46 protein-coding genes (2 of these 46 running past the window's edge) are annotated in these 57,671 nt (G+C 64.9%); 21 read left to right on the top strand and 25 right to left on the bottom strand.

The window, feature by feature from the left end:
- Nucleotides 1-698 carry the 5' portion of a ribonuclease D gene (rnd, locus tag RRU_RS10745; RefSeq protein ID WP_011389826.1) on the bottom strand. The gene continues 463 nt to the left of window position 1, outside the view, so the window shows 698 of its 1,161 coding nt (coding positions 1-698); the start codon lies at nt 696-698; its stop codon lies off the left edge, out of view.
- 123 nt (nt 699-821) lie between these two features.
- Between rnd and aspS the strand changes: the two genes are divergently transcribed.
- Complete coding sequence (gene aspS, locus RRU_RS10740) at nt 822-2,642, top strand: aspartate--tRNA ligase (protein WP_011389825.1); 1,821 nt, start codon at nt 822-824, stop codon at nt 2,640-2,642.
- Nucleotides 2,643-2,719: 77 nt separating this feature from the next.
- Here the strand turns inward: aspS and RRU_RS10735 are convergent, their stop codons facing one another.
- Nucleotides 2,720-4,225 (bottom strand): CoA-acylating methylmalonate-semialdehyde dehydrogenase, encoded by a 1,506-nt coding sequence (locus RRU_RS10735; protein ID WP_011389824.1) that lies wholly within the window; start codon nt 4,223-4,225, stop codon nt 2,720-2,722.
- Between the two features lie 105 nt (nt 4,226-4,330).
- A complete protein-coding gene (locus RRU_RS10730; protein ID WP_011389823.1) occupies nt 4,331-5,509 on the bottom strand; it encodes an NAD(P)/FAD-dependent oxidoreductase in 1,179 nt (392 codons plus the stop codon).
- Nucleotides 5,510-5,735: 226 nt separating this feature from the next.
- Here RRU_RS10730 and RRU_RS10725 point away from each other — a divergent pair, with 226 nt between their 5' ends.
- On the top strand, nt 5,736-6,521 hold the full coding sequence (locus RRU_RS10725) for a cell envelope integrity EipB family protein (RefSeq protein ID WP_237703755.1): 786 nt from the start codon (nt 5,736-5,738) through the stop codon (nt 6,519-6,521).
- A 263-nt stretch (nt 6,522-6,784) separates the two neighbouring features.
- On the opposite strand, the gene RRU_RS10720 is transcribed toward RRU_RS10725, so the two are convergent.
- Nucleotides 6,785-7,162, bottom strand: a complete 378-nt coding sequence (locus RRU_RS10720) for a hypothetical protein (RefSeq protein WP_148265478.1) — start codon at nt 7,160-7,162, stop codon at nt 6,785-6,787.
- A gap of 184 nt (nt 7,163-7,346) precedes the next feature.
- Nucleotides 7,347-7,814 (bottom strand): methylglyoxal synthase, encoded by a 468-nt coding sequence (locus tag RRU_RS10715; RefSeq protein WP_011389821.1) that lies wholly within the window; start codon nt 7,812-7,814, stop codon nt 7,347-7,349.
- A gap of 387 nt (nt 7,815-8,201) precedes the next feature.
- Between RRU_RS10715 and RRU_RS10710 the strand changes: the two genes are divergently transcribed.
- Nucleotides 8,202-9,404, top strand: a complete 1,203-nt coding sequence (locus RRU_RS10710) for an acyltransferase family protein (protein WP_011389820.1) — start codon at nt 8,202-8,204, stop codon at nt 9,402-9,404.
- Between the two features lie 57 nt (nt 9,405-9,461).
- Here the strand turns inward: RRU_RS10710 and RRU_RS10705 are convergent, their stop codons facing one another.
- From RRU_RS10705 to RRU_RS10690, 4 genes are all read right to left on the bottom strand, one after another.
- Nucleotides 9,462-10,376 carry a dihydrodipicolinate synthase family protein gene (locus RRU_RS10705; RefSeq protein ID WP_011389819.1) on the bottom strand — a complete coding sequence of 305 codons (915 nt, stop codon included), beginning with the start codon at nt 10,374-10,376 and terminating at the stop codon, nt 9,462-9,464.
- Between the two features lie 39 nt (nt 10,377-10,415).
- Nucleotides 10,416-11,417, bottom strand: a complete 1,002-nt coding sequence (locus RRU_RS10700; protein ID WP_011389818.1) for a 4-hydroxyproline epimerase — start codon at nt 11,415-11,417, stop codon at nt 10,416-10,418.
- An 11-nt stretch (nt 11,418-11,428) separates the two neighbouring features.
- Entirely contained in the window at nt 11,429-12,697 is a 1,269-nt protein-coding gene (locus tag RRU_RS10695; protein ID WP_011389817.1) for an NAD(P)/FAD-dependent oxidoreductase, read from the bottom strand.
- A gap of 99 nt (nt 12,698-12,796) precedes the next feature.
- Nucleotides 12,797-13,465, bottom strand: coding sequence for a GntR family transcriptional regulator (locus RRU_RS10690; protein WP_011389816.1), 669 nt, complete (start codon nt 13,463-13,465; stop codon nt 12,797-12,799).
- 261 nt (nt 13,466-13,726) lie between these two features.
- On the opposite strand from RRU_RS10690, the gene RRU_RS10685 reads away from it, so the two are divergent.
- From RRU_RS10685 to RRU_RS10675, 3 genes are all read left to right on the top strand, one after another.
- Nucleotides 13,727-14,104 carry a hypothetical protein gene (locus RRU_RS10685; protein ID WP_011389815.1) on the top strand — a complete coding sequence of 126 codons (378 nt, stop codon included), beginning with the start codon at nt 13,727-13,729 and terminating at the stop codon, nt 14,102-14,104.
- Between the two features lie 250 nt (nt 14,105-14,354).
- Entirely contained in the window at nt 14,355-14,969 is a 615-nt protein-coding gene (locus tag RRU_RS10680; RefSeq protein WP_011389814.1) for a PRC-barrel domain-containing protein, read from the top strand.
- Between the two features lie 291 nt (nt 14,970-15,260).
- A complete protein-coding gene (locus RRU_RS10675; protein ID WP_011389813.1) occupies nt 15,261-18,197 on the top strand; it encodes an FAD-binding and (Fe-S)-binding domain-containing protein in 2,937 nt (978 codons plus the stop codon).
- On the opposite strand, the gene RRU_RS10670 is transcribed toward RRU_RS10675, so the two are convergent.
- From RRU_RS10670 to RRU_RS10650, 5 genes are all read right to left on the bottom strand, one after another.
- Nucleotides 18,094-18,849, bottom strand: coding sequence for an HD domain-containing protein (locus RRU_RS10670; protein WP_011389812.1), 756 nt, complete (start codon nt 18,847-18,849; stop codon nt 18,094-18,096). The two genes, RRU_RS10675 and RRU_RS10670, sit on opposite strands and share 104 nt — an antisense overlap.
- The gene (locus RRU_RS10665) at nt 18,839-20,338 is read right to left on the bottom strand and encodes an ATP-binding protein (RefSeq protein WP_011389811.1); all 1,500 of its coding nucleotides are present in this window, start codon (nt 20,336-20,338) and stop codon (nt 18,839-18,841) included. Before RRU_RS10665 ends, RRU_RS10670 begins: the two co-directional genes overlap by 11 nt.
- Nucleotides 20,339-20,444: 106 nt before the next feature.
- Complete coding sequence (gene mobB / locus RRU_RS10660; RefSeq protein WP_011389810.1) at nt 20,445-20,963, bottom strand: molybdopterin-guanine dinucleotide biosynthesis protein B; 519 nt, start codon at nt 20,961-20,963, stop codon at nt 20,445-20,447.
- A 25-nt stretch (nt 20,964-20,988) separates the two neighbouring features.
- Nucleotides 20,989-21,642, bottom strand: a complete 654-nt coding sequence (can, locus tag RRU_RS10655) for a carbonate dehydratase (protein WP_237703754.1) — start codon at nt 21,640-21,642, stop codon at nt 20,989-20,991.
- A 92-nt stretch (nt 21,643-21,734) separates the two neighbouring features.
- Nucleotides 21,735-22,529: a S49 family peptidase gene (locus RRU_RS10650; RefSeq protein ID WP_011389808.1), complete on the bottom strand. Its 795-nt coding sequence runs from the start codon at nt 22,527-22,529 to the stop codon at nt 21,735-21,737.
- A 206-nt stretch (nt 22,530-22,735) separates the two neighbouring features.
- On the opposite strand from RRU_RS10650, the gene RRU_RS10645 reads away from it, so the two are divergent.
- A complete protein-coding gene (locus tag RRU_RS10645) occupies nt 22,736-23,092 on the top strand; it encodes an Hpt domain-containing protein (protein ID WP_237703752.1) in 357 nt (118 codons plus the stop codon).
- 89 nt (nt 23,093-23,181) lie between these two features.
- Here the strand turns inward: RRU_RS10645 and RRU_RS10640 are convergent, their stop codons facing one another.
- The 4 genes from RRU_RS10640 to RRU_RS10625 all read right to left on the bottom strand — a co-directional run bounded on the left by RRU_RS10640 (nt 23,182) and on the right by RRU_RS10625 (nt 29,808).
- Nucleotides 23,182-23,793, bottom strand: a complete 612-nt coding sequence (locus RRU_RS10640; protein ID WP_011389806.1) for a UbiX family flavin prenyltransferase — start codon at nt 23,791-23,793, stop codon at nt 23,182-23,184.
- A gap of 158 nt (nt 23,794-23,951) precedes the next feature.
- Nucleotides 23,952-25,415 (bottom strand): AdeC/AdeK/OprM family multidrug efflux complex outer membrane factor, encoded by a 1,464-nt coding sequence (gene adeC / locus RRU_RS10635; RefSeq protein WP_014626295.1) that lies wholly within the window; start codon nt 25,413-25,415, stop codon nt 23,952-23,954.
- 25 nt (nt 25,416-25,440) lie between these two features.
- A complete protein-coding gene (locus RRU_RS10630; RefSeq protein ID WP_011389804.1) occupies nt 25,441-28,593 on the bottom strand; it encodes an efflux RND transporter permease subunit in 3,153 nt (1,050 codons plus the stop codon).
- 15 nt (nt 28,594-28,608) lie between these two features.
- Nucleotides 28,609-29,808 (bottom strand): efflux RND transporter periplasmic adaptor subunit, encoded by a 1,200-nt coding sequence (locus RRU_RS10625; protein ID WP_014626294.1) that lies wholly within the window; start codon nt 29,806-29,808, stop codon nt 28,609-28,611.
- A 191-nt stretch (nt 29,809-29,999) separates the two neighbouring features.
- On the opposite strand from RRU_RS10625, the gene RRU_RS10620 reads away from it, so the two are divergent.
- From RRU_RS10620 to RRU_RS10590, 7 genes are all read left to right on the top strand, one after another.
- On the top strand, nt 30,000-30,596 hold the full coding sequence (locus RRU_RS10620; protein ID WP_011389802.1) for a TetR/AcrR family transcriptional regulator: 597 nt from the start codon (nt 30,000-30,002) through the stop codon (nt 30,594-30,596).
- 204 nt (nt 30,597-30,800) lie between these two features.
- Nucleotides 30,801-31,892, top strand: a complete 1,092-nt coding sequence (locus RRU_RS10615) for an ABC transporter ATP-binding protein (RefSeq protein ID WP_011389801.1) — start codon at nt 30,801-30,803, stop codon at nt 31,890-31,892.
- Nucleotides 31,893-31,953: 61 nt separating this feature from the next.
- Nucleotides 31,954-33,006 (top strand): ABC transporter substrate-binding protein, encoded by a 1,053-nt coding sequence (locus RRU_RS10610; protein ID WP_011389800.1) that lies wholly within the window; start codon nt 31,954-31,956, stop codon nt 33,004-33,006.
- Between the two features lie 77 nt (nt 33,007-33,083).
- Nucleotides 33,084-34,310, top strand: a complete 1,227-nt coding sequence (locus RRU_RS10605) for an ABC transporter permease (protein ID WP_014626293.1) — start codon at nt 33,084-33,086, stop codon at nt 34,308-34,310.
- 49 nt (nt 34,311-34,359) lie between these two features.
- Nucleotides 34,360-35,187 carry an ABC transporter permease gene (locus RRU_RS10600; RefSeq protein WP_011389798.1) on the top strand — a complete coding sequence of 276 codons (828 nt, stop codon included), beginning with the start codon at nt 34,360-34,362 and terminating at the stop codon, nt 35,185-35,187.
- A gap of 95 nt (nt 35,188-35,282) precedes the next feature.
- Complete coding sequence (locus RRU_RS10595; protein WP_011389797.1) at nt 35,283-35,717, top strand: hypothetical protein; 435 nt, start codon at nt 35,283-35,285, stop codon at nt 35,715-35,717.
- A complete protein-coding gene (locus RRU_RS10590) occupies nt 35,714-37,015 on the top strand; it encodes a hypothetical protein (protein WP_162470612.1) in 1,302 nt (433 codons plus the stop codon). The genes RRU_RS10595 and RRU_RS10590 overlap by 4 nt, the downstream gene beginning before the upstream one ends.
- Before the next feature lie 15 nt (nt 37,016-37,030).
- Here RRU_RS10590 and RRU_RS10585 read toward each other — a convergent pair whose 3' ends face one another.
- On the bottom strand, nt 37,031-37,597 hold the full coding sequence (locus RRU_RS10585) for a cupin domain-containing protein (protein WP_011389795.1): 567 nt from the start codon (nt 37,595-37,597) through the stop codon (nt 37,031-37,033).
- 240 nt (nt 37,598-37,837) lie between these two features.
- On the opposite strand from RRU_RS10585, the gene RRU_RS10580 reads away from it, so the two are divergent.
- The 3 genes from RRU_RS10580 to RRU_RS10570 all read left to right on the top strand — a co-directional run bounded on the left by RRU_RS10580 (nt 37,838) and on the right by RRU_RS10570 (nt 41,507).
- Nucleotides 37,838-39,205, top strand: a complete 1,368-nt coding sequence (locus tag RRU_RS10580) for an aspartate aminotransferase family protein (protein ID WP_011389794.1) — start codon at nt 37,838-37,840, stop codon at nt 39,203-39,205.
- 310 nt (nt 39,206-39,515) lie between these two features.
- Nucleotides 39,516-40,647 (top strand): peptide chain release factor 2 gene (gene prfB / locus RRU_RS10575; protein ID WP_148265477.1). Its coding sequence is split into 2 segments (ribosomal slippage): nt 39,516-39,584 and nt 39,586-40,647, totalling 1,131 coding nucleotides; the frame shifts between segments, so codons are not numbered across the junction.
- 20 nt (nt 40,648-40,667) lie between these two features.
- The gene (locus RRU_RS10570; protein WP_011389792.1) at nt 40,668-41,507 is read left to right on the top strand and encodes an alpha/beta hydrolase; all 840 of its coding nucleotides are present in this window, start codon (nt 40,668-40,670) and stop codon (nt 41,505-41,507) included.
- Here the strand turns inward: RRU_RS10570 and RRU_RS10565 are convergent.
- A complete protein-coding gene (locus RRU_RS10565) occupies nt 41,504-44,971 on the bottom strand; it encodes a bifunctional [glutamine synthetase] adenylyltransferase/[glutamine synthetase]-adenylyl-L-tyrosine phosphorylase (protein ID WP_011389791.1) in 3,468 nt (1,155 codons plus the stop codon). The genes RRU_RS10570 and RRU_RS10565 overlap by 4 nt on opposite strands.
- 87 nt (nt 44,972-45,058) lie before the next feature.
- Here RRU_RS10565 and RRU_RS10560 point away from each other — a divergent pair, with 87 nt between their 5' ends.
- Together RRU_RS10560 and RRU_RS10555 are read left to right on the top strand one after the other, a co-directional pair.
- Complete coding sequence (locus RRU_RS10560) at nt 45,059-48,325, top strand: DUF3971 domain-containing protein (protein ID WP_011389790.1); 3,267 nt, start codon at nt 45,059-45,061, stop codon at nt 48,323-48,325.
- Nucleotides 48,326-48,337: 12 nt separating this feature from the next.
- Complete coding sequence (locus RRU_RS10555) at nt 48,338-48,724, top strand: NifB/NifX family molybdenum-iron cluster-binding protein (RefSeq protein ID WP_011389789.1); 387 nt, start codon at nt 48,338-48,340, stop codon at nt 48,722-48,724.
- 22 nt (nt 48,725-48,746) lie between these two features.
- Here the strand turns inward: RRU_RS10555 and RRU_RS10550 are convergent, their stop codons facing one another.
- The 4 genes from RRU_RS10550 to tyrS form a co-directional block, all read right to left on the bottom strand.
- Nucleotides 48,747-49,763, bottom strand: a complete 1,017-nt coding sequence (locus RRU_RS10550; RefSeq protein ID WP_011389788.1) for a PstS family phosphate ABC transporter substrate-binding protein — start codon at nt 49,761-49,763, stop codon at nt 48,747-48,749.
- A gap of 4 nt (nt 49,764-49,767) precedes the next feature.
- Entirely contained in the window at nt 49,768-51,237 is a 1,470-nt protein-coding gene (locus RRU_RS10545) for an inorganic phosphate transporter (protein WP_014626290.1), read from the bottom strand.
- Between the two features lie 124 nt (nt 51,238-51,361).
- Nucleotides 51,362-53,962, bottom strand: a complete 2,601-nt coding sequence (locus RRU_RS10540) for an ATP-binding protein (protein ID WP_011389786.1) — start codon at nt 53,960-53,962, stop codon at nt 51,362-51,364.
- A gap of 89 nt (nt 53,963-54,051) precedes the next feature.
- Nucleotides 54,052-55,308, bottom strand: a complete 1,257-nt coding sequence (gene tyrS, locus RRU_RS10535; RefSeq protein ID WP_011389785.1) for a tyrosine--tRNA ligase — start codon at nt 55,306-55,308, stop codon at nt 54,052-54,054.
- 99 nt (nt 55,309-55,407) lie between these two features.
- Here tyrS and RRU_RS10530 point away from each other — a divergent pair, with 99 nt between their 5' ends.
- Nucleotides 55,408-56,535 carry an anhydro-N-acetylmuramic acid kinase gene (locus tag RRU_RS10530; RefSeq protein ID WP_011389784.1) on the top strand — a complete coding sequence of 376 codons (1,128 nt, stop codon included), beginning with the start codon at nt 55,408-55,410 and terminating at the stop codon, nt 56,533-56,535.
- Here the strand turns inward: RRU_RS10530 and RRU_RS10525 are convergent.
- A complete protein-coding gene (locus RRU_RS10525) occupies nt 56,487-57,149 on the bottom strand; it encodes an alpha/beta hydrolase (RefSeq protein WP_011389783.1) in 663 nt (220 codons plus the stop codon). The two genes, RRU_RS10530 and RRU_RS10525, sit on opposite strands and share 49 nt — an antisense overlap.
- Nucleotides 57,150-57,461: 312 nt before the next feature.
- Between RRU_RS10525 and cysE the strand changes: the two genes are divergently transcribed.
- Nucleotides 57,462-57,671, top strand: the beginning of a protein-coding gene (gene cysE / locus RRU_RS10520; RefSeq protein ID WP_269147104.1) for a serine O-acetyltransferase. The gene runs 570 nt beyond the window's last position; the window shows 210 of its 780 coding nt (coding positions 1-210); the start codon lies at nt 57,462-57,464; the stop codon falls past the right edge of the window.

Below are 57,671 nucleotides of genomic sequence, written 5' to 3'. Positions count from 1 at the left end.
CGCGGCAGATCGCGTTCCTGGGCGGTCCGCTCGCGCCAAGCCGCCAGTTCCTGGAGCAGGGCGAGGAAGCGGGCCGAGCGCGAGCGCGCCTTGATCCGCATCCAGGCGTCTTCCGGTTCGACCCGGTAATGGGCCGGATCGGTCAGGATGGCCATCTCCTGGTCCAGCCAGGCCGTGCGGCCATTGGCGGCCAGGGTCTCGGCCAGACGCTCGTAGACGACGCGCAGATGGGTGACGTCGCCGGCGGCATAGACCAACTGGCGGTCGTTCAAGGGGCGGCGCGCCCAGTCGGTGAAGCGCATGGATTTATCGATCCGCGCTTTCGCCAGCTTGGCGACCAGGGTTTCATAGCCGACCGAATCGCCAAAGCCGCAGACCATGGCGGCGACCTGGGTATCGAAGATCGGCTTGGGCAGATGGCCCGATTCATGGAGAAAGATCTCCAGATCCTGGCGGGCGGCATGAAAAACCTTCAGCACGCTTTCATTGGCCATCAAGGCGAACAGCGGCGCCATGTCGATGTCGGGCGCCAGGGGGTCCACGCAATGGGCCTCCGTGGTGCCGGCAAGCTGGATCAGGCACAGCTTGGGCCAATAGGTCTTTTCGCGCATGAATTCTGTGTCCACGGTCACGAAGGACTCGGTGGACAGCCTGGCACAAAAATCGGCGAGGTCTTTGGTGGTGGAAATCAAGGGCATAGGAAGGTTGTATCCCGCTCCGGCGCGGTCGGCAAGGGGGTGCCTCGCCGACTTGACAAAAGGCGCTCAAGGGTGTCCCTTCCGGTACCCTTTCCGGCCCCCGTTTGACCAGGATTCTCGACCATGCATCGTTACCGCACCCACACCTGCGAGCAGCTGCGCCCCGAAAACGTGGGCGAAACCGTGCGCCTGTCTGGCTGGGTCCATCGCAAACGCGACCACGGCAATTTGCTGTTTGTCGACCTGCGCGACCATTACGGCCTGACCCAGGTGGTTTGCGATGTTTCGAGCGCGGTTTTCAAGACCCTGGAGGCGGTTCGGGCGGAGAGCGTCGTTTCGGTGACCGGCACCGTCGTGGCGCGCACCGCCGAAACCGCCAATGCCAAGCTGCCCACCGGCGCCATCGAGGTCAAGGCCCAAACCGTCGAGGTCCTGTCGCAATCGGAAGTTCTGCCCATGCAGGTCGCCGGCGATCAGGAGTACCCCGAGGACATGCGGCTGACCTACCGCTTCCTTGATCTGCGCCGCGAGGACGTCCATGCCAATATGGTTCTGCGCAGCAAGGTGATCTCGTCGCTGCGCCGGCGGATGACCGATCAGGGCTTCTTGGAATATCAGACGCCGATCCTGACGGCGTCGAGCCCTGAAGGTGCGCGCGACTTCCTGGTGCCCTCGCGCATCCATCCGGGCAAGTTCTACGCCTTGCCCCAGGCCCCCCAGCAGTTCAAGCAGATGCTGATGGTCAGCGGCTTTGACCGCTATTTCCAGGTCGCGCCTTGCTTCCGCGACGAGGACAGCCGCGCCGATCGCAGCCCCGGCGAGTTCTATCAGCTTGATTTCGAGATGAGCTTCGTTACCCAGGAAGACGTTTTCGCCGCGATCGAGCCGGTGCTGGTCGGCGTGTTCGAGGAATTCGGCGGCGATCGCGCCGTGACCCCGGCGCCGTTCCCGCGCATCCCCTATGACGAGGCGATGCTGAAGTTCGGCAGCGACAAGCCTGACCTGCGCAATCCCTTGCGCAACGCCGATGTCACCGAGCATTTCGCCGATGGCGGCTTCGGGCTGTTTTCCAAGCAGATCGCCCTGGGCAGCGTCGTGCGCGCCATTCCCGCCCCCGGCGCCGCCGGCCGGCCGCGCGGCTGGTATGACAAGCTCAACGAATGGGCCCGCGAAAGCGGCGCCGGTGGTCTCGGCTATGTCGTCTTCGAGGAGGCCGGTCCCAAGGGTCCGATCGCCAAGAACCTGGAGCCCGAGCGCGTCGAGGCGATCCGTCAGGCCCTCGACCTCAAGGCCGGCGACAGCGTGTTCTTCGCCTGCGACAAGCCGCTGAAGGCCGCCAAGTTCTCGGGCCTTGTGCGCGAGCGTATCTGCGACGACCTGGGTCTGCGCGAGACCGGCGTTTTCCGCTTCTGCTGGACCGTCGATTTCCCGATGTACGAGATGAACGAGGAAACCGGCCAGATCGAGTTCAGCCACAACCCGTTCTCGATGCCCCAGGGCGAGATGGAAGCCCTGGAGACCATGGATCCGCTGGCGATCAAGGCCTATCAGTACGACATCGTGTGCAACGGCATCGAACTGTCGTCGGGCGCCATCCGGAACCATCTGCCCGAAATCATGTACAAGGCCTTTGAGATCGCCGGTTATCCCAAGGAAGAGGTGGAAGCCCGTTTCGGCGGCATGCTGCGCGCCTTCAAGTTCGGCGCCCCGCCCCATGGCGGCTCGGCCCCGGGCATCGACCGCATCGTCATGCTGCTGGCCGACGAGCCCAATATCCGCGAAGTCATCTTGTTCCCGATGAACGGTCAGGCCCAGGATCTGCTGATGCAGGCCCCCAATACGGTCAGCGACAAGCAGCTCAAAGAACTGCACATCAAGCTTGATCTGCCCAAAAAGGCGCTGAAGGTCGACAAGGGCGAGGCGGCCGGCGACAAGGCCGAATAAGCCGTTTCCGTCTTCCCCGCCGCCCCGCTCTCACCCCCGCCCCTTGGAAAAAGGGGCGGGGTTTTTCTTGGTCAGGCTTAGCGCATGGTCGGGATGACGAACTCGGCGCCGTCGCGGATGCCCGAGGGCCAGCGCGAGGTCACGGTCTTGGTTTTGGTGTAAAAGCGCACGGCGTCGGGGCCATGCTGGTTGAGATCGCCAAAGCCCGAGCGCTTCCAGCCACCGAAGGTGAAATAGGCCAAAGGCACGGGGATCGGCACGTTGATGCCGACCATGCCGACCTCGACGCGGGCGGCGAAATCGCGCGCCGCGTCGCCGTCGCGGGTGAAGATGGCAACGCCATTGCCATAGGCGTGTTCGTTGGGCAGGCGCAGGGCCTGCTCATAATCGGCGGCGCGCACGACGCTGAGCACCGGGCCGAAGATCTCCTCGCGGTAGATCGCCATGGCGGGGGTGACGCGGTCGAACAGGCAGCCGCCCATGTAAAAGCCGTTCTCATAGCCCTGAAGGGAGAAGTCCCGGCCATCGACCACCAGATCGGCGCCCTCGGCCACACCCTGGGCGACGGCGGCCGTGACCCTGTCCACGGCCTCGCGGGTGACCAGCGGGCCGAAATCGGCCTCGGGATCGGTCGAAGGGCCGATCTTCAGGGCGCGGACCCGGGGGATGAGTTTGTCCATCAGGGCCTCGGCGGTGGCCTCGCCCACCGGCACCGCCACCGAGATCGCCATGCAACGCTCGCCGGCCGAGCCATAACCGGCGCCGATCAGGGCGTCGACCGTCTGATCGAGGTCGGCGTCGGGCATGATGATCATGTGGTTCTTGGCGCCGCCGAAGCATTGCACCCGCTTGCCCGCCGCCGTGCCCCGCCCATAGATGTATTGGGCGATCGCCGTCGAGCCGACGAAGCCGATGGCCTTGACCGTGGGGTTGTCAAGAAGGGCGTCGACGGCTTCCTTGTCGCCATTGACCACATTGAAAATTCCCGGCGGCAGGCCGGCTTCCAGGAACAGTTCGGCCAAACGCAACGGCACCCCGGGATCGCGCTCGGAGGGCTTGAGGATGAAGGCGTTGCCGCAGGCGATGGCCGGGGCGGCCTTCCACAGCGGGATCATCGCCGGAAAATTAAACGGCGTGATGCCGGCGACCACGCCCAAGGGCTGGCGCATCGAATAGAGATCGATCCCCGGACCGGCGGAGTCGGTGTATTCGCCCTTGAGCAGATGGGGAATGCCGATGGCGAATTCGACGACTTCCAGGCCGCGCTGGATGTCGCCCTTGGCATCGGCGATGGTCTTGCCGTGCTCACGGGCCAGCAACAGGGCCAGGGCCTCGTTATCGCGGCGCGCCAGTTCCAGGAAGCGCATCAGCACCCGGGCGCGCTTTTGCGGGTTCTGGGCGGCCCAGGCCGGCTGGGCCTGGGCGGCGAGGGCCACGGCGGCATCGACCTCGGCCCGGCTGGCCAGATCCACCCGGGCCTGGATCTCGCCGGTCATCGGCAGGAACACCGGGGCGCTGCGGCCGCCGGCGGGGGCGGTATGGGCGCCATTGACGAAATGGGTATAGGAGACAAGGCTGGACATTATCGCTTCCCTGTTTGGTTCGTTGGTCCCTCCACAAGTGGTGTGAGTGGTCAGTCTTCGCCAAGGCCCCCCGGCCCGCCGCGGGGCTTGGCGAAGCCCCTTTGATCAGATGATGTTCTTTTCGATGATCGGCGCGCGATCGAAGGCGAAGCGCGATAGATCAAGGCTGCGATAGGCGCCGTGGGTGATCAGCTCGGCGATGCCGCGCCCCACCGCCGGCGCCTGCTGCAGGCCATGGCCGGAAAAACCGTTGGCCAGGATCAGATTGGGGCAGTCGGGATGGGGGCCGAGCACGGCGTTGCCATCAAGCAGGCTCATGGCGTAATGGCCGGCCCAGGCGCCGGCGAAGCGCACCCGTTCAAAAGCCTCGACCCGGCCGCCGAGCAAGGGCCACAGGGTTTCCTCAAACAGCGCGTGATCGACCTCGAGGTCCAGGCAATCGGGGTCGTCCTCGCCGTCCTTGGGCGAGATGCCGCAGATGAAGCGATCGCCCTCGGGTCGGAAGTAAAGCCCGGAGGGATCAACGACCAACGGGCAGGCCGGCAGGGCTTCCGGGCAGGTGAAGACGAAAATGAAGCGTTTGCGCGGACGCACGGCCAAGGCCAGCCCGGCCATATCGGCGACCATCGCGGCGCGGGGGCCGGCGGCATTGACCGCCAGCCCGCAGGCGATGCGTCCGCCCGAGGCCAGGGTGACGGCGCCGACGCGTCCGCCCGAACGCTCGATGCCGGTCACCTCGTCGGTGACATGGACGACGCCCAGGGATCTGGCCTTGCGGCGAAAGGCCTGAAGCAGCGAGAAGGCGTCGAGCCAGCCCTCGCCCGACAGGCCAAAAGCGCCTAACGCGAGATCATCGGTGCGCAGCCAGGGAAAGCGCGCGGCGAGCTCGCTGGGGCTTTGCAGGACGATATCGGCGCCCTCGGCCGCCTGCATCGCCTGATTTTCCGCCAGGATGGCGGCGCCTTTTTCGCTGGCCGCCAGCAACAGATAGCCGTTCTCGCGCAACGACACATCGGGCGCCGGTTCGCCCTCGACCGCCAGGGTCTGGTGGATGGTGCGCAGGAAATCGATGCCAAACAGCGAGATTCGCACGTTTTCGGGCGTGGAGAACTGCTGGCGGATCGATGCCGCCGAGCGGGCGGTCGATCCGTCCTTGAAGCTGGGGTCGCGTTCCACGACCACGATCTTGCCCTGGAACAGGGGATCGGCGGCCAGGAAATAGGAAATGGCGGCGCCGATGACACCGCCACCAATAATCACCACGTCCGCCGTGCTGGGCGCCATGGGCCGTCCTTCCACTCAAAGGGCCAAGACCGAAGGGAAGACCCTTGGGAAATACCCCCTTGTGTCCACCCGCGAGCCATCGCCATATCATGGCGTAAGGCCTTTCACAACAAAGTTGGATCCAAAAATAGAAATTGGATCCAGATCAGGAGTTTGCTTTATGGGCAAGGGTTTCGCGGCGGTTATGATCGGGGCGGCAGGCGCCCTCGCGGCTGGGGGAGTCCCCTTGGCTTCGACCGCCCAGGCTGCCGGACCGACGCTGGCCCCGCACGAGGCGGTTTACGCCCTGTCGCTGGCCCGCGCCACGCCGGGTGGCGTGGTCAATGCCCGGGGCGAGATGAATTACAAGCTGGAGAACACCTGCGCCGGCTGGACGATGGAAACCCGCACCACCCTTGATTTGACCTATGCCGAGGGCGGCGAGATGGCGACGCAATGGGAATTCGTCGCCTATGAATCCAAGGACGGCGGCGATTATTCCTTTTTCGTGCGCAACAAGCGCAACGGCGAGGTCGACGAGGTGCTCGAGGGCTCGGCCGCCCTGGCCGGCCAGCCGCCCAAGGGCGAGGCCAGCTTCCACAAGCCCGAAAACGATGTGGTGCCGCTGCCGGCGGGAACGCTGTTTCCCAGCGCCCATACCCTTGACATCCTGCGCGCCGCCGAGCGCGGCGAGCGCTATCTAAGCCGGACGGTGTTCGACGGCGCCTCGGAAGAGGGTCCGTCGCTGGTCACCGCCTTCATCGGCCCACCCTTGCCCGCTGGCGCCGAGGCGACCAAGGGGTTGAGCGGACCGGTGTCGAACGAGGCCGGAAAGGCCTTGCTCAACACGCCGTCCTGGCGGATGACCATCGCCTTCTTCCCGCCCGACGACCGGGAAGACCTGCCCAATTACGAGGTGCGGGTGCGCTACCACGACAACGGCGTGGCCCAGGAAATGGTCCAGGACTTCGGCTTCTTCAGCTTGCGCACCCTGCTCAAGGACATCAAGCCGCTGCCCGAACCCGACTGCTAAAGGTCGGCTCCGGGGGAAGGATGAGATGGTGATTTTTTGCGCATTGCCAGGGAAATCATCTGCGCCACCAAAGCCTATTTCTCGTTAATCAGAGCGCTTGGATAACATTCCCCTAGCCGGTTATAGATCCGCCGACTCTCTTTCGTCCATACACTCGTTCCCCTCTGCTTATTCCGAAGAGAACACGGCATCTTACGATGCCGTGTTGAATTATAGAAATTTCTGATAAATAATTAATTATAAATTACTTATATATGTAAAATTTATTCTGTACATTTTATTTTTCCTGTTATTTTTCCATTTAAATCATTTTTATAAAAATTTGCCTCAATAATACAATTATCAAGTAGTGTTTGTTGTTTTTCTATATTTTTATTAAATTTCAATATTTCTTTGTTAAAATTTGCCGTTTCAATGAGCTCCTTGATTTTTTCTATTAAAGATCCCTCATCATTAACATTGCAAGAAATATCTTCTATAGTGTTGCTCATGCTATTTAATCTACTTAATAAAGCGATAAGAATTTTTTCTTCATTTGAAAATCTTTTTTGTCCCATTGATAAGTATGTAATTGTAGATCCTAATAAAATTCCTCCAATAATGCCTAATATTACGCCACGGTAGAGATTTGTATTTATCATTGTTTTGCCTCCAATAAATTATATCGGATTTCACATTTTTTAGAAAAATAGTATCTCCAGATTTACCCTAAGTTGTGGGGCGCTCTGTATGTTTTTTTATGGGGAAGCTGTTCTCAATTGACGGGGCTGGTCAATTATCTGTTTTCTCTAAAAGTACTCATAGAAAGTTTAGGGCCTTTCCCCCCTAGACCTTGCGGTTGGCGTAGACGGCGAAGCGTTCTTCGGCCGGGGGGAAGCTGCCGGCGCGCAGAACGCCAAACAGCGGGCTGGTGATCATCAGATCGGCGGTGGCGCGGTTGCAGGCCGCCGGGATCTCGTGGACCTGGGCCAGACGGATCAGCGCCTTGACGTCGACGTCATGGGGCTGGGGCTCCATCGGGTCGACGAAGAAAATCAAACAGTCCAGATGTCCCTCGGCGATCAACGCGCCCAATTGCTGGTCGCCGCCAAAGGGACCGCTTTTCAGGCCGGTGATATCGAAGGTCGGGTTCTGTTCCTTGAGCACCCGGGCGGTGGTGCCGGTGGCGACCAGGGCGTGGTGGCCAAGCACGGTGGCATTGGCCGCCACCCACTGGCCCATGGCCCGCTTCTGTCCATCATGGGCGACCAGACCAATGGTCATGCGCGGCGGCGTCTCGGGGCTGTGGGACATGGAAAAGACCTTCGCTGGCGGGGGATCGGCAAGAAGGCCCGCAGCCTAGATCAAACCACCGCCGATGAGAATGATTTAGCAAGGCCGACGGTTGGGGATCGCGGGCGAAGCCCCGGTCGATGGGGGGGGCTATGGCCGCTGGGACCGGTAAGCCCCCGGGGAAGGTCTTCCCAAGACGCTCCTTGAAATTTGTGGTTAATTTACTTAAAATTATTTCTTTACTGGGGCGGGACCGCTGGTTCGGGCGATCCCTTTCACCGCTTGCTTCCTCAATTTGAGCCTCCCCGATCGCCTTGCGGCCGATGCGGGACCGCGGGAGGGCTCGTTCCCCCTGACTCCCTTGCGCTTTCCATCCTGACGATTTCCGCTGCGAGCAGGACTTTCGCCATGAATTCTTCCACGGATCCCGCAGTTCAGTCAGGCCAGGCCGTTGCCGCGCCGCGCGCCGATCCGTCGGAAGACAAACTCGATTACATCGATGCCGTTCGTGGCTGGGCGATCCTTCTGGTGATCACCTGCCATGTCGGCGGACAGTTCGCCCAGATGCCCTATCCGGTGAAACTTCTTACGAATTCGGGTGGTCACGGGGTTCAGCTGTTCTTCCTGGCCAGCGCGATCACCTTGATGATGTCGTGGTCGCGACAGACCAGACCGTTTCCAACGGCGACGCGCACCTTTTTCATTCGCCGGTTTCTCCGGATCGCTCCGATGTACTACCTTGGGGCGCTGATCTATTTTTATCTGAGACCGCCAAGCGGTGGGTTCGACCCCGGCCAGCTTGCTCGATCCCTTCTGTTCATCAACGCTTGGCATCCCGCCTGGATTCCGACGACGGGGGGATGGATGGTGGTGCCCGGCGGCTGGAGTATCGGCGTCGAGTTCACCTTTTATGCCGTGTTTCCTGTGCTGGCGATCGTGATGACCACCCTGCCGCGCGCCCTGGCGCTGAGCGCGGCGGCGGTCGTCCTCGCCTGCGTGGCCAACGCCCTGGCCTTGAAGGGGCTGGCCGATTATCCGCCGTTGGCGGTGGACGGTTTCCTTTATTTCTGGTTCCCCAATCAACTGATCGTCTTCGCCTTGGGGATCGTCCTGTTCCATGTGCTGGCGCGGCTGAAGGTCCGCCGTCCCGGCAAGCGCCTCACCTATGGCCTTCTGGCGGGTCTGGGGGGGCTGGCCCTGGTTCTGTCGCAGCGTGTCGCCAGCCCGTCTTACCTGATCAGTCCGCTGACCCTGCCGACCATGCTGTTGATGGTCTTTGTCTTCGTGGGATTCATCCTCGTCTTGGCCAAAGGAGCCGGGACGGTCTTTTCCCATCGGTGGCTCTGTGGTCTCGGTCGCCTGAGCTTCAGCGCCTATGTGCTGCACTTCATGGTCATTCAGGCCGTAAGCGCCTCGGGCATGGTCGATATCGGCGCGACCGGCTATCGGGCGATCGGCTGGCTGGTGGTCCATTGGAGCGTGACGATGATCGGAACGCTTATCGTCGCCGCCATCGCCCATAAGCTGATCGAACAGCCCGGGATGGCTCTGGCGAAAGGGCTGACCAGAGCGCGCGGAAAGCCGCTTCCCGTCGCGGCAGCGGCGGAATAAGGGGCAGGTCCCTGGCGGAGGAGCGAACGGGCGGCTCCGCCAGGGCTTTGGCGGGCTCTACAGGCTGTCCAGATCGGGCAAGGCCGGGCGGCAGGCCAGGGCGGTCTGGATGATCGCTTCGACGCGGGCACGTTCGGCCCCGACAAGGGGCAGGCGCGGCGGGCGGACGGTTTCGGTCGAGCCGCAGGCCAGGGCTTCGGCCAATTTGATGTTCTGCACCAGCTTGGTTGAGACATCGAGTTCAAGCAGCGGTACGAACCAGCGATAGAGGGAGCGCGCCTCGTCCAGCCGCCCGGCGCGAACCAGCCGGTAGATGGCGACGGTCTCGCGGGGGAAGGCGCAGACCAAGCCGGCCACCCAGCCATCCGCCCCCATCAGCAGGCCTTCCAGCGCCAGATTATCGACGCCGCCGAAAATCTTCAGGCGCGCGCCGAAGCGATTGCGCAAGGTGGTCGTGCGCCGCACGTCGTCGGAGCTTTCCTTGATGGCGACGAACTTCGGATCCTCGATCAGGGTGGCGATCTCCTCCTCGCCGAGATCGACCCGATAGGCGACGGGATTGTTGTAGATCATCAAGGGCTTGCTGACACTTGCCGCCACGGCTTGGTAATGGGCCACGGCTTCGCGGCCGTCCGACACATATTGCATGCCCGGCAAGATCATGAAGCCATCGGCGCCGATCTCCTCGGCCTTTTTGGCGAAGGCGCAGGCGCGGGCGGTGGTGGCCTCGGCCACGGTGGCGAGCACCGGGATGCGGCCGCCCGCGACGTCCAGGGCCAGGGCCACCACGGCGACTTTCTCGTCGATATCAAGGGTGCTGGCCTCGCCCAGCGAGCCGCAGCAGATGAGGCCATCGACCCCGGCATCGACCTGGGCCTGGACGCAGCGGCGCATCTCGTCGCCATCAAGGGAAAGATCGGCTTTGAACTTGGTGGTGACGGCGGGGAAAACGCCTTTCCAGTCGACGGTCATGGCGGGTCCTTATAGGGAAAGGAAAGAAGGGGAGGCGGGTCAGGGCAGCAGGAAGCCCTGCGAATAGGGCTCTTCGTCATAAAGGAAGAGGGTATTGAGGCCGGTGACCCAGGCGCTGCCTTCGACGCTGGGGATGATCGCCGGGCTATCGCCAACGGTGGTCGCCTCTTCGACCCGGCCATGGAACAGGCTGCCGATGATGCTTTCGTGGACGAAGGCGTCGCCGGGCGCCAGAGCCCCGCGCGCCGCCAATTGGGCCATGCGGGCCGAGGTGCCGGTGCCGCAGGGGCTGCGATCGACGCCGCGCTCGCCATAGAAAACGGCGTTGCGCCCCTGGGCCAGGGCATCGCGGGGCTTGCCCGTCCACATCACATGGCTGAGGCCGCGCAGGCGCGGATCGGCCTTGTGGATGATCTCATAGCGCTCGTTGACCAGGGCGCGGATCTTCGGGCTGAAGCTTTGGATATCCATCACCGACAAGGCGTCGAGATCGGCATAGCCGGGCTGGGGCTCGATGATGGCGTAGAAATTGCCGCCATAGGCGATATCGAAAGTCAGCGGCCCCAGGCCGGGAACCTCCACCTGATAGCCGGTGCCATGCAGATAGGCCGGCACATTGCGCAGGCGCACCGAGGTGATCTTGTCGCCTTGCTGGGTATAGCGCGCCTCGACCACCCCGGCGGGGGTGTCCAGACGCAGCAGGCCGGGCTCGCGTGGGCGGACAAGGCCGTGTTCCAGGGCGACGGTGACCGTGCCGATGGTGCCGTGACCACACATCGGCAGGCAGCCGCTGGTCTCGATGAAGAGAATGGCGATGTCGCAATCGGCGCGGGTCGGCGGATACAAGATGCTGCCCGACATGGCGTCGTGGCCGCGTGGCTCGAACATCAAACCGGTGCGGATCCAGTCGTACTCACGCAGGAAATGGGCCCGGCGCTCCATCATCGTCGCCCCCGTGAGCAGGGGCGCGCCGCCCGAGACCAGACGCACCGGATTGCCGCAGGTATGGGCATCGATGCACGAAAAAGTATGACGGGCCATGGATGGGGTCCTTAGGCGAAGCGGGAGAGGGAAAAGGCGCCGGCGTCGATCGGCGCCGTCTCGCCACAGGCCAGGGCGGCGATCATCGCCGCCGTGCCCGGGGCATTGGTCAGGCCAAGATGACCATGGCCGAAGGCCAGCAACACGCCCGCGCCGTCGCCGGGCAGGGCGTCGATCACCGGCAGGCTGTCGGGCGTTGACGGCCGTTGGCCCATCCACCGGCTGCCGCCGGCGTCGCGCAGCCCGGGCAGGAAGCGCTTGGCGACGGTCAACAGCGCGTCGCAGCGCCGGTAATTGGCCGGGGCGGTCAATCCGGCGAATTCGGCCGCACCGCCGATGCGCAGGCCGATATCCAAGGGCGAGAGCATGAATTTGCCCTCGGCCGAACTGATCGGGCAGCCGATGCGCACCCCCGGATCGGGCAAGGTGGTGTTATAGCCGCGCTCGCTTTCCAGCAGCACCCGATGGCCCAGGGCCCGGCAAAGCGCCCCCGACCATGCTCCGGCGGCGATCACCACCCGGGCGCCCTCCAGGCTGGCGCCGCCCTCAAGGCGCAGGCGCGCGCGGCCCGCGCCGCGCTCGATGCCCAGAACCCGGCCGCGCACCAGCACGGCCCCCCGAGCCACGGCGCGTTCGGCCAGCTTGGCGGTGATATGGGCCGGGTCGGAGACATGGGCGTAGCGCGGATGGAATACCCCGTGGCGGAAAATCGGCGCCAGATCGGGTTCGCGCTCGGCCAGGGCGCCCGGGGTCAGGATCTCGCTGACGATGCCATGCTCGGCCTGGACCCGGCGGGCGGCGGCATCGGCTTGGAAGGCCGCGTCGGTTTCATAAAGGGTCAGGGTGCCTTGCGCGTGGATATCGCCTGCCAGGCCGTGGGCGCGCGCCAGCTCGGGCCAAAGCCGCCAGCTGAGATCGGCCAGCGGCGCCAAGGCGGCGGTGGCGGCGATCACCCCTTGCGGCGTGCCGGCGCGCAGGAAGCGCAGCAACCAGGGGATCAGGGCCGGCAGATGGCCAGGGCGCAGGGCCAGGGGGCCCAAGGGGTCGAGCAGCCAACGCGGCACCTTCCAGGCCAGCCCGGGCGCCGCCATCGGCAAGATCTCGCTGGCCGCCAAACAACCGGCATTGCCGAAGCTGGCTTCTTGGCCCGGTTCCTTGGCATCGATCAGGGTGACGGACAGCCCGCGCTCTTGCAGGGCGAGGGCGCAGCACACGCCGATGATCCCGGCGCCAACGACCAGGGTGGGAAGAGGGGGGGCGGCATCGGCGGGCGAGGGCATGGGTTTTGGCCTCCAGGGACGAAAGCCATTTTGTATATTGGATCCAAAAATGTCCAGGGCTTTGGTGGGGTCCTGGCGGCGGAAGTCGCCGTTCCCCGATCAGGCCTTGCCGTAATTGTCGCGCAGAAAGCCGGTCAGATCGCCGGCCGCCCCCAAAATATGGTCGCGGACCATCGCGGCGCAGTCTTCGACGGCGCCGGCCCGGGCCTTGGCCAGGATGGCGCGATGTTCGAGTCGCGATTTGCGCGCGCCGTCGGTCAGATTGATCTGCAGCCGGGTATAGCGATCGACCCGACGGCGCAGGCCATCGACGATCGCCATGGTTTGCGGGCGCTCGGCCGGTTCAAGCAGCATCTGGTGGAAGACCCAGTTCAGTTCCCCCCAGCGCGCCATGTCGCCGGCGTCCAGGGCGGCGTCATAGGCGTCAAGCACGCTTTCCGCCCGGTCGAAGTCGGCGGTCGACAGATGGATGAGCGAGCGGCGCAGCAGGTGGGGTTCAAGGATCGAGCGGATCTCGAAGATCTCGGTGATCTCCGACAGCGACAGCGAGGCGACCACCGAGCTGCGATGGGCATGGCCGATGATCAACCCCTCGGCTTCCAACTGGCGCAAGGCTTCGCGCACCGGAATGCGGCTGACCTCGTATTGGCGGGCCAGGGCGTCCTGGCGCAGTTGCGTCCCCTCGGCGATCTGGCCATTGAGAATGGCGTCGCGCAACAGGGCGGTGAGGCCGCTCGACATGGTTTGACGGTTGAGGGTCGTCGTCATCGGGATTTCCCCCATAGGGACACGGGCGTGCCGGCCGTGGATGGGACCACGGGCTGAAACTGTTGGGATAAAGGATCCAACAGGCAAGGTAAAGCGACCATCGGCTTCGGGGGGGCAGGGGGGCGGCGACAGCGGATGGGGGGATGATGCATCGGCAAGGAAAGAAGAGGGAGATTTGCAACCCGATGAAAGTCTCGTCGTTTGTGAAGCAAGATGCCGACGCAAGGCGTTGGTTAAATGGCTTTGAAACGGAGAAAACCCATGAAGGTTCGTTTGTTTGCCGCGACCGTGGCCCTGGTCGCGCCCCTTGGTCTGACTTTGCCTGCCCTGGCCCAAAGTTCCACGATGCCCGGAACCACCCCGGGAAGTTCTTCCGGAACGACCGGGGGCGCGGCGAATGATACGGGGGCCAATAGCCCTGGAAATTCGCAATGGGGCAATACGGGCGCCGTCACCGATGGCGATACCCCGGGCAAGTCCACCGGCACGCCCCATCCCAACCAGGATGGCGATATGGGCACCGGCTTTGATGATAGCGCCGCCGGCAAGGCGCTCGATTCCAAGGGCGCGACCGGCAAGCCGGGCAAGACCGCCGATCCGGCCCCCAAGGTTCCCAAGACCAACCAAACCAATCCGTGATCCCCGCTAGCGCTTCCCGGTCCCGACCGCTGGTCGGGACCGGGGGCTTTCCCGCCGTCCCCGCTCCACGGTTTCTGGAATAGATAAAAATCAAGGAACGGGATGGATAAGGGAATAAAAGTCTATGATCGATTGAAACCGATCACGCCAAGAAGCGTTGTCTTTTTCAGAAGGGAAGATCGCGTGTCTCGATACCGCAATTTCCCTGTTTATGACAAGATTCGCTTCAAAGAAGATGGAGGACAGTTTCATGACTATTCGTTTTCGGTCGTTGTTGGCTGCCAGCGCCTTTTCCGCCCTGATCGTTCCTGGCGTTGTGTTCGCCCAGGCCAATCAGCCCGGCGATACCGCTCCGGCTACGCCGCAGCACCAGAAGCCGATGACCCAGGATCCCAACACGGGGATCGGCGCCGGCCCCGCCGGCAAGCCGGCGACCACCTCGGAACGCGGCTCCTCGGCCGCCAATTCCGGTACCACCATGACCAATGAGTCCGACATGTCTTCGCCGGAGCTCAATCAGCAGCTGTCTTCGGTCAATCTGAAGGGCCCGCTCCATGCGGTCAAGGATGACGAGAAGGTGACCTATTCCGGCCCGCTGCGCGACATCGCCCTGTCGGCCGAGGAGTTCAAGGATCTGTCGGTGATGAACGGCGCCGAGAAAGTCGCCGATATCGACGGTCTTCTGGCCGATGACCAGGGCAAGGTCGTCGCCCTGATCGCCGATACCGAAGGGTTCCTCAATCTGAACATCGGCACCAAGAACGTGGTTCTGCCGCTCGATCAGGTAACCTATGACTCCCAGAACAAGGTCTTCACCACGTCGAAGACCAAGGATGGCATCAAGGCTTTGCCCGAGTGGAAATAAACTAAAAAGACGACCTCGGTCGTTTTGTGGATTGGGGCGGCTTCCGCGAAGGGGGCCGCCCCAATTTCGTTGGTCGACATGAAAAAAGTCCCTCCTCCGTCAATACCACCGCTTGGTGAATAGTTTTGCCAGGGTGTTGTTTTGCTTTTGATCTTCGTGCCTGCCTTGTCTTGGGAAAAGCCGGACCTCCCGCTCAAGAGGGGGCTTTGGCCGCTTTCCGTCCTTGACTTCCTGCCCGCCTGGAGAAAACTGCCCCCGCCGGAGTCGGGCGAAAGGCAAGGGACGTTGAGCATGGATGGTGGTGGCGGTGGCGCGGTGCCGGAATGGGCGAAGATCGGCGAGGGCCTGGGAACGGCCCTGGCCGAGGCCGGATTTCGCGGGGACGTGCTGTTTGATTGGGGCTCGCGGGTCGCCGCCTCGACCGATAACAGCATCTATCAGATCGTCCCCGAGGCGGTGGTCTGCCCGCGCGATCGGGCCGATCTCAGGGTGTTTCTGGCCGTGCTGGCGCGCCCGGCCTTTCGCGACCTGTCGGTGACCGGGCGCGGGGGCGCCACCGGCACCAATGGTCAGGGTTTGAACGGCGGCATCGTCGTCGATTTCCGTCGCTATATGACGCGGATCCTGGCCGCCGATCTCGAGGCCGGATGGATCGAGGTCGAACCCGGCGTGGTTCTTGATCAGGTCAATGCCGCCCTGGCCGATCGCGGCAGCGCCTTGTTCTTCGCCCCCGATACCTCGACGGCCAGCCGCTGCACCATTGGCGGCATGGTCTCGACCGACGCCTGCGGGCAGGGGTCGCGGGTCTATGGCAAGACCGGCGATAATGTGCTGACCCTTGATGTCATGCTGATCGATGGCGCCGAGGCCCGCTTGCGCCGGCTGGAGGGGCCGGCGCTGGAGGCTTTGGCGACCTCGACCGAGCCGGCGGCCGACGCGTTGCGCGCCGCCCTGGAGGCCTGCGACGACGGCGCCCCGGCCCTGAAGGCGGCGGTGCCGCATTTAAGCCGCCGCTTCGTTGGCTATGATCTGATCAACGCCCGGCCGTCGCCTTCGGTCTTCGATCCGGTGCGGCTGATCGTCGGCTCGGAAGGCACCCTGGCCCTGGTCTGTTCCGCCCGCTTGGCCCTGACCCGGCGGCCGATCCATAAGCGTCTGGCGGTCATCGCCTATCGGGATTTCGACGGCGCCCTGGCCTCGGCCCAGGCCCTGCTCGCCCATAACCCCGATGCCATCGAAAGCCTGGATGATACCGTCCATACCCTGGCCTATCAGGGCGGATTGCTTGATGGTCTGCCCGAGCGGCTGCGCACCCCGGGACCGACGGGCAAGATCCCGGTTTCGAATTATGTGGAATTCACCGACGACGATCCCATCGTGCTGTCGGGGCGGCTGGCGGCGCTGGAAGACGCCTTGCGCTCCGAACCCTCGGTGGTCGGCTGGCACATCGCCAAGGACCCGGCCGAGATCGCGCGCATCTGGGGCATCCGCAAATCGGCGGTCGGCCTGCTGGGCGGGTCGGCCGGGCGGCGGCGGCCGGTGGCCTTCGTCGAGGATTGCGTGGTGCCGCCGGCCAATCTGCGCGGCTTCGTCGCCGATTTCCGGGCCTTGCTCGAGGGCGAGGGGCTGACCTTCGGCATGTTCGGCCATGTCGATGTCGGTTGCATCCATGTGCGTCCGGCGCTCGATCTGGCCGATGCCGGCGATCAGGCGCGGATGAAGTCCATCTCCGACGCCGTCGTTGCCATCGTTCGCAAACACGGCGGCATTTTCTGGGGCGAGCATGGCAAGGGTGTGCGCGGCCAATATCTGCCCGAGATGGTCGGCCCCGAGGCCTATGCCGCCTTCGCCCGGGTCAAGCGCGCCTTCGATCCGAGGAACCGGCTCAATCCCGGCAAGCTGGTGACCCCCGAGGGCGACGCGGCGGGCCTTTACAAGGTCGACGCCACGCCGCTGCGCTTGCCCAATCCGGCCGATGACGCCGATCCTTTCGCCGATGCCTTCCGCTGCAACGGCAATGCCCAGTGTCAGGCCTATAGCACCAGCGTGCCGATGTGCCCGAGCTTCAAGGCGACGGGCGAGAAGCGCCATTCGCCCAAGGGGCGGGCCGATCTGCTGCGCGCTTGGCATGGGCTGGTCAGCGCCGGCGATCCGGTGGCCGAGGACGTGGCCGAAGAGGTCTACGAGGCGCTTGACGGCTGCCTGGGCTGCAAGGCCTGCCTGAGCAGCTGCCCGATCCATGTCGATGTGCCCGAGCTGAAGTCGCTGTTCCTCGATCGCTATCACCAGACCCGCAAACGTCCCTTGGGGGATCGCCTGCTCGCCGAACTGGAGACCCTGGGACCGCTCGCCGCCCGGCTTCCCGGGCTTGGCAATGTTTTGTCGCGGCTGGGCGGGCCGCTGACGGCGCGCGCCGCCGGGCTGGTCGATCTGCCGACTCTGTCGGATCCGCCGCTGGCGCCGCGCCTGAGGCGCATGCGGGTGCCGGTGGTCGCCGGCCCCTCGGCTCGGCCGGCGCCGCGCGGCGTTTTCGTCATTCAAGACGGCTTCACCAGCCATTTCGACGCCGGCGCCGTCGAGGCGGTGGTCGGCGGCCTGCAGGCCCTGGGCTACGCTCCGCAGGTCGTCGCCCTGTTCCCCACGGGAAAAGCCTTGCACGTCAAAGGCTTCCGTAACCGCTTTCTGGAAACGGCCAAGGCGGCCCGGGCCCGGCTGGATGCCCTGACGCCGGGGGTGCCGCGCGTTGGCGTCGATCCGGCGGCAGTGCTGATGCTGCGCCAAGAATATGTCCAGGCCGGTCTGGCGCCGCGCGAACCGGTGTGGCTGATCCAGGAGTTCCTGGCCGAGGAAGCCAAGCGCGGAGTGGCGTGGCCGCAGGCGAAGGCGGGCGGTCCGCCGGTTCGCGTCATGCTTCATTGCACCGAGCGCACCGCCGTGCCGACCGCCGGCGCCCAATGGAAACAGGTCTTCGCCGCCATCGGTCTGGTCGCCGAGGTCCCCGAGGCTGGATGTTGCGGCATGTCGGGGGCCTTTGGTCATGAGGCCCGCCACCGCACCATCAGCGCCACCCTGTGGGCCTTGAGCTGGCGCAAGCCGGTGACCGGCGCCTCGGGACCGGTGGCCGCTACCGGGTTCTCGTGCCGCTCCCAGGCCAAACGGGAAGAGGGGACGGCGCTTCCCCATCCGATGGCCTTGCTGGCCGGGGCCCTGGCGCCGCCGCGCCGCTGACCTCCTGGGCCAGGGCTTCGGCGAAGGCCCGCAGCAGTTCGGCCCGTTCCCCGGCCATCGCCCGGCCGGGGGCGGTGGTCATCGTCGCCGGCAGGGTCAGCAGCTTGGTGAAGAAATGATCCAGGGCATAGGCCCTCTCGTCGAGCGGCCGGGCGAAGGCCAGGGGATCGTCGTCGTGGAACAGGGCGCTGCCCAGGCGGCCGGCGACATAGAAGGTTCGCGCCACCCCGATGGCGCCCAGCGATTCCATGCGATCGGCATCTTGCAGGATGCGGGCCTCCAGGCTGCGCGGCGCGATGCCAGCGCTGAAGGAATGGGCCTCGATGGCATGGGCGACGCCGTCTTGCCGCCCGGCCGGGAAATCCAGGCCGCCGAGAATCTCCCGCGCCTTGGCCGCCGAAAGCCGCGAGGCCAGCGACCGCCGGGGATCGTTCTTTTCGATGGCGACGATATCGTGAAGATAGGCCGCGGCCGTTAGAACCAGCCGGTCGACGGGGCCCTCGCCCTGGTCTTCCACGCCGTCGGCCAGGGCCAGGGCGGTGCGCAGGACGCGCTTGGCGTGGGCGAGGTCGTGGGAGCGGTCCCCATTGGCACCAAGGCCGACGACGGCCTCTTCCAGCCTTTGTGCCCACAGGGTCGGGTCATCGGTCATCGGCCAGGGCTCCAGACGGGATGTGGAGGGAAAAGACGGTGCCCTTGCCAAGCCGCGAGCGCACCGAAACATCCAGGCCAAGCAGCCGGGACAGGCGGTCAACGATGGCCAGCCCCAGCCCCAACCCTTCGCTGCGATCAAGCTGCCCGCCGTCGATCTGGATGAACGCCTCGAAGATCCGGCCCAGGTTCTGGGCGGCGATGCCAATGCCGCTGTCGGCGACGGCGATGTCCAGTCCATCGGCGCGGCGACGCACGCCCAAGACGATGCCGCCCTTGTGGGTATGGCGCAGGGCATTGGCCAGCAGATTGCGCAAGATGCGCTCGAGCAGCAAAGGATCGGTCTCCAGCCGCGCGCTGGTCCATACCCGGCGCACCCGCAGTCCCTTGGCTTGGGCCTGGGGCTGAACCTCGCCAACGAGTTGGTCGAGCAAAGGACCAAGGGCGAAAACGCGGGGCAGCGGCTCAACCGCCCCGCAATCGAGTTTGGAGATTTCCAGAATCGAGCGGATCAGCCGGCTCATCGCCTGATGGGCGTTCTTCAGCTCGGCCACCGCCTGACGGGCCCTGTCGGTTTCGGCCTGACGCCCCAGGGCGCCAGCGTACATCATCGCCCCTTCCAAGGGTTGCATCAGATCGTGGCCGGCGGCGGCGAGAAAGCGTGATTTCGAGTGACTGGCCTTGACCGCCTCGGCCCGGGCGCGGTCGATATCGGCGGTGCGTTGCTCGACGATGTCTTCAAGACCGTCGCGGGAGCGGCGCAGGGCGGCGGTCATATGGTCAAGGGCGGCGAATTGCCGGTGGATCTGGGTGACCATCGGGCGGAAGATCAGCACGATCTCTAGCAAAAGCGTGAGCAAGGTTAGGGCGAGGATGGCGCTTTCCGCCCGATCGAGGTGCTCCAAGGCCGCCTCGCCCTCGCTTTGGTGGCGCGCCACCAGCCGGTCGAGATCGTCAAGCAACGGACCAGAGGATTCCCTGACGACGCGCCGATAGGCGTCCAGGGCGAGGGTGTCGTCACCGGCCCGGGTCGCCGTCAGGATCTGGCGCAGGGCCGCCAGATAGTCGGTCATCCGTTGATCGAGACTGGGGGCGCCATCGAAGTACAGCGCCCGGATCTCGGGACTTTTCGCGACCGGCAGGCCCATTTCGGCGCTGCCCCGGGTCAGCGCCCTATGGGAGTCCTCCAAAAGATCGGTCGCTTCGCCCAAGATGCGATGGCAGACATCGACCGGCTCGGGGCAGTCGTCGCGCACAAGCCGTTCGGCATAAAGGGCGGTGCGTTGGGACAGCATGCGCTGGCGACCGCTGATATTGACCAAGCCCAGGGTGCGGTCATGCTGGGCCGCCAGCTTGTCGAAGGTCAGATAGCCAGATAGGGCCAGCAGGGCGATAAGCGACAGGGCGAGAAGATAGCGCCGGGTCATCCAGCCGGCGACGGGCCGGCTTTTGGGAAGATCGGCTTTTTCATCTTTTTGCGCGCCGTTCACGACCTTCTTTCACGATCAGCAAGTCCAACAAAGGCCGCACCGGCCCCCGAGTTCGGGGCGTGCCCGCCATGATAGCGGCGGCGCGCCCCGGCGGGAAGGCGATCGGTCACGCGCGGTCAAACAGCGTGCGGTGGATGAAGGCGGCGATGGCGGGCGGGTCGTTGAGGGCCAGCCAAAGCGGCGGGGCGGTCGCCGGCCAGCCGGGGCCGTGGGCGACATCGCTGGCCACCGCCAAGATGGTGTCGTCCTCGGGATAAAGGGCGGGTTTGCCAACCGCCGGGCGGAAGACCTCGAGCCGGGGAATGGCTTCGCGCTTGAAGCCCTCGACCAGCACCAGATCGACTGGCGCCAGACGGGCGACCAGCGACTCCAAGGTGGGTTCGTCTTCGTCTTCGGCCCGGCCGTGGGTGATCGAATACCCGTTGACCGTGCTGAAGATGGTTTCGAAGGCCCCGGCCTCGCGGTGGCGATCGCTGTCCTTGCCCGGGGTGTCGAGCTGGGCGACGTGATGGCCGTGCTTAACCGTCGAAACCCGCAGGCCGCGGGCCTGCAGAAGCGGGATGAGCGCAATCAGCAACGTTGTTTTGCCGCTGTTGCTTTTGCCGGTCAGGCCGAACAATTTCATGGGGGAGCGTTCCTGGGCGTTTCTTTTAGACCTGATCGGGAAAGATCAGCCGATAGGGTTCGGGCAGATCGGCGATGCGGGTTAGGGTTCGGCCAAGATCATTGACCAGCCCAGTCTTCAGACCATAGCACCAAGCGTGGATGGCCAAAGGCTGGCCGCGTCGCCAAGCCGCCTGAACCATCGAGGTGCGCGCCACGTTCATCACCTGGGCCATGGCGTTGAGTTCGCACAGCCGGTCGACCCGGCTTTCCTCGTCGGGTAGGTCTTCCAGCTCGGCGGCGAAGATACGGGCGATGTCCTTGATGTGGGACAGCCAGTTGTCGATCGGCCCCATGGCCAGACGGTTCAGGGCGGCGCGAACCCCGCCGCAGCCGTAATGGCCGACGACCATGATGTGCTCGACCTTCAGCACGTCGATGGCGTATTCGAGCACGGCGTGGCAATTGGCGTCGGCATGGGGAACAACGTTGGCGATGTTGCGGTGAACGAAAAGTTCGCCCGGCTGCATGCCGACGATTTCATTGGCCGGCACCCGCGAGTCCGAGCAGCCGATCCACAAAAACTTCGGCGACTGCACTTCGCTGAGGATATGAAAATAGCCAGGAAGGGCGGATTCGCGCTCCTCGGCCCATTTCCGATTGTTGGTAATGAGATCCTGGATGTCCACGGTACGAATCACCTTGTCTTGGTCGATGGCCGGGCGGTGTTAGACCGCTCTTCGTCCGCCGTCCAGCGGCTTCTTTTTGCGCGCCGCGCCGCCCGTCCTTTCGCTTACAGGCCAAAGGGGGCGCGCAGGGCGCGGTCCTCGATCCGGGCTTCCAGGGCGCCCAGGGTTTCCGCCGCCAGTCCGCCGATCAGGCCGCGCAGCGAGAACATCCGCCGCGGCGCGATCTCGCGCAGGCGTATCTTCTCGCGATCGACATAGGCGCCCAGACTGTCTTCCTGATCGGCCAGACGATGGGCGATGGCCTCGCGACCAAGCCAGACCTCGCCGGTGAACAACTCGCCGCCTTCGGGAAGCCGGGTGCCCTGGGCGGCGCGGCGCGAGCGCACATGCTCGATGAAGCGCTCATGCAACTGCGCCTGCAGCCCGGTCAGCCATTCGGTGTCTTCGTCCTTGCGCGGCGAAAACGGATCGAGGCGCACCTTGTTGCGCCCGGCGGCGACCAGACGGCGCTCGACCCCCAGACGGTCGAGGGCCTCGACAAAGCCGAAGCCGGCGCTGACCACGCCGATCGAGCCGACCAACGAGGTCGGCAGCACGCGGATGCTGTCCCCGGCCAGGGCGATCCAATAGCCGCCCGAGGCCGCGACGTCTTCGACGAAGGTGATCACCGCCTTCTTGCGCCGATCGGCCTGGATCCGGATGTAATCGTGAATGAGCTGGGATTGGGCCGGCGAACCGCCGGGGCTGTTGATGACCAGGGCCACCTCGTCGCCGACGCGAAAGGCGCGATCGATCAGCGGTTTCAGGGCGGCGAGCGACAGGGCGCGGTCGCGGGCGGCGATCACACCCGACAGCCGCAGAACGGCCAATCTTCGACGTCGGCGCGGAAACAAGGGCATTGCGGGTCTCTCCGGGCGAAGGGGGGCGGCGGGCGGCGCGGAACGGCGCGGGCCGGAAAGCCTATGTAAGGCGCAAGGCGGCGCATCGCCAGCGGCCCGACGCCTGGGCTTGAGTTATAAAAAACAACGAGGAAGGCTTGACCGTTGCCATGAGGACTGTGAGCATGCGGTCCGCGTCCGCTGCCAATGGAAACAAGATCCGGCCCATGCCCCACTCTCTGCCAATCTTCGACCCCACCGCCCTTGATATTATCGCCCGCGATGCCGGGCCGGAGGTGGTTCCGCGTCTTGTTGGGGTTTTCTTGCGCGAATGCGGGCGTCGTTTGGTCGCCGTGCGCGCCGATGTGGCCGAGGGGGCGACCGAACGTCTCGCCCGCGAAGCCCATGCGCTGAAAAGCGCCGCCGCCTCGTTCGGGTGCCTGCGTTTGGCCGCCACCGCCAGCGCGCTAGACGCCGCCTATAAGCGCGGCGACGAGGGGACGGTTCTGGCCGGCGCCGGCGATTTGATCGAGGCGCTCGACGACGCCATCACCACCTTGTCGGCCCTGCACCCGGTGGATTGACCCCGTTCGTCGATCTTGATCGGGAAGCAGATCATTGTCGCGATTTGCTCCAGAAGGCGGGGAATTTTCTCTAAGCTATTGAATCCAGATCAAAGTTTCTGCGTTGACGGGGCCTCGTTCAATGCGGTTTGCTCTGGGGGCGTGTCCTTCCAGCGTTTGGTCAGGGTGTTGTCGATGCCAAACAGGTCAAGGGCCCGGCCGACCGTGTGGTCGACCATGTCCTCGAGCGTTTTGGGACGGTGATAGAAGGCGGGAACCGGGGGCATGATGATGGCGCCATGGGCCGTCGCCCGCGCCATCAGGTCGATATGCCCGGCATGGAGCGGGGTTTCGCGGACCATCAGCACCAGCCGACGGCGCTCCTTCAGGCAGACATCGGCGGCGCGCACCATCAGGTTGTCGTCATAGCAGGTGACGATGCCCGACAGCGTTTTGATCGAGCACGGCGCGATCAGCATGCCCAGGGTGCGGAAAGAGCCGCTGGCCAGGGCGGCGCCGATGTCGCGGTGGGAATGGACGACATCGGCCAGCGCCGTCACCTGATCGATGCCCAGGTCGGTTTCCTCGACAATGGTGCGGCCGGCGGCGGGCGACAGAATCAGATGGCTTTCGATATCGGGCAGGCGGCGTAGGGCCTCGAGCGCCCGGATGCCGTAAAGAACGCCCGAAGCGCCGCTTATTCCCACGATCAGTCGCTTCATCGCCTTGGATCCGTTTGCTTGAATTGCCCTATCGGTCGGCGACAATAAGCGGAACGCGCCAGCTTCGCTCGGGGAAAAAGCCAAGCCGGGGGAAAGACCCTCGCCCCCACGGAACACCAAGGTTCGGCGATCTTCGTGAGGGGAGGGAGTTTCGGGGGTTAGGGAAAGGTGCTGACGCTGGCCGCCGGATTGGGCAGTTCGGAGGGCGAAGTGGCGAAGCTGCCGCCGCCCAGCACCTTATAGAGGGTGATGTAATTGGTGAGCTGGTTGGCCCGCACGCTGATCAGATCTTGCTGGGCCGCATAGAGCGAGCGCTGGGAATCCAGGGTCGAGAGGTAATTGTCGATGCCCTGGTCATAGCGGTTGCGCGACAGGGCGTAGCTTTCCTGGGTGGCGGCGACCAGATCTTGCTGGGCGCGCAACTGATCGCCCAGGGTTCCCTTGGCCGCCAGGGCGTCGGCGACTTCGCGGAAGGCGGTCTGGATCGATTTCTCGTAGGCGGCGACGGCGATTTCACGCTGGACCTTGGCGCTTTCCAAGGTCGCCTCGTTGCGCCAGAAATCAAACAGCGGCACGCTGAGCGAGGGGCCGACGCTCCAGGCCAGGGAGCCGCTGCTAAACAGATCGCCGAGCGAGGCGCTGGCCGTTCCCAGATTGCCCGTCAGCGAGATCTTCGGCCAGAAGGCCGCCCGCGCCGCGCCGATATTGGCGTTGGCCGCCACCAGCTTGTGCTCGGCTTCCAGGATATCGGGCCGGCGCAGCAGCAGGTCCGAGGGCAGACCGGCGGGAACATTGGGGAAAAACCGCCCAAGATCGAGCGGCGGCGTGCCGGCCAGCAGGTTCGCATCAAGCTGATCGCCGACCAGCAGGCGCAGGGCGTTGATATCCTGGGCGACATAGCGGGTATAGATGGCGCGGTTGGCCCGGGCGGTTTCCACCGTGGTCTGGGCCTGGGTGACATCCAGGCGGGTGCCGACGCCGCGATCGAAGCTTTGCTGGGTCAGATTGAAGGATTCGATGCGGGTGTTCAGGGTCTCTTCGGTGAGCTGCAACAAGGTTCGGTCGGCCAGCAGGGTGATATAGGCGTTGGCAACCTCGGCGATCAAGGCGATCTGAACGCTTCGCCGGGCCTCCTCGGTGGCGAAATATTGCTCGAGCGCCTCTTCCTCCAGGCTGCGGATACGGCCAAAGAAATCGATCTCATAGGACGTGGTGCCGATATTGGCCGAGTAATTGGTCGTCGTCTGGGCCTTGCCGGTCTGGGTGGCCGTGCGCGGCGTGCGTTGGTGGGTTAGGTCGGTGCCGCCGTTGACGGTGGGCAGCAGATCGGCCCGTTCGATACGATAGGTGGCCCGGGCGCTTTCCACCGTCAGGGCGGCCGAGCGCAGGTCGCGATTATGCTCCAGGGCCTGGGCGATCAGGCGCTGGAGCGCCGGGTCGCGGAAGAACTCCCGCCAGCCGAGGGTGGCGATGGTCTCGCCCCCGGCCTGGGCCTGGTCATAGGCCGGACCATCGGGCCAGGCGGTGGGAACCGGCGCCGCCGGCCGCTGGTAATCGGGGATGAACGAGCATCCCCCGAGCAGCGCCAGAACGGCAACGCAAGACATCAAGGAGGAGCGCATGATCGGGGTCCGCTGCGAAAGAGAGTTACGGGGCATCGGCGGCGGCTCCGGGGGAGGGGGGCGCGGGGGGCGTCGATGGGGTCTTTTTGGTGAAGGCGCGCAAGATCAGGATGAAGAACAAGGGTACGAAGAAAATGGCCAGGACGGTAGCGCTGATCATGCCCCCCAACACGCCGGTTCCGATGGCGTTCTGGCTGCCCGACCCCGCGCCATTGGCAATCGCCAAGGGCAGCACGCCCAGGCTGAAGGCCATCGAGGTCATGATGATCGGCCGCAGGCGCTGGCGGGCGGCATGGACCGTGGCCTCGAGCAGATCCATCCCCCCCTCGTAAAGCTCCTTGGCGAATTCAACGATCAGAATGGCGTTCTTGGCGGCGAGGCCCATGGTCGTCAACAGACCGATCTGGAAGAACACGTCGTTGGACAGGCCGCGCGCCGAGGTGGCGATGACGGCGCCCAGAATGCCGAGCGGCACCACCAAGATGACGGCGAAGGGAATGGCCCAGCTTTCGTAAAGGGCGGCCAGACAGAGGAAGACGACGATGATCGACAAGGCGTAGAGCGCCGGAGCCTGCGAACCCGACAGCCGCTCCTCATAGGACAACCCCGTCCATTCATAGCCGAAGCCCGGCGGCAGCTTGGCCGCCATCGCCTCCATTTCGGCCATCGCCGCGCCGGTGCTCATCCCCGGGGCCGGCTGACCGGCGATCTTGCGCGAGGATTGGCCGTTGTAGCGTTCCAGGCGGGGCGAACCATAGATCCAGTGAACATCGGTGAAGGCCGAGAACGGCACCATTTCACCCTGGCTGTTGCGCACATACCAGCGATCAAGGTCGGCGGCCTGCATGCGGAAGGGGGCGTCGGCCATCAGATAGACCTTCTTCACCCGGCCATTTTCGATGAAGTCGTTGACGTAGGACGAGCCCCAGGTGGTGGTCAGGGTGGAATTGATATCGGACAGCGACAGCTGAAGGGCGCTGGCCTTTTCCTGGTCGATATCGATCTTGAGCTGGGGATTGTCTTCCAGCCCGTCGGGACGCACCGCCATCAGCGCCGGGTTCTTGGCCGCCATGCCCAGCAACTGGTTGCGCGCCGCCATCAGTTTTTCGTGGCCCTGACCGGCGCGGTCAAGCAACTGGAACTCGAAGCCCGAGGCGTTGCCAAGGGCGATGATCGCCGGCGGGGCGAAGGCGAAGATCCGCGCCTCCTTGATCCGTGACAAGGCGCCCATCGCCCGTCTGGCGACGGCGAAGACCGAGCCCTTGTCGGGATCGCGATCGTCCCAGTTCTTCATGCGCACGAAGGCGAGGCCGCTGTTCTGGCCACGGCCGGAGAAGCTGAAGCCGTTGACGGTGAACACCCCTTCGACGAAATCCGCCTCGGATTCGCGGAAGTGGCGCGACATCTGGTCGAGCACCTCCTGGGTGCGCTCCTGGGTGGCGCCGGCGGGAAGCGAGGCCTGGGCGAACAAAATGCCCTGGTCCTCGTTGGGCAGGAACGACGAGGGCAGGCGCACGAACAACAGGCCCAAGCCGACGAGGATCAGTCCATAGATCAGCAAGTAGCGCCATTTGCGGCCGATAACATGGCCGACGCTGCTTTGATAGAAGCTATTGGTGCGGTCGAAGCCGCGGTTGAACCAGCCGAAGAACCCTTTTTTGGCGTAAGGATCGCCATGGCTGGGCTTGAGGAAGGTGGCGCAGAGCGCCGGGGTGAGGACGACGGCGACCAGCACCGAGAGCAGCATCGCCGAGGCGACGGTCAGCGAGAACTGGCGGTAGATGGCGCCGACCGAGCCGCTGAAAAAAGCCATCGGCACGAACACCGCCGACAGCACCAGGGCGATGCCGACCAGGGCGCCGGTGATCTGCCTCATTGATTTGCGCGTGGCATCGCGCGGCGAAAGATTGTCCTCGTGCATCACGCGTTCGACGTTTTCGACGACGACGATGGCGTCGTCGACAAGCAGGCCGATGGCCAGCACCAAGCCGAACATGGTCAGGGTGTTAATGGTGAAGCCAAAGGCCGCCATGATGCCAAAGGTGCCAAGCAGCACCACCGGCACGGCGATCGTCGGAATCAGCGTGGCGCGAATGTTCTGCAAGAACAGATACATCACCAGGAAGACCAGGATGATGGCCTCGCCCAGGGTGCGCACCACCTCCTCGATCGAGATTTTGACGAAGGGCGTGGTGTCATAGGGATAGATGACATCGACGCTTTGCGGGAAAATCGGCCGCAGGCGTTCGATGGTGGCGCGAACGGCGTCGGCCGTATCAAGGGCGTTGCCGCCGGTCGCCAAACTGACGCCGATGCCGCTGGCCGGCTGGCCGTTGTAGCGGGCCATGGTGCCGTAGCTTTCGGCGCCGATCTCGATGCGCGCGATATCGCGCAGCCGGATCTGCGAGCCGTCGGCGTTGACCCGGATCAGAATGGCGCCGAACTCTTCCACGGTTTCCAGGCGGGTCTGGGCGACGATGGTGGCGTTGAGCTCTTGGCCGGGTACGGAGGGGGCGCCGCCGATCTGGCCGGCGGAAACCTCGGCGTTCTGGGCGGTGATCGCGCTTTTAACCTCGGTCGTCGTCAGGCCGAAGCTGATCAGCTTGTCGGGATCAAGCCAGATGCGCATGGCGTGCTGGGATCCAAAGACCGTCACTTCGCCCACGCCGTTGGTCCGGCTCAGCGGATCCTTGATGTTGCTGGAAACGAAGTCGGCGATGCCGGATTCGGTCAGCGAGCCGTCCTTGGAGATGAAGCCGACGACCATCAGGAAGGTGTTGTTGGCCTTGGTCACCTGGATGCCCTGCTGCTGCACCTCCTGGGGCAGAAGCGGGGTGGCGAGCTGGAGCTTGTTCTGGACCTGAACCTGGGCGATGTCGGGATTGGCCTCGGGGTTGAAGGTCAGAGTGATGGTGGCCGAACCCGAGGAATCGCTGGTCGAGGAGATATAGCGCAGATTATCAAGGCCGTTCATCTGCTGTTCGATCACCTGGGTGACCGTATTTTCCAGAGTTTGGGCCGAGGCGCCGGGATAGGTGGCGTTGATGCGCACCGAGGGCGGCGCCACCGTCGGATACTGCTCGATGGGCAGAAAGAGGATGGAGAGCGCCCCGGAGAGCATGATGATGATGGCGATGACCCATGCGAAGACGGGGCGATCGATAAAGAAACTGGCCATGGACGGGGTCCCCGATTATTTCGCGGCGGGCGCGGGCTGGCCGCCGGCGGGTTGCCCCGCCTCCTGGCCCGCGGGCGGGGCGGCGACGGCCTTGACCTGGGCGCCGGGCGCCATGCTTTGCAATCCGGCGATGACGATGCGCTCGCCGCCCTTCAGGCCCTCGGTGACCACCCAATTGGTGCCCTGGGTGGTTTCGGCGGTAACCGGCCGGCGTTCGGCCTTGTCGCCGTCGCCGATCACCCATAGGGCGGCCTTGCCCGAGGCGTCACGGACGACGGCGCGCTGGGGAATCAGAAAGACGTTCTCGCGGCTGCCGAAATCAACGGTGGCGCGTACGAACAATCCGGGCAGTAAGATCCGGTTGGGATTGGGGAAGGTGGCGCGCAGGCGCACCGTGCCCGTGGTTTCGTCAACCACGACCTCTGAAAACTGCAGGGTTCCGGTCAGGCCGTAGGGCGTGCCGGAATTATCGATCTGCAGGGTAACGGGAACCCGCTCCGGGGCCTGAACCGTGCCATTGGCCATCTGGGCGCGCAGCTTGAGCAGTTTGTCGCTCGACTGGGTCAAATCGACGTTGATGGGATCAAGCTGGGTGATCGTCGCCAGGGTCGTGGCCTGATTGGCCGTCACCAGGGCGCCCTCGGTGACCGCCGAGCGGCCGATCCGCCCGGAAATCGGCGCGGTGACCCGGGTATAGGCCAAATTGATTTCGGCGGCGTCAACGGTCGCCTGGGCATCGGCGACCGAGGCGACGCTTTCGGCCAGGGTGGCGGTGACGTCGTCATAATCCTGACGGCTGACCGCCTTGAGCTTGACCAACTCGCCATAGCGCGCCGCCTTGGCCCGGGCCGATTTGACCGTGGCGTCGGCCTTGGCGAGCTGGGCCTTGGCGCTATCGAGGGCCGCCTTATAGGTGGCCGGGTCGATCTGATAAAGCTGCTGGCCCTCGGTGACCTCGGTGCCCTCCTCGAACAGGCGCTTGAGGATGATGCCGTTGACCTGGGGCCGGACCTCGGCGCTGCGGTAGGCCACCGTGCGACCGGGAAGCCGTTCGGTGATCCGCAAGGTTTGCGGAGCGGCGGTGATCACCGTGACTTCCGGGGCCGGTCGGGCGCCACCCGCCGCCTGCCCCCCTTCCTGCGAGTCGCAGCTCCATAGAACCGCCGACAGGGCGGCGGTCGTCATCAGGCGCAGGAATGTCTTGCTGAGCATCATGGGGGGCATCTCTTGGTGTGTCGGTGTGCCGTCACGGCGAAAGGCGTGGACGGTCAGTAAACTGTACGGTACAGTACACATCCTGTCGCGGCGTACAAGAGCCAAAAAGTCGCGGCGGTGAAAAAGGAGGTGACGAGGCGTTGGAAAAAAGGGGATCTCCCTGCGGGCGGGGAGACGCGCGGCGGGCTGCCATGCTTCATGTGGCTTGGCGCATGTTTCTTGAAAAGGGGTACGAGGCCGTTAGTCTGAGCGATGTCGTTTCGCAATCGGGCGGGTCGAAGGCCACCCTCTATGCGGCTTTCGGCGGCAAGGAAGGGTTGTTCATAGCCGCCTGCGAGGAACGTTGCGCCGCCTTCCTTGATAAGCTGGCGCTTTCCGCCGACCCTTTGCTGCCGGTTGAGGAATCGCTTCGGCATTTCGCCTTGTCGCTCCTGGAAAATTTATATTCCGATGAGAGCCGTGACGTGATGCGGCTGATTCTTGGCGCGGCGCAGAAGTTTCCCTCGGTCGCCGAGGCTTTTTTAGAACGCGGCCCCGGACAGGTGCGGCGCCGGCTCGAGGAGTATCTGGCCTGGGTCGATCGCAGCGGCCTGCTTGAGATCGACAACCCGAGAATCGCCGCCGAGGTGTTTTTGTCGATGGTCCAGGGGCGATGGTATCTGATCGCCCTGGATTCCCGGCGCCGTCAGGTCGTGAATGACGAGGATTTGGCCACGATTCTTGAGCATGTGCGGGTTTTCATCCGCGGCTACCGTCCGCGCGATGCCGGCGAGCGGTCGAAATTTTAAACTCTATCGCGCAGAATTCCCGGTATGGTGGTGGTTTATTCGCGGGCATCCTGCAAAAATAATGGGCATTAGGGCGGTTCTTGCGGGTTTCGCCCGTATTTAAGGCAAGAACGCTTGTCGATTTTATTAAACGTGTCATTCTGCCGCTTATAGAAGCCTTGGGGGATCGTTCCCCTTGGGGCGAAACGGCAGAAGGAACGGTTCATGGGTGATGCCGAGGCGTTGGTCCGTTTCCGGGGCGTGCAGAAAACCTACGATGGCCAGACCCTGGTCGTCAGAGACCTTGACCTCGATATTCGCCGTGGCGAATTTCTCACCCTTCTCGGCCCCTCGGGGTCGGGCAAAACCACCTCGCTGATGATGCTGGCGGGCTTCGAGGTTCCGACCCAGGGCGATATCCTGCTCGCCGGGCGCTCGGTGCGCGACACCCCGCCGCACAAGCGCGATATCGGCATGGTTTTCCAGAACTACGCCCTGTTTCCCCATATGACGGTGGCCGAGAACGTCGCCTTTCCGCTGTCGGTGCGCGGCATGCTCAAATCCGACCAGCGCGATCGCGCCCTGCGGGCCCTGGCGATGGTCCGCCTTGAAAACCTGGGCAATCGCCGCCCGGCCCAGCTTTCCGGCGGCCAGCAGCAACGCGTCGCCCTGGCCCGCGCCCTGGTCTTCGAGCCCACCCTGGTGCTGATGGACGAGCCGCTGGGCGCGCTCGACAAACAGCTGCGCGAACACATGCAGATCGAGATCAAGCACCTGCATGAAAGCCTGGGGCTGACGGTGGTTTATGTCACCCACGACCAGTCCGAGGCCCTGACCATGTCGGACCGGGTGGCGGTGTTCAGCGATGGGGTGATCCAACAGCTCGACAGCCCTTCGGGTCTTTACGAGCAGCCGCGCAACAGCTTCGTCGCCCGTTTCATCGGCGAAAACAACACCTTGAACGGCGTCGTCGAAAGCGTGGCGGAAGGCTATGCCACCGTGCGCCTGGCCACGGGCGAAGCCTTGCGCGCCCGCGCCGTCGCCATCGACGGGCCGGGCGCCAAGACCAGCGTATCGATCCGTCCCGAACGTGTTCACATCGAAGGCGAGCCCGAAGGGCCGGTCAGCCGCTTGGCCGGGGTGGTCAGCGAGACCATTTATCATGGCGACCACATGCGGGTGCGGGCCCGGGTCGGCGGCAACGACGAATTCACCATCAAGATGCGCTACCGGGCGGGCCGGCCGATTCCCAAGGCGGGAGAGGCGTTGTCGGTCATTCTTGGGGCGGAGGATTGCCTGGCGCTCGATCCGGTCTGACCGGGGAAGGTCCAGGCTGCGCGCGGGCCGCCGGCCCATAACGATCAGGGAGAACACCACCATGCGTTTGCTTTCCCGTTTCCTCTCCGGTACCGCCCTGGCCCTGTTGGCCAGCGGTATCGCCGCCTCGGCCCAGGCCCGTGATCTTACGGTGGTTTCCTGGGGCGGCGCCTATCAAGAGGCGCAGAAGACGCTGTACTTCGCGCCGTTCACCGCCGAGACCGGCGTCGCCATGCTTGATGAATCGTGGGATGGCGGCATCGGCGTGCTGCGCGCCAAGGTCGAAGGCGGCAATGCCACCTGGGACGTCGTTCAGGTCGAAAGCGATGAACTGGCGCTGGGTTGCGAAGAGGGGCTTTACGAAAAGCTGGACTTCGCCAAGATCGGCGGCGCCGAGTCTTACATGAAGGAAGCCGTCAGCGAATGCGGCGTGGGCGCCATCGTCTATAATTTCGTGCTGGGCTACGATAAGGACAAACTGAAGACTCCGCCCAAAAGCTGGGCCGATTTCTTTGATACCAAAACCTTCCCCGGCAAGCGCGGCCTGCGCAACGGCCCCAAGACCACCCTTGAGATCGCCCTGATCGCCGATGGCGTCGCCCCGAACGATGTCTATTCCGTTCTGGCGAGCGACGAGGGCGTCGAACGCGCCTTCAAGAAGCTTGATACCATCAAGAAGGACATCGTCTTCTGGAAGGCCGGCGCCCAGCCGCCCCAGCTTCTCGCCTCGGGCGAAGTGGCGATGACCTCGATCTACAACGGTCGCGTCGATGCCGCCAATAAGGCCGATGGCCGCCATTTCGGCATCGTCTGGGACGGCAGCCTGTTCACCATCGACAGTTGGGTCGTCCTCAAGGGCTCGCCCAATGTCGAAGGCGCCTATAAGTATCTGAATTACGTTGGCAAACCCGAGGTCCAGGCCAAGCTGCCCATGGCCATCGCCTATGGCGTCACCAGCAAGGGCGCCAACGCCAAGATCGACCCCGAGCGGCTGAAGGATCTGCCCACCGCCGAGGCCAATATCGCCAACGCCACCGAGATCGACACCACCTTCTGGCTTGAAAACATCGATCGCCTGACCGAGCGCTTCAATAAGTGGGCCGCCGTCCAGTAAGGACGCGCCCGCTCGGCGCCCGGGAACCCTGGGGAGGTGTTCCCGGGCGCACGGTTTGGGTTTTCTAGGAAGGGGAGATGCCGATGGGCGCCGAGATGTCGCTGAAGTCCAAGCTGCGCCGCGCCGAACGCCTGCGGCAGTTGCGCGCCTTCGGTCTGATCCTGCCCCTGTTGTTGTTCCTGGTCGTCACCTTCGTCGTGCCGATCGCCGATATGCTGCGGCGCTCGGTTCACGATCCCGAGTTGTCCCAGGTGTGGCCGGCGACCACGAGCGCCATCAAGGGATGGACCGCGCGCGAGCGCCTGCCCGACGAGGCGGTTTTCGCCGCCCTGGCCGGCGACCTGCGGGCCAGCCGCGACGCGGCGACGCTGGCGACGGCGGCGCGGCGTCTCAATTACGATTTCAACGGATCGCGAACCCTGCTGTTCACCACGGCGCGCAAGCTGCCGGCGAGCGCGCCCTCGTGGACCGAGGCGCTGATCGCCGCCGATCCGCGCTGGGGCGAGACCGAGGTCTGGGGGGCGATCAACCGGGCCTCGGGACCGCTTACGGCGTTTTTCCTGATGCAGGCCGTTGATCTGGAACGCGACGCCACTGGGGCCCTGCGCGGCGCTCCGACCGATGAGGCGATCTATATCGACGTTCTCGGCCGCACCTTCGGCATCAGCCTGACCGTCACCGTGCTCTGCCTCCTGCTCGGCTTTCCGGTCGCCTATCTTTTGGCCAATCTGCCGCCGCGTCAGGCCAATTTGTTGATGATCCTGGTGCTTTTGCCGTTCTGGACCTCGCTCCTGGTGCGCACGGCCGCCTGGGTCGTGCTGCTCCAGGATCAGGGGCTGGTCAATAACCTGCTGATTTGGCTCGGCGTTATCGAAAAGCCGCTGCGCTTGATGTACAACCGCGTCGGGGTGATCGTGGCGATGACCCATGTGTTGCTGCCCTTCATGATCTTGCCGCTCTATTCGGTGATGAAGGGCATCTCGCCGGTTTATCTGCGCGCGGCGCGTTCGCTCGGCGCCACGCCGACCATCGCCTTCTTGCGGGTTTATCTGCCGCAATGTCTGCCCGGCTTTGGCGCGGGCGCCCTGCTGACCTTCATTCTGGCTTTGGGTTATTACATCACGCCGGCCCTGGTCGGCGGCGCGGCCGATCAGATGCTCAGCTACTTCATCGCCTTCTATACCTCCGACACGGTGAACTGGGGCATGGCCTCGGCGCTGGGGGCGGTCTTGCTGGCGGCGACCCTGGTGCTCTACGCCGTCTATACCCGGCTGGTCGGTACGGATTCGGTGAAGCTGTCTTAAAATCGCCAGGGGATTGTCTCCAAGTCCCTGGATCCCGGGAGGCCCGATCATGCGCTCTACCCATACCCGCACCGGCGAGGAAAAGTTCTGGATCACCCTGTTATGGGTCGGCGCCGTCGGCGTGCTGGTCTTCCTGATGGCGCCGATCCTGGCGATCATTCCGCTGTCGTTCAACGGCGGTCAGTTCCTGACCTATCCGCTTCAGGGGTTTTCCTTGCGCTGGTACGCGGCCTTCCTCACCGATCCGGTGTGGATCCGCGCCCTGCGCAACAGCCTGATCATCGGCATCGTCTCGACCATCCTGGCCACCGGCCTTGGCACCTTGGCCTCGCTGGGTCTGGTGCGGGCGAAGTTCCGGGGCAAGGGGCTGGTGATGGCGGTCTTGCTGTCGCCGATGATCGTGCCGGTGGTGATCACCGCCGTCGGCTTCTATCTGTTTTTCGCGCCCTTGGGGCTGACGGCCAATTATCCCGGGCTGATCCTGGCCCATACGGTGCTGGCCGCCCCCTTCGTCGTCATCTCGGTGACGGCGACCCTTCAGGGGTTCGACATGAACCTTGCCCGCGCCGCAGCCAGCCTGGGCGCCGATCAGGTAACCACCTTCCGCCGGGTTATTTTGCCGTTGATCGCGCCGGGCGTCGCCTCGGGCGCCTTGTTCGCCTTCGCCACGTCGTTTGACGAGGTGGTGGTGGTCTTGCTGGTCGCCGGCCCCGAACAGCGGACCTTGCCGCGCGAAATGTTCAGCGGCATCCGCGAAAACATCAGCCCGACGATCACCGCCGTCGCCACCGTGCTGATCTTGTTCTCGACCCTTCTGCTGATCGCCCTCGAAGCCCTGCGCCGGCGCAACGAACGCATGCGCGGACTGGCGGGGTAGGGGGCGTTTCTTGCTCTGAAAACCGCGTCATCGGCGGGCCGGACGCTTGGGCGCGCCTTGTGATATCGTTCTTTAGCAGACGGGGAGCGACGCGCATGACGGGGGGAAAGCGCCAGGGGAATCGGCCCGACCGCAGAATCGCCGATCGCTCCTTTCTTCAAGACGCCGAGAAGACCCGCCTTTTGAACGATCTCGTCTATGTCGGTTCCAGCCTGCATAAGCTGCGTCCGGGCGATTACGGACTGGTGCCCCCCAGCAATCCGCGCCCTTCTAAGTCGGCCTGTGACGAGGTGCGATCCATTTTGATCTCGGAGGCCGCCCTGTTGTTTCGCCGGGGACTCGAGAAGGGAATGGTTAGCGTTTTTCCACAAGGCGGCATGCCCAAATACGTTTGGGCGGTTGACGACGGGGGCGAGGTTTACGAGGCCAAAACCAAACCGGGTCAGGAAAGCCGCTATCATGGCTATCGCATTGGCGAGGATGAGCAGCCGTGGCGGGAGTATGTTTTGCGCGCATGGAGGGAGCGGTGAGCCCGTCTTTGGATCTGACGGTTTCTCCCGAACGTCTTGATGAGGGCACGCCCGAGGAACGGGCGGCCTTTGGCTTGTTCGTGGTGAGGACCCCGGCGCAATCGCTGACCGAGGGCTTTGACCATTATATAAACAGTTGCCGCTCCGGCCCCCTTGTCTCGGGATATCATGTGGCGGAATGGTTGGCGTGGAATTGGTGGCGACTGCGCCATGAGCCCCGATCAAACGCCGAGGGCTGGTCCTTCGCCCATGGGATGACATCGATTGGCGAAGGCTATGTCTGGCCCAATCTGACCATATATTCGGATGGAGTGCGCACGGTTCTTCTCTCGCGCCCCTCCTCGGACCCCAAAGCCAAGCCCTACCGATATTTCGGCGCGCCGCCGACGGTCGTGTCCTCGACGCTTTTCGAAAGCGCGGTTGATACCTTTCTATCGCGCATTATCGGGCGGTTGCGCGAGCAGGGGGTCGGCGAGACCAATCTTGATCGACTGTGGAGCGATCTGCTGATCGAGCGATCCGACCCGCATCTGGCGATCCGCCGCAAGCTGGAAGCCCTGCTCGGCCTGGATCCCGGCGAGGCGGAGGAGGGGGCTTTGGCGGGCGTGCTTGCCGATGGCAAGGACCTGGGCCAAGCCGCCATGGAGGAAATGGCCGCTGAAAGCGCTCAGGCCAACCAGGCGGTGATGTCGGGTGAAGCCCTGGCCGATCTGGCGAAAACCCATGGATTCGAAGCCTCTGTGAAGGATTCCGTGCGTTTGGGAGCGTCCTGGGGCCGCTTGGCCGATGCCGCCAAGCCGGCGTGGCGGCTGGGGGCTGAAATGGCCAAGGCGCTGCGCGATCAGGAGGGGTTGGGCGGGGCGCCCGTGGGAACGACGCGGCTGGCCGAGATGATCGGGACCAGGGCGACGCATCTGGCCGACACCGCCGCCCTCAGCCTTCGCTTTTCTTTCTGTCTAGAGGCGGGGGAGGGGCCTTCGCAGGTGGTCTTGCGCTCCCGCTGGCCCGCCAATCGACGCTTCCATGCCGCCCGTCTTCTCGCCGATCGCCTGTTTTCCCCCGGCGAGCGTCTTCATCCGGCAACCGAAGCCGGCACCTATCGTCAAAAGGTTCAAAGGGCTTTCGCCGCCGAGTTCCTGGCGCCCTTTGAGGGCGTCGAGGCCATGATGGCCGGGGATTTTTCGCCCGAGAGACAGGAGGATGTGGCGGAGCATTTCAATGTTTCGGCGATGACGATCAATGCCATCTTAAAAAACAACAAAAGGCTTGTTCCCGATGAGTTCGAACAGGATTTCTAGGTCTATGAGGGGACCTTACAGATAAGGCGGCGTGCAGGCCGAGACGATGACGCAAGGGGCATCGAAGGGGTTGCGGAAGCGGTGGGGGCGTTTGCTGTCGAACAGATAGGAATCCCCCGGGCCAAGGACGTAGCGGGTGGTATCGACGGTCAGTTCGATCTGGCCGCTGATGACGATGCCGCCCTCTTCGGAGGCATGGGCGAGCATGGTGCGGCCGGTATCGGCGCCCGGGGCGTAGGTTTCATGGAGGATCTGCAGGCCGTGGCGGCTGGTGTCGCCGACTTGGCGGAACGAGATCGCCCCTTCGTTGCGGCGCTGGATCTCGTTGGTCAGTTCGGCCAGTTCGTCGGGGCGGAAGACGATCTGATCGGGGGGCGGCGTTTCCTGGCTGAAGAATTCGGCCAAGGTCATCGGAATACCCTGGAGCACCTTGCGCAGCGAGGCCACCGACGGGCTGCTTTGGTTTTGTTCGATCAGCGAGATGGTGCCGTTGGTCACCCCGGCGCGCCGGGCCAGTTCGCGCTGGGACAGCGCCTTGGCTTCGCGGATGGCCCGCAGACGGGCACCGACATCGAAGTCCATCACGGGCGTCCCTCCGGTTGTTCATCTGTTGATTATTTTAGGTCACTTGCGCCCCCTAACCAAACAGTTAGTTGGTATATTTCCTAAGTTTATTAGGGAGATCCCGCTCTTCTTCGAGAGTGGAGGAAATTGTGTTGTTTAAAATAATAAACGGGCGTAGGGTCGAGGCCAAGGGAGCCAAAGACGGCCAAACGCCCGCCAGCGGCCCCGTCCCACCCTGTGCGCCGGAAGGACAAGCCAATGGTTTCGAATGCCTTGCGTGATGCCGATCTCAGCTACACCATCCATCCCTATACCAACCTCGTCGCCCATGAGACCAAGGGGCCGCTGATCGCCGTTCGCGGCGAGGGCGTGCGGGTTTTCGATGACAAGGGCAAGGACTACATCGAGGGGATGGCCGGGCTGTGGTGCGCCTCGCTGGGCTTTTCCGAGCCGCGGCTGGCCGCCGCCGCCGCCCGCCAGATGGCCGAGCTGCCGTTCTTCCACATGTTCAGCCACAAGTCCCACGAGCCGGGCATCCGCCTGTCCGAGGAACTGGTCAAGCGCGCCCCGGTGCCGATGGCCCGCGCCTTCTTCTGCAATTCCGGGTCGGAAGCCAACGACACCGCGATCAAGATGATCTGGTACATCAACAACGCCCTGGGCCGGCCGCAGAAGAAAAAGATCATCGCCCGTAAGCGCGCCTATCACGGCGTGACGGTGGCCTCGGCCAGCCTGACCGGCCTGCCGGCCAATCACCGCGATTTCGATCTGCCGATCGCCAATATCTTGCACACCAGTTCGCCCGATTACTACCGCGAGGGCAAGCCCGGCGAGAGCGAGGAAGCGTTCGCCAAGCGCTGCGCCGACGAGCTTGAGGCCATGATCCTCGCCGAAGATCCCAACACCGTGGCCGCCTTCTTCGCCGAGCCGATCATGGGCGCGGGCGGCGTGGTCCTGCCGCCCAAGGGCTATTTCGAGCACATCCAGGCGGTGCTGAAAAAATACGACATCTTGCTGGTCGCCGACGAGGTGATCTGCGGGTTCGGCCGCACCGGCCAGTATTGGGGCAGCCAGACCTTCGGCCTGAAGCCCGATATCCTGACCTGCGCCAAGGCGTTGTCTTCGGCCTATATGCCGATCTCGGCGGTGCTGGTCACCGAAGAGGTCTATAAGCCGCTGCGCGATAATTCGGGCAAGATCGGCACTTTCGGCCACGGCTATACCTATTCCGCCCATCCGGTGGCCGCCGCCGTCGCCCTGGAAACCCTGGCGATCTATGACGAGCGCGACATTTTGGGCAATGTGGCGGTATCGGGGGCGCGGCTGCAAGAGCGCCTGCGGAGCTTCGCCGATCATCCGCTGGTTGGCAATGTGCGCGGCATCGGTCTGATCGGCGCCATCGAACTGGTCGCCGACAAGGCCACCCATGGCGCCTTCCCGGCCAGCGACGCCGTTGGCCCCCGGGTGGTGACCAAGGCCGAAGAGGCCGGGGTGATCTTGCGGGCGATGGCCGGCGATGTTGTCGCCTTCAGCCCGCCGCTGATCATCACCCCCGAAGAGGTCGATCAGATGATGGATCGCTTCACCGTTGCCCTCGAGGCGGTTACCGCCGAGGTCTTAGGTTAGGCGGTTACCGCCGAGGTCCTAGGTTAGGCGGTCACCGCCGAGGTCTTAGGTTAGGCGGTCACCGCCGAGGTCCTGGGTTAGGCGCTCGGCGCCCCGGGTCCTTGGGCTTTCGATAAAAAAGGGCGGGCTTCGCCAGGGGCCCGCCCTTTGATCGTGGCATCGGTTCTGGACAAAGGGGGTGGTCTGGGGCACCCTGGCCGGCCTTCCCCTGGTCACGGCGCTGGCCGGCCGGGGATCGGGTCGGGTTTTGACAGGCGGGAGCGGGCGTTTGGCGCCGTGGCTCCCCGGATAATGAAGGTTCCCAAGCACCATGCGTGCGGAAAACCAAGCTCTCATCGACGAGATCAAGCAGTCCATGGCGCTGCTGAGGAGGCATCTTTGACTGGGATAACGCCCTCAGACGCCTGGATGAACTGAACGCCCTTTCCGAGGATCCCAACCTCTGGAACAACGCCGCCAAGGCCCAGAAGCTGATGCGCGAGCGCACCCATCTGGAGCAATCGGTCGCCGGCTATCGCGCCCTTGAGCGCGAGGTCGACGACGCGGCGACGCTGATCGAACTGGGCGATGCCGAGGACGATGCCGAAAGCATCGCCGAGGGCGAGCGCATGCTGCACAGCGCCGCCCAGAAAGCCCGCAAGCAGGAGCTTGAAAGCCTGCTGTCGGGCGAAGCCGATCATAACGACGCCTATTTGGAAGTCCATGCCGGGGCCGGTGGCACCGAGGCCCAGGATTGGGCGCTGATCTTGCTGCGCATGTATACGCGCTGGGCCGAAGCCCACGGCCACAAGGTGGAATTCCTTGAAGAAAGCGCCGGGGAAGAAGCCGGGATCAAATCGGCGACGATCAAGATCGTCGGCCATAACGCCTATGGTTGGCTGAAGACCGAAAGCGGCGTGCACCGGCTGGTGCGCATTTCGCCCTTCGACAGCTCGGCGCGGCGCCATACCAGCTTTTCCTCGATCTGGGTCTATCCGGTGGTCGATGACACCATCGAGATCGATATCGAAGAAAAGGATTGCCGCATCGATACCTACCGGGCCTCGGGCGCCGGTGGTCAGCACGTCAACCGGACGGAATCGGCGGTGCGCATCACCCATATTCCGACCGGCATCGTCGTGCAGTGCCAATCCGAACGCTCGCAGCACCAGAACAAGGATTATTGCTGGTCGATGCTGCGCGCCCGCTTGTACGAGCATGAGCTGCAAAAGCGCGAAGAAAAGACCAAGGCCCTGGAAGACACCAAGACCGATATCGGCTGGGGTCACCAGATCCGCTCCTATGTTCTGCAGCCCTATCAGATGATCAAGGACACGCGGACCAACGTTGAAACCTCTGATACCCAGGGCGTGCTCAACGGCGATCTTGATCAATTCATGGCCGCGTCGCTGGCCGCCCGCATCGTCGGCGCCGGCGACGCCATGGCCGATATCGCCAAGTAAGATCCGGAACGGGGGCGGGGATGGGGTTCGTGTTGTGCCTCCTCGCCCTTCCTTTGGCCTTATGGCTGATCGCCTGTCTGGCCTTGGTGATCTTCCAGCGCGCCTTGCAATACCGCCCCTCGCTTGACCCGCTGCCCGATCCGGCGGCCGCCGGCCTTGCTGGGGCGCGCGGGGTGGTCTTGTTCCCCCTTGATGGCCTGTCCCTGACCGCCTGGTATCTGCCGCCGCCGCCTTCGGCCGAGCCGCCCCGGGCAGTGGCGCTGTTCCATGGCAATGCCGGATCGCTGATCGAGCGCGTCCATAAGGCCCGCATGCTGGCCGGCGAGGGGCTGGGGGTGCTGATGGTCGAATGGCGCGGCTATGGCGGCAACCCCGGCCGACCGACCGAGGCCGGGCTGCTGGCCGATGGCCGGGCGGCGATCGCCTTTCTGGAAGCCCAGGGCATCGATCGCGCCCGGCAGATCTTCTATGGCGAGAGCCTGGGCTCGGGTGTCGCCTTCCACCTCGCCGCCGAGGGGCCGGCCCCGGCGGCGGTCATCACCGAGGGCGCCTTCACCCGCGCCGTCGATGTCGGGGCGCGGCGCTATCGGTGGATGCCGGTGCGCCTCTTGATGCGCGACCGCTTCGACAGTCTGGCCGCAGCACAGCGCGTCACCTGCCCGGTGCTGATCCTGCATGGCCGCCAGGACGGCGTCGTGCCCTTCGACATGGGTCCGACCCTGGCAAGTGCCGTGGCCGGCAAGGTCAGCACCTTCTTCCCCGACCAGGGCGGCCACGTCGATCTGCTTGATCACGGCGCCCAACCGGTGATCGCCGGGTTCCTGCGCGAGGGGGCCGGCGGCGCTTTCAGGCTTCCCTAAAGCGCCCGAGCCTCCTCAAGGACGGCGGCCACGTGGCCGGCGACTTTGACCTTGCGCCAGATCTTGCGGATGATGCCCTCGCCGTCGATCAGGAAGGTCGAGCGGTCGATGCCCATATAGGTGCGGCCGTACATGCTTTTTTCGACCCACACCCCATAGCTTTGGCAAACGGCGCCCTCGGCGTCGCTGGCCAGGGTGAAGGGCAGGCCCTGTTTGGCTTTGAAGCCGTCGTGGCTTTTGACGCTGTCTTTGGAAACGCCAACGATCACCGCCCCGGCTTCGGCGAAGGCCTCGGCTTGCTCCTTGAAGCCCAGGGCTTCGGTGGTGCAGCCCGAGGTGGCGTCCTTGGGATAGAAATACAGCACCAGCTTTTTGCCGCGCAGATCGGCCAGCGATAGCGTGCCGCCGCCATCGGTGGGCAGCGAGAAATCCGGGGCGGCGGTGCCGGGAGCGACGGGTATCTCGGTCATTGGCGGGCCTTTCTCAAGGGGCGGGGGCGGGGGGGGGCGCGTCGGATCGACGATCTCGGTGAAGATCTGGCGCACGCGGGCGCCATCGTCGGCCATATGGGCGCGGAGCGTTTCAAAGTCATCCCAGCCGGTGGCGCGGGCCAGTTTGGCTTTCAGGCCCGGCGTCAGATCGGAGTCGCGCGGCGGGCCGGCGATGGAATGGCGCAGCGTCGCCTGGATGCCCAGATTGCGCCGATGATGGGCGCAAAGGAACCGGCAGATCGCCGGGTCGAGATAGCCGGCCTCGCTCAGCCGGCGCAGGGCCCCCACCGTATCGGCGGCCAGAACCTCGGGTGTTCGCGGGGCGTGGCGCAGTTGCAGGAACTGGGCGAGGAAGTCGATATCGACCAACCCGCCCGGCGCTAGCTTCACGTCCCAGGGGCTGGCGGCGGGTTTGTCGCGCTCCATGCGGGCGCGCATATCGGCGACATCGCGGGCCAGGGTCTCGGCATCGCGCGGCCGGGTCAGGGTCTCGGCGATCACCGCGTCGATGCGGGCGCGCAGGCCCTCGGGGCCGGTGATCACCCGGGCCCGGGTCAGGGCCATATGCTCCCAGGTCCAGGCGGCATCGGCCTGATAGCGGCGGAAGGCGGTCAGGCTGGTGGCCAGCGGGCCCTTGTTGCCCGAGGGCCGCAGCCGCATGTCGACCTCGTAAAGCGCGCCTTCGGCGGTCAGCGCGGTGATGGCGTTGACGATGCGTTGGGTCAGGCGGGTGTAATAGGCGCTGACCGGCAAGGGCCGCTGACCGGCCTCGGTAGCCTGCGAGCCCTCGCTGTCCTCGGGGGTTTCGTAAACGACGATCAGATCGAGATCGGAGGTGGCCGTCATCTCGCGCGAGCCCAGCTTGCCCAGCGCCACCACGGCCATGGCGCCGCCCGGCACGACGCCATGGGCGAGGGCGAATTCCGCCTCGACCCGGGGCACCAGCCGCGACAGCGCCACATCGGCGACATCGGACAGGCTTTGGCCGGCCTCTTCGGCCTCGACCAGACCGCGCAGGGCCAGAACGCCGATGGAAAAGCGCAGGTCGTTGGCCCAGCGCCGCACCAGATCAAGGGTGTCTTCGAAGACCACCGCGTCGGCGAGCAGGGCATCGAGGGAACGGGTCATGTCGGCGTGGCTGGGCGCGCCTTCGAAGAACCCCGGGGTCAGCACGATATCCATCAGCCGGGGATTGCGCGCCAAGTGCTCGGAGAGGCGCGGGGCATCGCCCATGATCTCGGCCAGCAGACCAAGCAAGCCGGGATTGGCCTGGAACAGGGTGAACAACTGCATGCCCGTGGGCAGCTTGCTGAGGAATTCGTCGAAGCGCAGCAAGGCGGTGTCGGGCTGGGCGGTGGCGGCCAGGGCCTTGAGCAGATCGGGCATCAGCTCGGTCAGCCGCTCGCGGGTCCGCGTCGATCGGGTCGCCGCATAGCGCCCATGGTGCCAGCCGCGAATGGTCGCCGATATGCCTTCGGGGTTGGAGAAGCCCATGCGGCGCAGGGTCGCCAGGGTTTCGGGATCATCCTCGCCGCCGGTGAACACCAGATTGCCACCCTGCGACAGGCTGGGTGCGTCTTCGAACAGGCCGGCGTAATGGCTTTCGACGCGGCGCAGGCGGGTGGTGACGGCGACCCCCAGGGCCTCGGCGTCGGCCTCGCCCATGAACAGGGCGAGATGGCGCAGCTTGTCGGGCTCGAGGGGCAGGGTCTGGGTCTGCTCGTCGTCGATCATCTGCAAGCGGTGTTCAAGGGTGCGCAGGTAGCGATAGGCCTCGGTCAGTTCGTCGGCCGCCGGGGCTTCGACCAGCCCGACCTCGACCAGATCGGCCAGGGCCTCGCAGGTGGATTTCGAGCGCAGTTTCGGCGTGCGCCCGCCCCAGATCAGTTGCTGGGTCTGGGCGAAGAATTCGATTTCGCGGATGCCGCCGCGACCAAGCTTGATGTTGTGGCCGGCCACGCCGATCTCGGCGCCGCCGCGCACCGCGTCGATCTGGCGCTTGATCGAATGGATGTCCTGGATAGCGTTGAAATCCAGGTATTTGCGCCAGACGAAGGGGCGAAGATGGGTGAGGAAGGCTTGGCCGGCGACCAGATCGCCCGCCACCGGCCGGGCCTTGATCATCGCCGCCCGTTCCCAGTTCTGGCCCATGGTCTCGTAATAGATTTCCGCCGCCTCGGTCGAGATGGCGACGGCGGTGGAGCCGGGATCGGGGCGCAGGCGCAGATCGGTGCGGAAGACGTAGCCCTCGGCGGTGCGCTCCTCCATCATGCGCACCAGATCGCGCGTTAAGCCGACATAACACTCCTTGAGCGAGCGTTTGCCCTGATAGCGGGCCTTCTCGGCGTCAAACAGCACGATCAGATCGATGTCGGAGGAATAATTGAGCTCGCCGCCGCCCAGCTTGCCCATGCCAAGAATAAAGAAGCCGCTGTCGCGCTCGGGATCCTCGGGATGGGGCAGCACCAGATCGCCGCTGGCGGCGCGGCGGGTCAGCAAATGGGCGACAACGGCGCGCAAGCTGCGTTCGGCCAGGGCCGAAAGCGCCGCCGTCACCTGTTCCAGGCTCCACCACCGGGCGATATCGGCCAAAGCGATGCACAGCGCCGCCCGGCGTTTGGTCACGCGCAACACCTGCATGACGACCGTGGCCTCACTGGTGGCGGCGATCGCCCGCGCCATGCCCTCAAGCAGATCGGGGAAAACCTGATCGGGTCCGCGTAGGGCCAAAGTCTCGACAAAGGCCGGCTCGCGGATCAGCGCCGCCGACAGATAGGGGCTATTGCCGAAAACCGCCGCGAGCAGCGCATTTCCCCGCGGATCGTCGAGGAAATTCTTGACGAAAGAGGGCGCGATCCCCTCACTGTCGTCGCGGGCCAGGGCGCGCCAGCGCTCCAGCCCCCGATCCAGGCGACCCTGGTCCGCCGGCAGGGGAAACCGTGCCGTCGCGGAAGGAAAAAGGAACTCCTGCATTTTTGCTCCGTTGTTTCCCAGCACACTGGGCAACGGCGTTGCCGCCGTCAAGGGATGGCGGTACGCGTTGTCGCGAAGGAAAAGCCCGTGGTTCATAGTGGGGTGAGGGTGTTGTTCCGCGTTCTGGGCGCGCTGGGATTGCTGACGCTCGCCCTTTTGGCCTTTTTCGGTTGGCGGCTGGAGCAGGGGCCGCTGTCGCTGTCCCTGCTGACCCCTTATATCGAAGACGCCCTTGCCGACCCCGAGGGTGATTTCGAGGTGGTGATCGACGGCACCGAACTCGCCTGGGGTGGCTGGCAGCGTCCGCTGAATTTGCGGGTGGTCGGCGTGGTGGTGCGCGACGCCGACCACCGGTTGATCGCCCGGCTGCCGATGGTGGCGGTAACCCTGGCGCCGCGCGCTCTGCTTGATGGCGAGGTGGCGCTGCGCCGGGTCGAAATCCTGTCGCCCAGCCTTCATATCACCCGCCTTGAAAGCGGCGAGATCTCGCTGGGCGGCGAGGCGCCTTTGCCCATCGTTCCCTCCATCGGATCCCCGGTCCACTCCCCGGGCGACGGCCAAAACCCGGTCGGGCCGTCAGCGGTCGCCGGCGGGGATGCCTCGGCCGGGGAGCGGGCCGGCCGCACCCCCTTGTCCGAGCGCCTGGATCGCTGGGTGGCGATGCTGACCGATCAGGCCGGCGGCGTCGCCCGGCTGACCCTCCGCGATGGGGCGATCGATTTCGATGATCTGCGCAGCGGCGTCAGCATGCATATGCCCCGCGTCAATGCGACGCTGATCGCCGACAGCCAGGGGGTGGCCGGTGATATCGCAGCCCATCTTCACCTCGCCCAATCCCTGGCGCGCATCGATCTATCGATCAGCCACCGGGTGGGCGAGGGGACCGTCGAGGCCGAGGCGACGATTTCCGGCCTGGACGCCCGGCAACTGGCCCAGGCGGTGCCGGCCCTGGCCGCCGAGGGGACTTTGGATCTCGCCCTGTCGGGATCGGCGCGCGCCGTTCTCGATCTCGACCTGCTCGAGGGTCCGGCGCCGCTGAGCGGCGTGCTTGACGCCGGATTCGCCCTGGAAGGCCGCGATGGCGCCCTGGCCCTGCCCGAGCCGATGGGAACCACCTATCCTTTGCCGCGGATTTCCCTGAGTGGTGGCATCGAAGACGGCTTTTCGGCGGTTTTTCTTGATAAGGTCGATGTCGATCTTGGCGGGCCGACGGTCCATGCCACCCTGCGCGCCGAGGACCCGCTGACCGCCCCCCGGGTGGCGATCACCACCTCTGTCCTGGGGCTTTCGATCGAGGATTTGAAGCGCTTCTGGCCCCACGACAAGGTCGATGGCGCCCGGGAGTGGATCGCCCTCAATCTGTCGGAGGGGACGATCCGCCAGGGTGATTTCACCTTCGATCTGGCCGGTCCGTCGTTGCAGGACATCGACATCACCGCCCTGCAGGGCCTGGCCATGGTCGAGGGTATTGCCGTCGACTACCGCAACCCCCTGCCGCCGCTTGAACAGATGTCGGGCGAGATCGTCTTCGGGCTCAAGGAGATCGCCGTCAAGGTGGCGACCGGCCGCCTGCGCGGAGTCGAGGGGCTGGAGGTGGTCAAGGGTACGGTGGTCTTCGGCGGCCTTGACGCCGAGGACCAGACGGCGGCCATCGCTGTGAGCACCAAGGGGCCACTGGCCTCGGTGATGGCGGTCATCGATCACCAGCCGCTCAATTACGCCAAGGCCGTCGGCATCGATCCCAAAACCGCCAAGGGCGCGGTCAAGGCCGATCTGTCCTTCGCCTTTCCCTTGCTCAAGGATCTGACCTTCGAGCAGATGGCGATCCGTGTCGAAGGCGATGTCGAAGGCGTGGCCCTGCCAAAGGCCGCCTTCGGCCGCGATGTCAGCGACGGCAAGCTGAAGGTGGTGCTTGACCAGAACGGCATGGATATCAGCGGCACGGCGACGCTGGCGAGCGTGCCGGTCGCCCTGGTCTGGCGCGAGAACTTCGTCGATGCGCCGTTTTTGAGCCGCTACAAGGTGAAGGGAACCCTCGATGCCAAGGGCATGGCCTCGCTGGGGATCGATCCCGCGCTGATTTCACCCCCCTATGGCGGTGGCGTGGCCAAGGCCGATCTGACCTATATCCGCCTGCCCGGCGGGCGGGCGACGCTCGAGGGCCGGCTGGATCTGACGGAGACGGTGCTTGACCTCGAGGCGTTCGGCTGGCGCAAGCCCGCCGGCAGCCTTGGCGCCGCCAAGGTTTCGGCAAGGCTTGGCGGCAAGGACGACCGCCTCGACATCGACATGACGGCCGAGCCGCAGATGACGGCCAAGGCCAGCGTTTTCCTGAACGCCAAGGGCGACGAGATCAAGCGCGTCGATGTCGACAGCTTCGTGGTCGGCAATACCCGCCTTGCCGGTTCGGTCTCCCTGGGGGGATCGGCGGGGCCCGATATCCGCATCGGCGATGGCGTTCTCGATCTGCGCCCCTATTTCGATCGCCGGCGCGGCGCGGCGACCTCGCCGACGCCGGCCGAAGGCGTGGCCGCCAAGCCGACCAAGGATTTGCCGGCCTTTTCGGCGACGGTGACGCTTCGCCAGATCATGCTGGCCAATGATGTGGTCTTCGAGCATGTGACGGCGCGGGCCGCCCGCGATGCCCATCATTGGCGCCAAGCGGTCGTCAATGCGGCGGTGCGCGGGTCATCGCCGCTGGCCCTGGCCCTGGAGCCCAAGGGGACGCAGCGGCGGTTTACGCTTTCGGCGGCCGATGCCGGAACGATCCTGCGCGGGTTTGATGTCATTGAAACCGTGGCCGGCGGAAATCTGTCGGTCGAGGCGCTCAGCGACCCGGGCGGGGTGGCGCGCGGCCGGGTTCTGGTCAAGGACTTCCGCCTGCAAAAGGCCCCGGTGCTGGCCCAGATCCTGTCGGTGGCCGGATTGACCGGCATCCTTGATGTGCTGGGCGGGCAGGGTATCGCCTTTTCGACGCTGGTGGTGCCCTTCGTCTATGACGATCCGGTGGTGACGGTCTCCGAGGCCCAGGCCTATGGCAACGCCATCGGCCTAACCGCCGAGGGGGCGATCAATCTTGACGACGAGCGGCTTTCGCTGAAGGGCACGGTGGTTCCCGCCTATGCGATCAACAGCCTGCTCGGCAAGATCCCCTTGCTTGGCAGCATCATCGTTGGCGGCAAAGGGCAGGGGGTGATCGGGGTGAATTACGCCGTCAGTGGCGATGTGTCCAAGCCGGCGATTTCGGTCAATCCGCTATCGGCGCTGACTCCGGGCTTTCTGCGCGGTATCTTCAAGATCTTCGACCAGCCCGACCAGACGGCGACCGAGAAGGTCGGCGGCACCGGCGGATAAGGATCTTGGCGCATGCGCATCGCCGTAGCCGTTGACAAAAGCTTTTCCCTGGTCGCCGGCCATGCCGGACAGGCCAAGCGCTGGCTGGTTTTTGAGGCCGCCGCCGGAGAGCGGCCGCGCGAGATCGACCGTATAGAGTTGGAGCGCCTCCAGGTCTTCCATCATTTTCAAGATGACGTCCCCCACCCCTTGGACGGCGTCGCCGTGGTCATCGCCGCCAGCGCCGGCGAGGGGTTCGGCCGGCGGATGACCAAGCGCGGCGTCGAGAGCGTTCTGACCGCCGAGAGCGATCCGCTGAAGGCGGTCACCGACCATCTGGAACGCACCCTGGCGCCGCCCCGGCCGCGACCGATCTCCGGCCTGCTGTGCAAGGCCTTCGACCTGTTCTCCAAGCATTGAGGCCAGGGGTGTCGAGGCTAGGTCAGGGGGCTTTCCCGGAAGCCGCCGCCGGCACCAGTCCAAGCGCCCTCAGATAGCCATCCTCGCCGATCGCCTGCTCGGCGGTGAAGGCCTGTACGTAGCGGTCAAGGCCGCTGATCAGCCCAAGATGGGCGGTTTTGACATAGAGGATAAGCTGGGTGGTCAGGGGATAGCTGCCCTCGGTGATCGTCTCGATCGTCGGAGCGATGCCCTCGATCGGGATGGCGCTGACCAGATGGCCGTTGCGGTGAAAGGCGGCGTAACCGATGAAGCCGACCGCCGTCGGATCATCGACCAGCCGCTTGACCAGACGGTCGTCGTCCTCGCCGGCCTCGATGAAAGCCCCATCCTCGCGCAGGCGCCGGCAGGCGGTCTCGCGCTCGGCGGCGGGGCGTTCGGCCAGCAGCGGAAAGGCGAGGCAGCCGGGGTCCATAAGGGCGCTGGCAAGGTAATCGCGCGTGCCCGAGCTGGGCGGCGGACCGAAAATCCGGATCGGAACGGCGGGCAGGCCCGGGGCGATATCCGACCACAGCCGGTTGGGATTGGTCTCCAGCGCCCACTTTCGGGGAACCTCGTCGGCCAGGGCCAGCCAGACCATGCGGCGGGTGAGCGCCGGAAACGGCGTTTGCCACGATCGGGCCAGAACCACCGCGCCATGGCCCAGATAAATCTCGCCGATGTCGTCTACACCATTGGCCCGGCAGCGGGCGCGCTCCTGGTCGGTCATCGTTCGCGAGGCCGCGACCAGATCGGGGGTCTCAAGACCGATCCCGGCGCAGAAGCGATGGAAGCCGGCGCCCGTTCCCGTCACTTCGACCAAAGGCGCCTGCCCCAACCCCAGCCGCGACAGCCGCTCGGCCACCGCCGCGGTGAGCGCGAACATCGTTGACGATCCGACGATCCGCGCTTGGCTCCGCGCCCCTTCGGCCGCGCGCGCCGGCTCGGCTCCTCCCCCCAGCAGTCCGCCAAGCAGACCAAGGATGGCAAGGGACAGGCGAATAGGGGAGCGGGGCGGCATGAGGCTACTCCAGGAAGGCGGTGAGCAGCAGGTATAACCCCGCCGAGAGCGCCGCCGAAAGGGGAACGGTCACCACCCAGGCCGCGCCAATGGTCGTGATGTGCTGGCGGCGGACCAGACGGCGCCGTTCCAGCTTTTCCACGCGCTGCGGGTTGTCGATCGCATCGAGCCGGGGCGGATGCACCAGATGGGACAGTTCCTGGTGATTGGCCAGGGCCTCGCGCAGGAAGCCGACCCCGAAAACGGCGCCAACGGCGATATGGGTCGAACTGACCGGCAGCCCCAGCCCCGAGGCGGCGAGAACGGTGACGGCGGCCGAAAGCGAGACGCAGAAGGCCCGGGCGCGGTCGAGCTTGGTGATTTTTTCGCCGACGGTGCGGATCAGCTTCGGACCAAACAGGAACAGCCCGGCCGAGATGCCCGCCGCGCCGACCACGAGGATCCACAGTGGCAGGACCACGGCTTGGTCCTCCACCCCGCCGCCGGCCAGGGCATTGGCGATGGCGGCAAGCGGTCCCACCGCATTGGCGACGTCATTGGCGCCATGGGCGAAGGACAGCAGGGCCGAGGAAAAGATCAGGGCATGGGTGAAAAGGCCGCTCACCGCCTTGCGCCGGTTCTCCATTTCCACCGTCTGGCGGCGAACGATCGGACGCATGAGCGCCCAGACGCCAAGGAACGATCCGACGCCGGCGAGGCCGACCAGCCAGGAGGGCGGCGCATAGACGCGGGCGAGGCCCTTGGTCAGCAGATACATGCCAAAGGCGCCGGCCATCAGGCCGATCAGCACCGGGATCCAGCGGCGGGCGGCGGCGATCTTGTCGTCTTGGAACAAGATCATCTTTTTGACGAAGAGCAGTAGGGCGGCGGCGATGACGCCGCCCATCATCGGCGAGATGACCCAACTGGCGACGATCGCCCCGACGGTGCTCCAATGAACCGCGCCGACGCCGGCGGCGAGGGCCCCCGCGCCCATCACCCCGCCGACGATGGCATGGGTGGTCGAGACCGGGGCGTTGAGATAGGTCGCGAGGTTGACCCATAGCGCCGAGGCGAGAAGGGCGGCGATCATCACCTGGACGAATTTCACGTTATCGGACATCGCTCCGGGATCGATGATCCCCTTGGAAATCGTCTCGACCACGTCGCCACCGGCCAGGATGGCCCCCGAGGCTTCGCAGATGGCGGCAATCAACAGCGCCCCGGCCATGGTCATCGCCCGCGAGCCGACGGCCGGTCCCATATTATTGGCGACGTCATTGGCGCCGATGTTGAGCGCCATATAGCCGCCGACGACGGCGGCGAGGACGAGAAAGGTATGGGACGGGGTTTGGCCAAAGGTCATCGCCGTGAAGGCCCAGATCACGCCCAGGAAAACCACAGCCAGACCGATGCCGACCGCCGGTCGGCCGGTGATCGCCAAACCGGCTTCGATCGCCGAGAAGCGTTTGAGCTCCTTATGGAGCTTTTTCATATTCTTCGGACCGCTTGGGGAAATCATCCTCGTCCTCTGACTGTCAGCGCGGGGGAAGGGCATCGCGCGCAGTCATCGGGGATTCCGTCATAAAAATGAAGTAAAAATGTCATCGCGCCGAGGATTACCCCGTCGTCGAGACCGTCGCTCCGGGACCGTGGGCCATCAAGGCCTCGGCCAGACGCTTGCGGGTGATCGGCTTGGACAGATAGCCGGTCATGCCCGCCGCCATCGCCGCCGCCACATCCCCGCTGGTGGCATTGGCGGTCATGGCGACGATGGGCAGGCCGCCCACCGGCGCCGGCTTGCCGCGAATAAGACGGGTGGCTTCATAGCCATCCATGCCCGGCATCTGGACATCCATCAAGATCAGGTCGAAGGGCATGGTGTCGACGACCCGCACGGCGGCGGCGCCGTCATCGACACAGGTGACCCGGTGGCCCAGCTTGGTCAACAGCCCAAGGGCGACCTGACGGTTGATCTCGTTGTCTTCGACCACCAGGATCGACAGCGGTGGGCCCTGGAAGGGAGGGGGGGGCGGCGATTGGCTGGCGACGACTTCGGGCAGATCGACCTCGAACCAAAAAAGGCTGCCAACGCCCGGGGTGCTGTCAAAGCCAAGGCGCCCGCCCATCAGCCCGACCAGCCGCCGACAGATCGACAACCCCAGCCCGCTGCCGCCAAAGCGCCGGGCGGTCGAGGCCGACACCTGGGTGAAGTCGTGAAATAGCGTGTCTTGTTTTTCCTTGGGGATGCCGATCCCGGTGTCTTCGACCTCGAAGCGCAAGGCTCCGCCCGTGCCGGCTTTCAGGCGCAGGGTAAGCGAGCCCTTTTCGGTGAACTTCACGCCGTTGTTGGCGAGATTGAGCAGGATCTGGCGCAGGCGGCCCTCGTCGCCCAGGCGGAGCGGCGGCTTCGCCCCTTCGATCGAGGTGCGCAGGGCGATGGCCTTGTCGCGGGCCGGCCCCTCCATCAAGGTCCGCACCCCTTCGAGCAGGGTGGCGGGATCGAAGGGGCGACTTTCCAGATCAAGATGACCGGCCTCGATCTTGGACAGATCGAGAATATCGTTGATGATCACCAGCAGGGCCTCGGCCGAGATGGCGATGGTGCGGGTATAGCGCCGTTGTTCGGCATCAAGGGGCGTGTCGCACAACAGATCGGCCATTCCCAGAACGCCGTTGAGCGGGGTGCGCAATTCATGGCTCATCACCGCCAGAAAGTCCGATTTCGCCCGATTGGCGACTTCGGCTTCGTCCTTGACCTTGCGCAGATCGCTTTCATGGCGGATCTGATCGGAAATATCGCGGACGACGCCGGTGAACAGCCGGCGGGCCGGCGCGCCGCCGGGCGGGGGCGCCGGAAGCGCGCTGATCGCCACGGCCAGGGGAAACGACGCGCCATTCTTGCGCCGGCCGATGACCTTGCGGGTGCCGTTGAGGAGGGGCGATCGGCCATCCCACAGATGAAGCCCGAAAGGCTCGGCGTGGCCGGCGGCGTCTTCGGCGCTCATCAACAAGGCGGCGTTCTGTCCGACCACCTCGCTCTCGTCATACCCGAAGATCCTTTGGGCGGCGGCGTTGAACAGGTCGATACGGCCCTGGTCGTCCATGACGATCAGGCCGTCGACCATCGTGGCGATGATGGCCCGCGTTCGCGCCTCGCTTTCGGCAAGATCGCGGGTTCGCGTCAGGACCTGGGCCTCCAGGGATTCGTTAAGCGAGCGCAGGGCGATTTCGGCCTTCACCCGGTCGGTGACATCGGAGGCGTAAATATTGACATAGCGGTCGTGGGTGATGGGAACGGCGGTCAACAGGTAGATCCGCGTCCCCAGGCGGATTTCCGAGGTCATGATCTCGCCCCGACCCGTCGTCTCGCGGACCAGGGCGATGATCGTCGGATGCAAGGTCTCGCCGTCCAGAAACCCCGGCCGCAGTCGGGCCGAGGCATTGGCGTAAAGCAGGCCGCCGGAGTCGGAGGTCCTGATCACCGGATTGGGATTTTCCGAGGGAAAACGCGCCTGGGTCGCCGCCTCGAGCAGCGACATCTCGATGCGCCGGCGCAGGTCCTCGACGGCGCGAAACAGGTCGCCCAATTCATCGGTGCGTCCGATGGCCTCGCTCGAGGGGCCGCGTCCCTCGCCCGGCCGGATATCCACCACCAGCCGACGCAGGTCGAGCAAGGGCAGCAAGACCAGCCGCCCGGCCACGATCGCCGCGATCAGGATGACGGCTGCGGCCATCACCAAGGTCATCAAGGCGAGCCAGCCGATCTCGGTCCACAGCTTTTTCGTGATCGTATGCTTGTCCAGGCGCAGCGTCAGGGTTTCGCTGGCGGTCAAGGGGATGGCGATGTCCAGGCTGTGGCCATCATCGGCATGACGGCCCTGGCTGCCCGGATGGCTGTCGGGACGGTCGCCGATGCCGGCGACGGCGAAGTCGTTGCGCAGCAATTGCGCCCCGGTTATCCGCTCGTCGCCGAGCAGCACGCCAAGCCGACGCCCCCATTCGCCCAGGCTGGCCTCGGGCGGGGCGGCGGCGGCGAGGCCGAGGGCGCGGGCATCGGCCTCGAGATCATCGAGAAGCGAGCGCCGGTGGAGGATCGCCGAAGGCGCCACAACCAGGATCTCCAGCACGACGATGCCGATCAGCAGGCTGCGCGTCACCCGCCGGCCCAAGGTCGAGCCGAGCCCTTGACGCAGTCCGTCCCTCATTCGGCGGGGCAAGCGCAATCCTCCGGTCCATAGCGGGAAAACCCGAAACGCGACCGAAAGTCTACATCACTTCCCGCAAAGCCGAGAAGGCTTTCCCGAGGTTAGCCGGGAAGAACGCGGATCAGGGCGTGGCGTTTCTTCCCCGCGCTCAGCTTGATGGCGCCGTCTTGCACATCGGCGGGCCCCAGCAGGCGGGCGGCGTCGCTCACTGCGACGTCATTGATCCGCGCCCCGCCCTCGGACACCAGACGCTTGACCTCCTTGCCGCTGGCGGCAAGGCCGGTGGCCCGCATCATCTCGGCCAAGGGCAGCCCGGCGGCCAAGGCTTCGGCCGCCACGTCATGGGTCGGCAAGGCGTCGCCGGTGCCGCCCTGCTCGAAGACCTTGCGGGCGGTTTCCGCCGCCGTCAGGGCGGCTTCCGGCCCATGGGCCATGGTCGTCGCCCGTTCGGCCAGGATCTTCTTGGCCTCGTTGATCTCGGCCCCGCCCAGGGCCTCCAGGCGGGCGACCTCGTCGAGCGGCAGATCGGTGAACAGGCGCAGGAAGCGCCCGACGTCGGCGTCTTCCGTATTGCGCCAGAACTGCCAGTAATCATAGGCGGGCAGCCGCGCCTCGTTCAGCCACACCGCGCCCTGGGCCGTCTTGCCCATCTTGGCGCCCGAGGCGGTGGTGATCAGCGGGCTGGTCAGCCCGAACAGTTCCAAGCCATCGACGCGGCGCCCCAGTTCGACGCCATTGACGATGTTGCCCCACTGGTCCGAGCCGCCCATCTGCAGGCGCACGCCGGTGCGGCGCCCCAGTTCAAGGAAGTCATAGGCCTGCAAGATCATGTAGTTGAATTCAAGGAACGACAGCGGCTGCTCGCGGTCGAGGCGCAGGCGTACCGAATCGAAGGTCAGCATGCGGTTGACCGAGAAGTGCCGGCCGAAGTCGCGCAGGAAGGGGATATAGGCCAGACCGTCGAGCCAATCGGCGTTATTGACCATCACCGCGTCGGTGGCGCCCTCGCCAAAGCTCAGGAAGCGCGAAAACACCTGACGGATGCCGGCCATGTTTTGGCCGATCTTCTCGTCGGTCAGCAAAGGCCGGGCCTCGTCGCGGAACGAGGGATCGCCGATGCGCGTCGTGCCGCCGCCCATCAACACCACCGGACGATGGCCGGTGCGCTGAAGCCAGTGGAGCAGCATGATCTGGATCAGGCTGCCGACATGCAGGCTGTCGGCGGTGCAGTCAAAGCCGATATAGGCCGAAACCGGGCCCTTGGCCAACAGCGCGTCCAACCCGTCGAGGTCGGTGCATTGGTGGATGAAGCCGCGATCGCGAACGACCGCGAGGAATTCCGATTTCGGAGCGGTCATGATCCCCGTCCTTGTGAAAAACGATGACTTGCGTGGTGGGAGGCTCGTTTAGCACACTGCCGCCCAGGGAACAATCTTGGGCAAGGGGCGAAAATCACCATGGACCTGCGCGAGTCGGACGGGGCGGTCTGGGCCGTTGGGTTGATGAGCGGCACCAGCATGGACGGTATCGACGCCGCCTTGCTGCGCACCGATGGTCATCAGGTCTTCGAAGTCGGCCCGGCGCTGACCGTGGCCTATGACGAGGCGACCCGCGCCCGCATCCGCGCCTTGCTTGGCACGCCGCCCGGCCGTTCCGTCGCCGAGGTCGCCGACCTCGCGCGCGATCTGACCGAGCGTCACGCCGAGGTCGCCGCCCGGCTGATCGGCCAAAGCGGGGTGACCCCGGCGGTCGTCGGCTTCCACGGTCAGACCCTGCTCCATCGGCCCGAAGCCCGGCTGAGCGTGCAGATCGGCGATGGTGCCCTGCTGGCGCGGCGGCTTGGCGTCGCCGTGGTCAATGATCTGCGGCAGGCCGACGTGCGGGCGGGCGGGCAGGGGGCGCCGCTGGTGCCCGCCTATCACCTAGCCCTGGCCAAGGGGCTGGCGCGGCCGCTGGCCGTGCTCAATCTGGGCGGGGTGGGCAATGTCACCTGGATCGGCGAAGGGGACCAGCCGCCGGTGGCCTTTGACACCGGTCCGGGAAACGCCCTCATCGACGATTGGATGAGGCGTCGGCGTGGGGTGGCGATGGATGCCGATGGCGCTCTCGCCCGCTCGGGCCGGATCGACGGGGCGGCGCTGGAGGCGCTGCTTGGGCATGACTATTTCCGCAAGCCGGCGCCCAAATCCCTTGATCGCGACGCCTTTTCCCTTGAACCGGTGAACGGGCTGAGCGATGGCGATGGCGCGGCCACCCTGGTGGCCTTCACCGCGGCGTCGGTGGCGCGGGCCCGCGACTGGATGCCGGCGCCGCCGAAGCGCTGGCTGGTCTGCGGCGGCGGGCGGCGCAACGGAGCGATCATGGAGGCGTTGACCCGGGGTCTGGGCGTCGCCGTCGATCCCGTGGAAGCGGTGGGATGGGACGGTGACGCCCTGGAAGCCCAGGCTTTCGCCTTTTTGGCCGTGCGCGGCGCCCGCGGTCTGCCCCTGACCTGGCCAACGACCACGGGCGCGCCGCGGCCGTTGACCGGGGGGACCTATTGGCCGGCGGCCACCGTGCTGGGAGCCAGCGCCGTCGCCAGATAGCGATCGACCTCGCCGGCCAGCACATCAAGCTGGTCGCCGAAGAAGTGATTGGCTCCCGCCACCACCTTGTAATCGACCCGGATGTTTTTCTGCTGGGACAGTTTGGCGGCGAGTTTGGCCACCGAAGCCTCGGGGACCAGATCATCCTTGTCGCCATGGATGATCACCCCCGACGACGGGCAGGGCGCGAGGAAGGTGAAGTCATGGCTGTTGGCCGGCGGGGCGACCGAGATGAACCCGGAAATCTCGGGGCGGCGCATCAGCAGCTGCATGGCGATCCAGGCGCCGAAGGAAAAGCCGGAGACCCAGCATTCCGAGGCGCTTGAATTGACACCCTGCATCCAATCAAGGGCGCTTGCCGCATCGGACAATTCGCCCTGGCCGTTGTCGAAGACACCTTGCGATCGGCCGACCCCGCGAAAGTTGAAGCGCATCACGGAAAAACCGCGTCGCGCGAAGGTGTGATAGAGCGCGTAGACGACCTTGTTGTTCATCGTCCCACCCTGGCGGGGGTGGGGGTGCAAGATCAGGGCGATCGGGGCATTGGGGCGCTTGCTGTGGGTGTAGCGACCCTCTAGCCGGCCTTCGGGGCCGTTGAAGATTATCTCTGGCATCTCGGTGTTTGTTTGGTCTATTGCATCCGACGAACGGGGCGAAAAAAACGGGACCGGACTGAAGGGCTTGTCAAAAAGAATAAAGACGATCACTCGCGATCCGTGGAGGTCCTTCCAAAAACACCGGCTTCCGCGAGGAAATCCGTGCCCCAGCCCAGCATAGTCCTGGGGTAGGAAATTAGAAGGATATAGCCCGAACTGCCGTCCGGCTATTCTTGACCGATTTTCTCGGACACCATATATTCGGTGCCTGCGACAGGGGGTCTCCGAGATGGTCTCGATATCCAGTGGCGGTTCGCCGGGCAAGCGGCAGTGGACGATAATATCATGAGCGGCCCTATGGTTTTCAAGCGTTTAAGGGAAGATATCGACGCCATCATGCACCGGGACCCGGCGGCTCGGTCGCGTCTCGAGGTTTTGCTGTGCTATCCCGGCCTTCACGCCGTGCTGATTCATCGCCTTGCCAGTGCGCTGTGGCGGCGCGGCTGGCTGACCACGGGCCGTTTCGTCAGCTATCTGGCT

The organism is Rhodospirillum rubrum ATCC 11170 (genome assembly GCF_000013085.1).
In the GTDB taxonomy this organism is placed as follows: Bacteria; Pseudomonadota; Alphaproteobacteria; order Rhodospirillales; family Rhodospirillaceae; genus Rhodospirillum; species Rhodospirillum rubrum.
Note: the sequence above shows the minus strand (reverse complement) of the source record. Positions and strands in the feature narration are given on the sequence as shown.

Coding starts and splice junctions, on each gene's coding strand:
- RRU_RS10615 (WP_011389801.1), top strand. CDS start 30,801: ATGGGTGATGCCGAGGCGTTGGTCCGTTTCCGGGGCGTGCAGAAAACC.
- RRU_RS10550 (WP_011389788.1), bottom strand. CDS start 49,763: ATGCCGCCCCGCTCCCCTATTCGCCTGTCCCTTGCCATCCTTGGTCTG.
- RRU_RS10630 (WP_011389804.1), bottom strand. CDS start 28,593: ATGGCCAGTTTCTTTATCGATCGCCCCGTCTTCGCATGGGTCATCGCC.
- RRU_RS10595 (WP_011389797.1), top strand. CDS start 35,283: ATGACGGGGGGAAAGCGCCAGGGGAATCGGCCCGACCGCAGAATCGCC.
- RRU_RS10565 (WP_011389791.1), bottom strand. CDS start 44,971: ATGCAGGAGTTCCTTTTTCCTTCCGCGACGGCACGGTTTCCCCTGCCG.
- RRU_RS10620 (WP_011389802.1), top strand. CDS start 30,000: ATGCTTCATGTGGCTTGGCGCATGTTTCTTGAAAAGGGGTACGAGGCC.
- RRU_RS10530 (WP_011389784.1), top strand. CDS start 55,408: ATGGACCTGCGCGAGTCGGACGGGGCGGTCTGGGCCGTTGGGTTGATG.
- RRU_RS10675 (WP_011389813.1), top strand. CDS start 15,261: ATGGATGGTGGTGGCGGTGGCGCGGTGCCGGAATGGGCGAAGATCGGC.
- RRU_RS10715 (WP_011389821.1), bottom strand. CDS start 7,814: ATGTCCCACAGCCCCGAGACGCCGCCGCGCATGACCATTGGTCTGGTC.
- aspS (WP_011389825.1), top strand. CDS start 822: ATGCATCGTTACCGCACCCACACCTGCGAGCAGCTGCGCCCCGAAAAC.
- RRU_RS10585 (WP_011389795.1), bottom strand. CDS start 37,597: ATGGACTTCGATGTCGGTGCCCGTCTGCGGGCCATCCGCGAAGCCAAG.
- RRU_RS10555 (WP_011389789.1), top strand. CDS start 48,338: ATGCGCATCGCCGTAGCCGTTGACAAAAGCTTTTCCCTGGTCGCCGGC.
- RRU_RS10710 (WP_011389820.1), top strand. CDS start 8,202: ATGAATTCTTCCACGGATCCCGCAGTTCAGTCAGGCCAGGCCGTTGCC.
- RRU_RS10600 (WP_011389798.1), top strand. CDS start 34,360: ATGCGCTCTACCCATACCCGCACCGGCGAGGAAAAGTTCTGGATCACC.
- RRU_RS10690 (WP_011389816.1), bottom strand. CDS start 13,465: ATGACGACGACCCTCAACCGTCAAACCATGTCGAGCGGCCTCACCGCC.
- RRU_RS10700 (WP_011389818.1), bottom strand. CDS start 11,417: ATGGCCCGTCATACTTTTTCGTGCATCGATGCCCATACCTGCGGCAAT.
- RRU_RS10525 (WP_011389783.1), bottom strand. CDS start 57,149: ATGCCAGAGATAATCTTCAACGGCCCCGAAGGCCGGCTAGAGGGTCGC.
- RRU_RS10705 (WP_011389819.1), bottom strand. CDS start 10,376: ATGACCGTCGACTGGAAAGGCGTTTTCCCCGCCGTCACCACCAAGTTC.
- RRU_RS10605 (WP_014626293.1), top strand. CDS start 33,084: ATGCCGATGGGCGCCGAGATGTCGCTGAAGTCCAAGCTGCGCCGCGCC.
- RRU_RS10650 (WP_011389808.1), bottom strand. CDS start 22,529: ATGCCCTTGTTTCCGCGCCGACGTCGAAGATTGGCCGTTCTGCGGCTG.
- RRU_RS10640 (WP_011389806.1), bottom strand. CDS start 23,793: ATGAAGCGACTGATCGTGGGAATAAGCGGCGCTTCGGGCGTTCTTTAC.
- RRU_RS10610 (WP_011389800.1), top strand. CDS start 31,954: ATGCGTTTGCTTTCCCGTTTCCTCTCCGGTACCGCCCTGGCCCTGTTG.
- RRU_RS10580 (WP_011389794.1), top strand. CDS start 37,838: ATGGTTTCGAATGCCTTGCGTGATGCCGATCTCAGCTACACCATCCAT.
- RRU_RS10645 (WP_237703752.1), top strand. CDS start 22,736: ATGCCCCACTCTCTGCCAATCTTCGACCCCACCGCCCTTGATATTATC.
- RRU_RS10545 (WP_014626290.1), bottom strand. CDS start 51,237: ATGAAAAAGCTCCATAAGGAGCTCAAACGCTTCTCGGCGATCGAAGCC.
- RRU_RS10735 (WP_011389824.1), bottom strand. CDS start 4,225: ATGTCCAGCCTTGTCTCCTATACCCATTTCGTCAATGGCGCCCATACC.
- RRU_RS10680 (WP_011389814.1), top strand. CDS start 14,355: ATGACTATTCGTTTTCGGTCGTTGTTGGCTGCCAGCGCCTTTTCCGCC.
- adeC (WP_014626295.1), bottom strand. CDS start 25,415: ATGCGCTCCTCCTTGATGTCTTGCGTTGCCGTTCTGGCGCTGCTCGGG.
- tyrS (WP_011389785.1), bottom strand. CDS start 55,308: ATGACCGCTCCGAAATCGGAATTCCTCGCGGTCGTTCGCGATCGCGGC.
- RRU_RS10670 (WP_011389812.1), bottom strand. CDS start 18,849: ATGACCGATGACCCGACCCTGTGGGCACAAAGGCTGGAAGAGGCCGTC.
- RRU_RS10730 (WP_011389823.1), bottom strand. CDS start 5,509: ATGGCGCCCAGCACGGCGGACGTGGTGATTATTGGTGGCGGTGTCATC.
- RRU_RS10685 (WP_011389815.1), top strand. CDS start 13,727: ATGAAGGTTCGTTTGTTTGCCGCGACCGTGGCCCTGGTCGCGCCCCTT.
- RRU_RS10570 (WP_011389792.1), top strand. CDS start 40,668: ATGGGGTTCGTGTTGTGCCTCCTCGCCCTTCCTTTGGCCTTATGGCTG.
- RRU_RS10625 (WP_014626294.1), bottom strand. CDS start 29,808: ATGATGCTCAGCAAGACATTCCTGCGCCTGATGACGACCGCCGCCCTG.
- RRU_RS10720 (WP_148265478.1), bottom strand. CDS start 7,162: ATGATAAATACAAATCTCTACCGTGGCGTAATATTAGGCATTATTGGA.
- RRU_RS10695 (WP_011389817.1), bottom strand. CDS start 12,697: ATGCCCTCGCCCGCCGATGCCGCCCCCCCTCTTCCCACCCTGGTCGTT.
- mobB (WP_011389810.1), bottom strand. CDS start 20,963: ATGAAATTGTTCGGCCTGACCGGCAAAAGCAACAGCGGCAAAACAACG.